The 44,228-nt window shown below is 62.2% G+C and carries 57 protein-coding genes; 42 read left to right on the forward strand and 15 right to left on the reverse strand.

The features are described 5' to 3' along the window. The 3 genes from EBBID32_RS15615 to EBBID32_RS15625 all read left to right on the forward strand — a co-directional run. Positions 1–402: DUF4238 domain-containing protein (locus EBBID32_RS15615; RefSeq protein ID WP_156022588.1), on the forward strand; the 402-nt coding region annotated here is incomplete at its 5' end. 265 nt (positions 403–667) lie between these two features. Beyond that, positions 668–2,053 carry a class II fumarate hydratase gene (gene fumC / locus EBBID32_RS15620; RefSeq protein ID WP_006960259.1) on the forward strand — a complete coding sequence of 462 codons (1,386 nt, stop codon included), beginning with the start codon at positions 668–670 and terminating at the stop codon, positions 2,051–2,053. A 49-nt stretch (positions 2,054–2,102) separates the two neighbouring features. After that, positions 2,103–2,447 carry a hypothetical protein gene (locus EBBID32_RS15625; RefSeq protein WP_006960262.1) on the forward strand — a complete coding sequence of 115 codons (345 nt, stop codon included), beginning with the start codon at positions 2,103–2,105 and terminating at the stop codon, positions 2,445–2,447. On the opposite strand, the gene EBBID32_RS15630 is transcribed toward EBBID32_RS15625, so the two are convergent. Then, entirely contained in the window at positions 2,444–2,998 is a 555-nt protein-coding gene (locus EBBID32_RS15630) for a DUF2585 domain-containing protein (RefSeq protein ID WP_006960264.1), read from the reverse strand. The two genes, EBBID32_RS15625 and EBBID32_RS15630, sit on opposite strands and share 4 nt — an antisense overlap. A 67-nt stretch (positions 2,999–3,065) precedes the next feature. Between EBBID32_RS15630 and gmk the strand changes: the two genes are divergently transcribed. After that, positions 3,066–3,731, forward strand: coding sequence for a guanylate kinase (gmk, locus tag EBBID32_RS15635; RefSeq protein WP_006960266.1), 666 nt, complete (start codon positions 3,066–3,068; stop codon positions 3,729–3,731). A 6-nt stretch (positions 3,732–3,737) separates the two neighbouring features. Here the strand turns inward: gmk and EBBID32_RS15640 are convergent, their stop codons facing one another. Together EBBID32_RS15640 and lgt are read right to left on the reverse strand one after the other, a co-directional pair. Then, positions 3,738–4,802: a class I SAM-dependent methyltransferase gene (locus EBBID32_RS15640; protein WP_006960268.1), complete on the reverse strand. Its 1,065-nt coding sequence runs from the start codon at positions 4,800–4,802 to the stop codon at positions 3,738–3,740. Further along, positions 4,792–5,658: a prolipoprotein diacylglyceryl transferase gene (gene lgt / locus EBBID32_RS15645; RefSeq protein WP_037491146.1), complete on the reverse strand. Its 867-nt coding sequence runs from the start codon at positions 5,656–5,658 to the stop codon at positions 4,792–4,794. Before lgt ends, EBBID32_RS15640 begins: the two co-directional genes overlap by 11 nt. 284 nt (positions 5,659–5,942) lie before the next feature. Between lgt and EBBID32_RS15650 the strand changes: the two genes are divergently transcribed. The 4 genes from EBBID32_RS15650 to EBBID32_RS15665 are packed head-to-tail and all read left to right on the forward strand — an operon-like array spanning position 5,943 to position 9,705. Next, positions 5,943–7,064, forward strand: a complete 1,122-nt coding sequence (locus tag EBBID32_RS15650) for a Ppx/GppA phosphatase family protein (RefSeq protein ID WP_006960271.1) — start codon at positions 5,943–5,945, stop codon at positions 7,062–7,064. A gap of 10 nt (positions 7,065–7,074) precedes the next feature. Further along, on the forward strand, positions 7,075–7,779 hold the full coding sequence (locus tag EBBID32_RS15655) for an RlmE family RNA methyltransferase (protein ID WP_037491149.1): 705 nt from the start codon (positions 7,075–7,077) through the stop codon (positions 7,777–7,779). A gap of 41 nt (positions 7,780–7,820) precedes the next feature. Further along, positions 7,821–9,329, forward strand: coding sequence for a YifB family Mg chelatase-like AAA ATPase (locus EBBID32_RS15660; protein ID WP_006960276.1), 1,509 nt, complete (start codon positions 7,821–7,823; stop codon positions 9,327–9,329). A gap of 7 nt (positions 9,330–9,336) precedes the next feature. After that, complete coding sequence (locus EBBID32_RS15665) at positions 9,337–9,705, forward strand: YkvA family protein (protein WP_006960278.1); 369 nt, start codon at positions 9,337–9,339, stop codon at positions 9,703–9,705. Positions 9,706–9,920: 215 nt separating this feature from the next. Here the strand turns inward: EBBID32_RS15665 and EBBID32_RS15670 are convergent, their stop codons facing one another. The 3 genes from EBBID32_RS15670 to EBBID32_RS15680 all read right to left on the reverse strand — a co-directional run bounded on the left by EBBID32_RS15670 (position 9,921) and on the right by EBBID32_RS15680 (position 13,917). Beyond that, entirely contained in the window at positions 9,921–10,343 is a 423-nt protein-coding gene (locus EBBID32_RS15670) for a bactofilin family protein (RefSeq protein ID WP_037491151.1), read from the reverse strand. Beyond that, positions 10,282–11,463: a M23 family metallopeptidase gene (locus EBBID32_RS15675; protein WP_037491180.1), complete on the reverse strand. Its 1,182-nt coding sequence runs from the start codon at positions 11,461–11,463 to the stop codon at positions 10,282–10,284. Before EBBID32_RS15675 ends, EBBID32_RS15670 begins: the two co-directional genes overlap by 62 nt. Positions 11,464–11,628: 165 nt before the next feature. Then, the gene (locus tag EBBID32_RS15680; RefSeq protein WP_006960289.1) at positions 11,629–13,917 is read right to left on the reverse strand and encodes a putative bifunctional diguanylate cyclase/phosphodiesterase; all 2,289 of its coding nucleotides are present in this window, start codon (positions 13,915–13,917) and stop codon (positions 11,629–11,631) included. A 367-nt stretch (positions 13,918–14,284) separates the two neighbouring features. Here EBBID32_RS15680 and rpsL point away from each other — a divergent pair, with 367 nt between their 5' ends. From rpsL to EBBID32_RS15825, 29 genes are all read left to right on the forward strand, one after another. Beyond that, positions 14,285–14,656, forward strand: a complete 372-nt coding sequence (rpsL, locus tag EBBID32_RS15685) for a 30S ribosomal protein S12 (RefSeq protein WP_026002556.1) — start codon at positions 14,285–14,287, stop codon at positions 14,654–14,656. A gap of 14 nt (positions 14,657–14,670) precedes the next feature. After that, positions 14,671–15,141, forward strand: coding sequence for a 30S ribosomal protein S7 (gene rpsG, locus EBBID32_RS15690; protein WP_006960293.1), 471 nt, complete (start codon positions 14,671–14,673; stop codon positions 15,139–15,141). Positions 15,142–15,301: 160 nt separating this feature from the next. Then, positions 15,302–17,374, forward strand: coding sequence for an elongation factor G (gene fusA, locus EBBID32_RS15695; RefSeq protein WP_006960295.1), 2,073 nt, complete (start codon positions 15,302–15,304; stop codon positions 17,372–17,374). Between the two features lie 131 nt (positions 17,375–17,505). Next, the gene (gene tuf, locus EBBID32_RS15700) at positions 17,506–18,696 is read left to right on the forward strand and encodes an elongation factor Tu (RefSeq protein ID WP_006960297.1); all 1,191 of its coding nucleotides are present in this window, start codon (positions 17,506–17,508) and stop codon (positions 18,694–18,696) included. A gap of 139 nt (positions 18,697–18,835) precedes the next feature. Then, positions 18,836–19,144: a 30S ribosomal protein S10 gene (rpsJ, locus tag EBBID32_RS15705; RefSeq protein ID WP_006960299.1), complete on the forward strand. Its 309-nt coding sequence runs from the start codon at positions 18,836–18,838 to the stop codon at positions 19,142–19,144. A gap of 274 nt (positions 19,145–19,418) precedes the next feature. After that, positions 19,419–20,171 (forward strand): 50S ribosomal protein L3, encoded by a 753-nt coding sequence (gene rplC / locus EBBID32_RS15710; protein WP_037491157.1) that lies wholly within the window; start codon positions 19,419–19,421, stop codon positions 20,169–20,171. Positions 20,172–20,174: 3 nt separating this feature from the next. Then, entirely contained in the window at positions 20,175–20,798 is a 624-nt protein-coding gene (rplD, locus tag EBBID32_RS15715; protein WP_006960304.1) for a 50S ribosomal protein L4, read from the forward strand. Continuing rightward, positions 20,791–21,105 (forward strand): 50S ribosomal protein L23, encoded by a 315-nt coding sequence (locus EBBID32_RS15720; protein ID WP_006960305.1) that lies wholly within the window; start codon positions 20,791–20,793, stop codon positions 21,103–21,105. The genes rplD and EBBID32_RS15720 overlap by 8 nt, the downstream gene beginning before the upstream one ends. A gap of 10 nt (positions 21,106–21,115) precedes the next feature. Then, complete coding sequence (gene rplB / locus EBBID32_RS15725; RefSeq protein ID WP_006960307.1) at positions 21,116–21,952, forward strand: 50S ribosomal protein L2; 837 nt, start codon at positions 21,116–21,118, stop codon at positions 21,950–21,952. A gap of 5 nt (positions 21,953–21,957) precedes the next feature. Further along, positions 21,958–22,233: a 30S ribosomal protein S19 gene (rpsS, locus tag EBBID32_RS15730; protein WP_017184033.1), complete on the forward strand. Its 276-nt coding sequence runs from the start codon at positions 21,958–21,960 to the stop codon at positions 22,231–22,233. Continuing rightward, on the forward strand, positions 22,233–22,619 hold the full coding sequence (gene rplV, locus EBBID32_RS15735) for a 50S ribosomal protein L22 (RefSeq protein WP_006960310.1): 387 nt from the start codon (positions 22,233–22,235) through the stop codon (positions 22,617–22,619). The genes rpsS and rplV overlap by 1 nt, the downstream gene beginning before the upstream one ends. 4 nt (positions 22,620–22,623) lie before the next feature. Beyond that, positions 22,624–23,319, forward strand: a complete 696-nt coding sequence (gene rpsC, locus EBBID32_RS15740; protein WP_006960312.1) for a 30S ribosomal protein S3 — start codon at positions 22,624–22,626, stop codon at positions 23,317–23,319. A gap of 21 nt (positions 23,320–23,340) precedes the next feature. Further along, positions 23,341–23,772: a 50S ribosomal protein L16 gene (gene rplP / locus EBBID32_RS15745; protein WP_006960313.1), complete on the forward strand. Its 432-nt coding sequence runs from the start codon at positions 23,341–23,343 to the stop codon at positions 23,770–23,772. A gap of 4 nt (positions 23,773–23,776) precedes the next feature. Next, positions 23,777–23,980, forward strand: coding sequence for a 50S ribosomal protein L29 (rpmC, locus tag EBBID32_RS15750; RefSeq protein ID WP_006960315.1), 204 nt, complete (start codon positions 23,777–23,779; stop codon positions 23,978–23,980). A 12-nt stretch (positions 23,981–23,992) separates the two neighbouring features. Beyond that, positions 23,993–24,256, forward strand: coding sequence for a 30S ribosomal protein S17 (gene rpsQ, locus EBBID32_RS15755; protein WP_006960320.1), 264 nt, complete (start codon positions 23,993–23,995; stop codon positions 24,254–24,256). A 164-nt stretch (positions 24,257–24,420) separates the two neighbouring features. Next, a complete protein-coding gene (rplN, locus tag EBBID32_RS15760; RefSeq protein WP_006960322.1) occupies positions 24,421–24,789 on the forward strand; it encodes a 50S ribosomal protein L14 in 369 nt (122 codons plus the stop codon). Next, positions 24,789–25,100, forward strand: coding sequence for a 50S ribosomal protein L24 (gene rplX, locus EBBID32_RS15765; protein ID WP_006960324.1), 312 nt, complete (start codon positions 24,789–24,791; stop codon positions 25,098–25,100). The genes rplN and rplX overlap by 1 nt, the downstream gene beginning before the upstream one ends. Further along, positions 25,100–25,675, forward strand: a complete 576-nt coding sequence (gene rplE / locus EBBID32_RS15770) for a 50S ribosomal protein L5 (protein ID WP_006960326.1) — start codon at positions 25,100–25,102, stop codon at positions 25,673–25,675. Before rplX ends, rplE begins: the two co-directional genes overlap by 1 nt. A 50-nt stretch (positions 25,676–25,725) precedes the next feature. Next, the gene (rpsN, locus tag EBBID32_RS15775) at positions 25,726–26,031 is read left to right on the forward strand and encodes a 30S ribosomal protein S14 (protein WP_006960327.1); all 306 of its coding nucleotides are present in this window, start codon (positions 25,726–25,728) and stop codon (positions 26,029–26,031) included. 12 nt (positions 26,032–26,043) lie between these two features. Next, positions 26,044–26,439 carry a 30S ribosomal protein S8 gene (gene rpsH / locus EBBID32_RS15780; RefSeq protein ID WP_006960330.1) on the forward strand — a complete coding sequence of 132 codons (396 nt, stop codon included), beginning with the start codon at positions 26,044–26,046 and terminating at the stop codon, positions 26,437–26,439. Then, positions 26,439–26,972, forward strand: a complete 534-nt coding sequence (gene rplF, locus EBBID32_RS15785; RefSeq protein ID WP_006960332.1) for a 50S ribosomal protein L6 — start codon at positions 26,439–26,441, stop codon at positions 26,970–26,972. The genes rpsH and rplF overlap by 1 nt, the downstream gene beginning before the upstream one ends. 1 nt (position 26,973) lies before the next feature. Beyond that, positions 26,974–27,339 carry a 50S ribosomal protein L18 gene (rplR, locus tag EBBID32_RS15790; RefSeq protein WP_006960334.1) on the forward strand — a complete coding sequence of 122 codons (366 nt, stop codon included), beginning with the start codon at positions 26,974–26,976 and terminating at the stop codon, positions 27,337–27,339. 2 nt (positions 27,340–27,341) lie between these two features. Continuing rightward, complete coding sequence (gene rpsE, locus EBBID32_RS15795) at positions 27,342–28,070, forward strand: 30S ribosomal protein S5 (RefSeq protein WP_006960336.1); 729 nt, start codon at positions 27,342–27,344, stop codon at positions 28,068–28,070. A gap of 5 nt (positions 28,071–28,075) precedes the next feature. Further along, positions 28,076–28,255, forward strand: coding sequence for a 50S ribosomal protein L30 (gene rpmD / locus EBBID32_RS15800; RefSeq protein WP_006960339.1), 180 nt, complete (start codon positions 28,076–28,078; stop codon positions 28,253–28,255). A 135-nt stretch (positions 28,256–28,390) separates the two neighbouring features. Further along, the gene (gene rplO / locus EBBID32_RS15805) at positions 28,391–28,924 is read left to right on the forward strand and encodes a 50S ribosomal protein L15 (protein WP_037491168.1); all 534 of its coding nucleotides are present in this window, start codon (positions 28,391–28,393) and stop codon (positions 28,922–28,924) included. 195 nt (positions 28,925–29,119) lie between these two features. Next, positions 29,120–30,484 carry a preprotein translocase subunit SecY gene (gene secY / locus EBBID32_RS15810; RefSeq protein ID WP_006960343.1) on the forward strand — a complete coding sequence of 455 codons (1,365 nt, stop codon included), beginning with the start codon at positions 29,120–29,122 and terminating at the stop codon, positions 30,482–30,484. Positions 30,485–30,530: 46 nt separating this feature from the next. Beyond that, entirely contained in the window at positions 30,531–31,187 is a 657-nt protein-coding gene (locus EBBID32_RS15815) for an adenylate kinase (protein ID WP_006960345.1), read from the forward strand. Between the two features lie 37 nt (positions 31,188–31,224). Then, positions 31,225–31,758 (forward strand): SRPBCC family protein, encoded by a 534-nt coding sequence (locus tag EBBID32_RS15820; protein WP_006960347.1) that lies wholly within the window; start codon positions 31,225–31,227, stop codon positions 31,756–31,758. A 110-nt stretch (positions 31,759–31,868) separates the two neighbouring features. Beyond that, positions 31,869–32,900, forward strand: coding sequence for an acyltransferase family protein (locus tag EBBID32_RS15825; protein ID WP_006960349.1), 1,032 nt, complete (start codon positions 31,869–31,871; stop codon positions 32,898–32,900). Positions 32,901–32,942: 42 nt separating this feature from the next. On the opposite strand, the gene EBBID32_RS15830 is transcribed toward EBBID32_RS15825, so the two are convergent. Then, positions 32,943–33,713, reverse strand: coding sequence for a CsgG/HfaB family protein (locus EBBID32_RS15830; RefSeq protein WP_037491171.1), 771 nt, complete (start codon positions 33,711–33,713; stop codon positions 32,943–32,945). Positions 33,714–33,896: 183 nt separating this feature from the next. Between EBBID32_RS15830 and lepA the strand changes: the two genes are divergently transcribed. The 3 genes from lepA (at position 33,897) to EBBID32_RS24625 (ending at position 36,630) form a co-directional block, all read left to right on the forward strand. Then, on the forward strand, positions 33,897–35,705 hold the full coding sequence (gene lepA, locus EBBID32_RS15835; RefSeq protein ID WP_006960356.1) for a translation elongation factor 4: 1,809 nt from the start codon (positions 33,897–33,899) through the stop codon (positions 35,703–35,705). Between the two features lie 71 nt (positions 35,706–35,776). After that, positions 35,777–36,178 carry a hypothetical protein gene (locus EBBID32_RS15840; protein WP_006960358.1) on the forward strand — a complete coding sequence of 134 codons (402 nt, stop codon included), beginning with the start codon at positions 35,777–35,779 and terminating at the stop codon, positions 36,176–36,178. Positions 36,179–36,390: 212 nt separating this feature from the next. Further along, on the forward strand, positions 36,391–36,630 hold the full coding sequence (locus EBBID32_RS24625; RefSeq protein WP_037491175.1) for a hypothetical protein: 240 nt from the start codon (positions 36,391–36,393) through the stop codon (positions 36,628–36,630). Between the two features lie 220 nt (positions 36,631–36,850). Here EBBID32_RS24625 and EBBID32_RS24190 read toward each other — a convergent pair whose 3' ends face one another. From EBBID32_RS24190 to EBBID32_RS15870, 5 genes are all read right to left on the reverse strand, one after another. Next, a complete protein-coding gene (locus EBBID32_RS24190; RefSeq protein ID WP_156022590.1) occupies positions 36,851–37,105 on the reverse strand; it encodes a hypothetical protein in 255 nt (84 codons plus the stop codon). Positions 37,106–37,701: 596 nt separating this feature from the next. After that, positions 37,702–38,244, reverse strand: coding sequence for an rRNA large subunit pseudouridine synthase E (locus EBBID32_RS15855; protein WP_006960361.1), 543 nt, complete (start codon positions 38,242–38,244; stop codon positions 37,702–37,704). A 3-nt stretch (positions 38,245–38,247) separates the two neighbouring features. Further along, positions 38,248–39,384 (reverse strand): ribosomal protein uL16 3-hydroxylase, encoded by a 1,137-nt coding sequence (locus EBBID32_RS15860; RefSeq protein WP_006960363.1) that lies wholly within the window; start codon positions 39,382–39,384, stop codon positions 38,248–38,250. Positions 39,385–39,573: 189 nt separating this feature from the next. After that, the gene (locus tag EBBID32_RS15865) at positions 39,574–40,257 is read right to left on the reverse strand and encodes a hypothetical protein (protein ID WP_006960365.1); all 684 of its coding nucleotides are present in this window, start codon (positions 40,255–40,257) and stop codon (positions 39,574–39,576) included. Positions 40,258–40,419: 162 nt separating this feature from the next. Beyond that, on the reverse strand, positions 40,420–40,806 hold the full coding sequence (locus EBBID32_RS15870) for a PH domain-containing protein (protein WP_006960367.1): 387 nt from the start codon (positions 40,804–40,806) through the stop codon (positions 40,420–40,422). 145 nt (positions 40,807–40,951) lie between these two features. On the opposite strand from EBBID32_RS15870, the gene EBBID32_RS15875 reads away from it, so the two are divergent. Next, complete coding sequence (locus EBBID32_RS15875) at positions 40,952–41,506, forward strand: hypothetical protein (RefSeq protein WP_006960369.1); 555 nt, start codon at positions 40,952–40,954, stop codon at positions 41,504–41,506. 105 nt (positions 41,507–41,611) lie between these two features. Further along, positions 41,612–42,337 (forward strand): hypothetical protein, encoded by a 726-nt coding sequence (locus EBBID32_RS15880; protein ID WP_006960371.1) that lies wholly within the window; start codon positions 41,612–41,614, stop codon positions 42,335–42,337. A 22-nt stretch (positions 42,338–42,359) separates the two neighbouring features. Here the strand turns inward: EBBID32_RS15880 and EBBID32_RS15885 are convergent, their stop codons facing one another. The 3 genes from EBBID32_RS15885 to EBBID32_RS15900 all read right to left on the reverse strand — a co-directional run bounded on the left by EBBID32_RS15885 (position 42,360) and on the right by EBBID32_RS15900 (position 44,034). Further along, positions 42,360–42,695 (reverse strand): type II toxin-antitoxin system PemK/MazF family toxin, encoded by a 336-nt coding sequence (locus EBBID32_RS15885; protein WP_006960373.1) that lies wholly within the window; start codon positions 42,693–42,695, stop codon positions 42,360–42,362. Next, positions 42,689–42,946 carry an AbrB/MazE/SpoVT family DNA-binding domain-containing protein gene (locus tag EBBID32_RS15890; RefSeq protein ID WP_006960375.1) on the reverse strand — a complete coding sequence of 86 codons (258 nt, stop codon included), beginning with the start codon at positions 42,944–42,946 and terminating at the stop codon, positions 42,689–42,691. Before EBBID32_RS15890 ends, EBBID32_RS15885 begins: the two co-directional genes overlap by 7 nt. Before the next feature lie 734 nt (positions 42,947–43,680). Next, positions 43,681–44,034, reverse strand: coding sequence for a hypothetical protein (locus EBBID32_RS15900; protein ID WP_006960379.1), 354 nt, complete (start codon positions 44,032–44,034; stop codon positions 43,681–43,683). Positions 44,035–44,228 lie beyond the last annotated feature (194 nt).

A 44,228-nucleotide genomic window follows, 5' to 3' on the forward strand; every position in this document is an offset into this window, starting at 1 on the left:
AACCCCGTGGGACACGACCACAGAGCAGCAACATGGCCCATAGAGGCATTTATATATGCGACAAATCTCGGTACGAGTCTATACGCTCAGCGGCATGAATATGACATTGTGATAGTCGATAATTGTTCTGAAAAACCGTTTATCACGGGCGATCAACCAGTCATCAATCTGCTTGGACTGGAGGATTCAGAGGTGGAATTGTTTTATCCGCTGACGCCGAATCGCGCGCTGATTTTCACAGCGTGCAGCGACCGCTTTCCTATCAATCGGAAAGAGGTCGGCCTGTTGGAAGTGGAAGGATACAACTTCCAGATGTTTCAGAAATCGGACGCTCAGATTTATGGTAGCGATCGCGACTATCTGGCCACTTTTGCAAAACTGCCGAAGGGCAATCTGAGCTAATATTGCTAGATATCGGCAGTTTCCTCAATGCCGCGAATGGCAAAGATGCGCGCTCTTACTCGCCCAAATTCCCCTGTCCTACATCGCCCCCCGGCGCTAACTCTCCATATGCGATATGGGCGAAGTTAGCGAAGTTTCACATTCCATCCCCTCCAACCAGCCTGCCCCGGTCACCGCTCCACATATAACCCCTTGGATTTCCTTCCCCCCACCCTAAATCAGCCCCAGACTTGCGAATTATTCTTAACTGAAAGGCGTCTCCCTCATGCCCGCAACCCGCACCGAAAGTGACAGTATCGGCGCCATAGAGGTGCCAGCAGACGCCTATTGGGGCGCGCAGACGCAGCGGAGCATCGAGAATTTCCCGTTCGACTCGAACGAGCGGATGCCGATCGGCATCGTCCATGCGCTGGCGATCGTGAAGCAGGCCGCCGCGCGGGTGAACCGCCAGCATGGGCTGGAGGCAACCCAGGCCGACGCGATCGAAACCGCCGCCGCTGCCGTCGCCGCAGGGCAGTATGACGACCAGTTCCCCCTCGTCATCTGGCAGACCGGCAGCGGCACCCAGACCAATATGAACGTCAATGAGGTGATTGCGGGCATCGCCAACGAAGCGCTCACCGGCACGCGCGGCGGCAAGCATCCGGTGCATCCCAATGACGGCGTGAACCTGGGCCAATCCTCCAATGACAGCTTCCCGACCGCGCTCCATATCGCGGCGGCTCTGGCGGTCACCAAGGCGCTGTTTCCCGCGCTCGACCGGCTTCACGCCGCGCTCGATGCCAAGGCAAAGGCATGGGACCATATCGTCAAGATCGGCCGCACCCATTTGCAGGATGCGACCCCGCTGACGCTGGGGCAGGAATTTTCCGGCTACGCCCACCAAATCTATCGGAGCCGCAAGCGTATCGAACCCGCCGCAATGCACGGCATGATGGCGCTGGCGCAGGGCGGCACTGCGGTCGGCACCGGTCTCAATGCCCCCAAAGGCTTCGCCGTCGCGGTCGCGGCGGAAATCGCCGCCATCACCGGCCTGCCGTTCCGCACCGCCGACAACAAGTTTGAGGCGCTGGCGTCCAACGACCCGCTGGTCCATCTCTCCTCGACCCTCGCCACGCTGGCCGTTGCGCTGACCAAGATCGCCAATGACATCCGCCTGCTGGGTTCCGGCCCGCGTTCGGGGCTGGGCGAGCTGGATCTGCCCGCCAATGAACCGGGCAGCTCCATCATGCCGGGCAAGGTCAACCCGACCCAGTGCGAGATGCTGACCATGGTGGCAGCCCAGGTCATCGGCAATCATCAGGCCGTGACGGTGGGCGGGATGCAGGGCCATCTGGAACTCAACGTGTTCAAACCGATGATCGGCGCGGCGGTGCTGCGCTCCATCCATCTGCTGGCCGTTGGCATGGAGAGTTTTGCCGAACGCTGTGTCCAGGGGCTGGAGGCCAACGAGCCGCGCATCGCCGAACTGGTCGACCGCTCGCTGATGCTGGTCACCGCGCTCGCCCCGGCGATCGGCTATGACAATGCCGCCGCCATCGCCAAGCACGCCCACAAGACCGGCCAGACGCTGAAAGCTGCGGGCCTTGAACTGGGGCTGGTGGATGCCGCGACCTTCGACGCGCTGGTGCGGCCGGAAAATATGACATGATCCACATCAGCATAGCGGAACCGCGCGCCGTTCGATACATTGAGCCTGTATGAAAAAGCCCTTCGCGCCCAAAGCCCCGCTCGTCACCGTCACCGCGCCAAAGAAGGCGAGCCTTTTACGCAAGGCCGCCCGAGTCGGCGCGACCGTGGTGGCCACGCGGGTCGCCGCCGATACCGGCAAGAAGGGGGTGTTCGGCCTGCTCGCCGGCATGGGGGCCAAGCGGATCATCATGCGCTATCCCGTCGGCGCGCTGGTCGTCACCGGCGCCTATATGGCGGGCAAACTGTATGAGGCGAAACGCGAGGTGGATCGCAAGCGCGCGATCAAGGCCTTGCCGGATTTGAGCAAGGAGCCGGTCCCGATCGACGCCGCGCGCAAGGCCCGCAAACTCTAAAGCGCCGCCTGCCAGTCGCGAATGGCGTCCACCGGAAAGGTCAGCATCAGCACGTTGAGCGTCAGATTGTCCCTGATGACCGCCAGCGCCAGCAACTCGAACCCGACCGCCACCGCGACCGACAGCCACACCTGCGCACGCGACGCGAACAGGAATCCCAGTGCCATCATGCCAATGTCGCTCATCGAATTGAGAACCGAATCGCCACTATAACCCAGCGCAATCGTCGCCGTCCGGTATCGGTCGATGATGATCGGCGAATTCTCCAATATCTCCCAGGCCGACTCGATCGCCACAGCCAGCGCCAGCCGCACCCCGACCGGACGCCGTCGCAGCAACCAAAGGGTGGCGGGATAGAAAAGCAGCCCATGGATGACATGGCTCAGACTATACCAGTCCGCAATATGCTGACTGTTGCCGCTGTCGAGCGCCCCATGCCACAAGTCGATCCGGCCACAGGTGCAGATCGGTGGCCGGTCCATCAGCAGCAGTAGGGCACAGGTTACCAGCGCGATCAGCCCCGCCGCAATCAGACCCCTGCGATCAACCATCCGCCTGTGCCGCATCCTCCCCCTTTCCCCCTCTTGCAAAAGCCCGCTTCAAGCGGCACTAGCGGCCATGGCCGACAATATCCCGATCGAGACGCCCGACTTCAAGCGGCGCGGCGTCCTCTTCGTCCTTTCCTCGCCGTCCGGCGCAGGAAAGTCCACCATCGCGCGCAAGCTGCTGGCCGCCGAGCCGGATATGTCCATGTCGGTGTCCGCCACCACCCGCCCGATGCGGCCGGGTGAAGTCGACGGTAAGGATTATCATTTCGTCGACCTCGAAGAATTCCGCCGGATGACCGCCGACCATGAATTCCTGGAATGGGCGCATGTGTTCGGCCAGCGCTACGGCACCCCCCGCGCACCGGTAGAAGCAATGCTTAAGAGTGGCCAGGATGTGCTGTTCGACATTGACTGGCAGGGTGCGCAGCAGTTGCACCAGATTGCCGGGGGCGACGTGGTGCGGGTGTTCATCCTGCCGCCGTCGATGGAGGAACTGGAACGCCGCCTGCGTGGCCGCGCGACGGACAGCGACGAAGTCATCGACGGTCGCATGGCGCGCGCTGCGGGCGAAATCGCGCATTGGGACGGCTATGATTATGTGCTGTGCAATGTCGATGCCGACGATTGTTTCAGCCGTGTGCAGACCATTCTCCACGCCGAACGGATGAAGCGAAGCCGTCAGACCGGCCTGATCGGTTTCATCCGCAAGCTGGGCCGCTACCACCAGGAAGATTGAGGGCGATCAGTCGCCAAAGCCTGCCGGGTCGGCCCAGTCGGGATGGACCCACGCCATCGCCTTGAACAGGCTGCCCATGGCGTCAGCATCGGTCAGCCGGGCGCGGGCGGCCTCCACTTCGGCGGCGCGGTGCGGGCTGGTGCGGGCCAGTTGATCGGCGCGGGCGTTGATGCCCAAATCGCGCAAACATGCCCCTTGATCGACCGGACCCGACACCCGCAGCCCCGCTTGCCGCGCCACATTGCCGAGGATCGTGAAATCGACATGGGTGGTCAGATCCACTTCGCCCGGATCGGCGAAGGGATCGGCAAATGCATGGGCCTTCACCGCTTGCAACGTGTCGCCCAGTAGCGGTCCGGCATAACCATAGTCGATGATGATCGCCGCACCGCCCTGTTTGGCGATCCGCTGCGCCAGCGCGTAGGCGATGCCTGCGCCAATGATCGGCGTTTCGATGATCGCCCCGTCCTGCGCCTGCGCCGCGATCGGCGGCAGGCCCGATTCGATGCGGCGATAGCCGGGGACGGCGATGAAGCGGCCCTCCTGTTCGCGCCGGATGACCACCCGTTCGCGCCATTCCTCGCCCACACGGATGCACTGGCGCACCGGTAGCGCGTCGAAAAATTCATTGGCGACGATCAGCAATGGCCCTTCAATGGGCAGGCTGTCGATATTGTCATGATGAGTGACGTGGGGGAGCAGCGCACGTTGCCGTTCGCGCAGGGTCGGGCTGGTCTCGACAAAATGGACGCGCGGTGCGAGCGCGGCGCTTTCCATGGCGCGCAAGGCATCGGCTGCCAGCGTCCCGCGTCCCGGCCCCAATTCCACATAAAGCGGCCCCGGCTTCCGGCCCGATCGCATCCAGACGTCCGCCAGGCACAACCCCACCAGTTCGCCGAACATCTGGCTGATTTCCGGCGCCGTCGTGAAGTCGCCATCCGCGCCCAGCGGGTCGCGGGTGGCGTAATAATGCTGGTTCGCTTCGGCCATATAATGGGCGACCGAGATCGGCCCGCCCGCTGCGATCTGGCGCGAGAGCCGATCGGCCAGGGCCAGCGGCTCAGCTGACACTCGCGCTTCCGGCGATCGGTTCCACCCGCACGCGACGCCCCTTCGACGTGACGATCAGGTAGAGGCCACCCAGGATCATCGGCACGCACAGCCACTGGCCCATGTGCAGACCGGTGCGGGCGGCAAACTCCATCAGCTGTGCATCGGCCTCACGGACATATTCGACGCCGAAGCGGAAGCAGCCATAGCCCAGCAGGAAAAGACCCACGAGCATCCCCGGCTGATAGCGGGCGCGGGTGCGCCAGAAGGCGAAGGCAAGGATGGCGAACAGGACGATCCCCTCCAGCGCGGCTTCATATAGCTGGCTGGGATGCCGCGCGAACGGTCCGCCGGTCGGGAAGATGATGCCCCACGGCACATCGGTTTCCTTGCCCCACAATTCGCCATTCACGAAATTGGCGAGGCGGCCGAAGAACAGGCCGAAGGGGACGGTGCAGGCGACATAATCATGGATGCGAAGCCAGCTCAGCTTCTCCTTGCGCGCCATGTAGAGGATGCCGAGCGACACGCCCGCTGCGCCGCCATGGAAGGACATGCCGCCATTCCATAATTTGAAGATATCGATCGGGTTGAGCAGGATGTCGGGCTGGTAGAAGATGACATAGGCCAGCCGCCCGCCAATGATGATGCCCAGCGTCGCGTAGAAGATCATGTCGTCGGCATGGCGCCGCCCCATGGGCGATCCGGGCTGGGCGATCAGCTTGAGCAGATACCAGTAGCCGATCAATATGCCTGCAAGATAGGCAAGGCTGTACCATTTCAGCGTGAAAAAGCCGAGGTCCAGCGCGACCGGGCCGACGCCCAGATCGTCAAAACGGATCGCACCCGAAGCGGCAGCGGCAAGGTCCAGGATCAAATCGGCTTCCTCTTGGCAATAGGATTGTGGCCATAGAGGGATTTTCAGCCAGATGGAATCATCTGATCGCCCGGAAATCACGGAAGTTCAAAAATCCGGGGCAGACCGCACGTTATTGAGGGGATGTCGTTCTTTTTTGCAGGGCTGAACATTTCATCTTTGATTCATCCCGCTTTTCATTGGGGGCAGGGCGCGCGCCTTGCGCATTGACGCTTATCTGCTTAAGCAGGTTCCCAAGTTCCGGTCCCGCTTTGGGGCTGGCGATATGTGAAGTGAGTTACGGCATGGTGCAGCAGAGCCGCCCATCGCCGCAGAGTTCCGGCCCGGCCGGCCGTTATGCGGGCAAGCGCGCCGCTTCCGGTCCGGGCGATGGGAGCAAGGCTGCGGCCATTCCTCCCCCGTCAACGCAGCGGGGCTTTGCGCCTTATGGCGCGCGCGATCGGCGATCCTATGCCGCGATCGACCTTGGCACCAATAATTGCCGCCTGTTGATAGCAAAGCCGTCTGCTGACGGCTTCATCGTTGTGGATGCCTTTTCGCGGATCGTGCGGTTGGGCGAGGGGCTGGCATCGACCGGCCGGATCAGCGACGCGGCGATCGACCGGGCGATCGCCGCCCTCTCGGTCTGCGCAGACAAGCTGCGCCGCCGCCATGTGACGCTGGCGCGGTCGGTCGCGACCGAAGCCTGTCGTCGCGCCACCAACGGCGCGGAATTCATCCAGCGCGTCTATCGCGAAACCGGAATCGCGCTCGATATCATCAGTGCGGAGGAAGAAGCGCGGCTCGCCGTGCTGGGTTGCCACGCCCTGCTGGAACCGGGCAACGGTCCGGCCCTGATCTTCGATATTGGCGGCGGATCGACTGAATTGGTGCTGGTCGATTCGCAAGGATCGTCGGGTGCGCCGCGCATTGTAGACTGGGTCAGCGCGCCATGGGGAGTCGTGTCGCTGACCGAGAGCGAGGCGTTCGAGCATGACGATGCGGACGAGCGACTGGCCGCCTATGACCGGATGCGCGCGCGGGTCAGCGAGGCATTCTCGCCGCTTGCCCGTCGCCTGCCGCAGGGGGCGGAGGATATTCGCTTGCTCGGCACGTCGGGCACGGTGACCACGCTGGCCAGCCTGCACCTCAACCTCCCGCGCTATGACAGGCAGGCGATCGACGGGCTGATCGTGCCATGCGCATCCATGCGCGCCATTTCGGAGCGCCTGTCGACCATGGCGCTGGGCGAACGGCAAAAGCTGCCCTGCATCGGCACCGAACGCGCCGATCTGGTGGTGGCGGGTTGTGCGATATTGGAAGCGATCCTCGACATCTGGCCTGCCCAAAGGCTGGGCGTTGCCGACCGGGGCATTCGCGAAGGCATATTGCGTGGTCTGATGGACCGCGACGGGAGAATGATGTGAGAGGCCCGCTATGAGAGGATCTGGCGCAGGCAGGGTGCGGGTCAAGAGCGCGAAGGGCCGCACGGCGCAGTCGGTGCGCTGGCTCGAACGCCATCTGAACGACCCCTATGTCCATAAGGCGAAGGCGGAAGGCTGGCGCAGCCGCGCCGCGTTCAAGCTGATCGAACTGGATGAGAAATTCCATTTCGTGAAGGGATCGCGCGCGGTTGTCGATCTCGGTGTCGCGCCGGGCGGCTGGTCGCAGGTCGTCCGCAAGCTGGCACCAAAAGCGGCTGTCGTTGGTATCGATCTGTTGCCGGTCGATCCGATCGGCGGCGTCACCCTGTTCGAGATGGACTTCATGGATGACAAGGCGCCGCAGCTTTTGCGCGATGCGCTGGGCGACGCGCCCGATCTGGTGATCTCTGACATGGCGGCGAACACCGTCGGCCATGCCCAGACCGACCATCTGCGCACCATGGGGCTGGTCGAGGCGGCGGCCTGGTTCGCGGTCGAAAATCTGCGCAAGGGCGGCACCTTCGTTGCCAAGGTGTTTGCAGGCGGCACGGACGGCGAGTTGCTGGTCCTGCTCAAGAAGAATTTCACGACGATCAAACATGCCAAGCCCCCCGCCAGCCGCAAGGGCAGCGTGGAATGGTATGTCGTAGCGCAAGGGTTCAAGGGGCGACCTGACGAACCGGCGCGGGACCGGACGGGCGCGCCGATCGACGAATAGGGCCGGATGGCTGACGAGTAGCGGGAAGAAGCGGGGGTCACTTGGTCGCAACGGTATCGACGGTCGCTTATCTGGGTCTGGAGGCGCGCGGTGTCGAGGTGCAGTGCCAGCTGGTTCCCGGCCTGCCCAATTTCATCGTCGTCGGCCTGCCGGACAAGGCGGTGGCCGAAAGCCGCGAACGGGTGCGCAACGCCATTGCCGCCATCGGCCTGTCGCTGCCGCCCAAGCGGATCACCGTCAACCTCTCGCCCGCCGACCTGCCCAAGGAAGGGTCGCATTACGATCTGCCGATCGCCCTCGCGCTGCTGGGTGCGATGGGGGTGATCGATGCCGAGACGCTGTCTGGCTATGTCGTTGTGGGCGAACTGGGGCTGGACGGGCGCACAGCCCCTTCGCCGGGCGTATTGCTGGCGGCACTTCATGCGGGCGAGCAGGATATGGGGCTGGTCTGCCCTGTCGCGCAGGGGGCCGAAGCCGCCTGGGCGGGGCAGGTGGAGGTGATCGCCGCGCCCGATCTGCTCAGCCTCCTCAACCATTTCAAGGGGACATCGGCCTTGTCCCCGCCGCAACCCGGCGCGGTCGAAGCGCCTGTGCGCACAGCCGACCTCAAACAGGTCAAGGGACAGGAGACGGCCAAGCGCGCGATCGAGATTGCGGCGGCGGGCGGGCATAATCTGCTCATGGTCGGACCGCCTGGAGCGGGCAAGTCATTGATGGCGAGTTGCCTGCCGGGCATATTGCCCGAACTGACGCCGGGCGAAGCGCTGGAAACCTCGATGGTGGCGAGCGTCGCCGGGACGCTGGAGGGCGGACGGATCAGTCGCGCCCGCCCATTCCGTAACCCCCATCACAGCGCGTCGATGGCAGCGCTCGTAGGCGGCGGGCTGCGGGTGCGGCCGGGCGAGGTCAGCATGGCGCATCTGGGCGTCTTGTTTCTGGACGAGCTGCCGGAATTTCAGCGCGCCGTGCTGGATTCGCTGCGCCAGCCGCTGGAGACGGGCGAGGTGACGGTCGCCCGCGCGAACGCCCATGTCACTTTCCCGGCGCGGGTGCAGTTGATTGCTGCGATGAATCCGTGCCGCTGTGGCCATTTGGGTGATCCAGCACTGGCTTGTTCGCGCGCGCCGCGCTGTGCGGCGGACTATCAGGCCAAGGTATCCGGGCCATTGCTCGACCGGATCGACCTGCATGTCGAGGTGCAGGCGGTGACTGCCGCTGATCTGGTGCTGCCACCGCCTGCGGAAGGTTCCGTTGAGGTCGCCGCGCGGGTGGCGGCTGCCCGCGCGGTCCAGACGGCGCGCTATGCTGACAGCAAGGTGCGCACCAACGCCGAAGTCGATGGCGAGGCGCTGGAGGATGTCGCCGGGCCAGACGAAGCAGGGCGCCAATTGCTGGCGCAGGCCGCCGCCGCGATGAAGCTGTCGGCACGCGGCTATACCCGCGTGCTGCGCGTCGCCCGGACGATCGCCGATCTGGCCGGGGCGGAGAAGGTCGGGCGCGTCCATATCGCCGAAGCGCTCAGCTATCGCCGTCGCGCGCCGGTGAATTGAGGCGGCGATGCTGGCGGCGCTCAAAGCCTGGGCGAAACGGCTGAAGCGCGAGGTTGTGGCGTTGTGGATTGCGGCGCGCTGTGCCGACACGCCGTGGTTCGCCCGCCTGATCGCCCTGCTGGTCGCCGCCTATGCGCTCAGTCCAATCGACTTGATTCCCGACTTCATTCCGGTGCTGGGGCTGCTCGACGATCTGTTGATCGTGCCGCTCGGCATTGCACTGGCGGTCCGCTGTATCCCGTCGGCGCTGATGGCGCGCTATCGGGCGGAAGCTGCGGGTCGCGCTGACCGGCCGTCCAGCCGTGCCGGGATCATTATCGTGCTGATGCTATGGGGTATTGGGCTGGGTGCCTGCCTGGTCTGGCTGGCATGCTGATTGGTCAGGGGAACGGCTGAACGCTGATGAGCGTGAACAGGCCGATGGCGATGCCGCCGATCGCGAAACCGATCAGGAAGCGGCGTATGTCTGGCCAATAGTCGGGCGTGTCCATGCTATCGTCTCCCCATGTCGGTGACGGGGGACGGGTATCGCGGCTACACGACCGCATCCAGTGACAAATATGGTTAGACGCGCCTGCCGGGGCGGGGCGGTCAGGCCGCGCCGTCGCCCGTAATCAGCTTGAGTTCCGTGACCGGGCTATGGTCGTTATGCGCAAAATGGCCTTCGATCCGGCTGCCCGGTTCGATCGTGATCCTTTCATAGCGCACGTCACCGGTGATCCGCGCGCTGCTTTCGACCACCAGTTCCTGCGCGGTGATCGATCCGTCGACAAGGCCAGCCAGACGCGCGCTTTGCGCGGTGACATGACCGACGATTCGGCTATCTGGTCCCTGCACCAGCGCGGCGCAGCTGATGTCGCCTTCGACTGTGCCATCGACATGCAGATCGACCGATGCGGACAGATTGCCGCTGATCGTCACATCGCTACCAATCAGCGAGAAAGGCGTATGCTTAGCCCCGGTTGCCGACGTCGGCGAAACGGGCTTTGGCGATTTGCTGGACTTGGAGAACATCTTGGGCAGCCTCCAGGAAACGGCGTGGGTTGATGGCCTGGCCGTTCAGCCGAACCTCGAAATGCAGATGGGTGCCGGTCGAACGGCCGGTCGATCCCATGCGGCCGATCGTGTCGCCACGCGCGACTGTCTGGCCGACGCGGCCAGCGAAGCCGGAAAGATGCGCATAGCGGGTCATCAGGCCATTGCCATGCTCAACCTCGACGACATTGCCATAGCCCTGACGCTGGCCGACGAAGCCGATCTTGCCACCGGCGGCGGACAGGATCGGCTGGCCAAAGCGGCCGGGAAAGTCGATCCCCGCATGGAAAGCGGCGTGGCCGTTAAAGGGATCGCGGCGATAGCCATAGGAACTGGTCTGCATTGGCGCGGTGGTGGGCTGGCCTGAGGGAATCGTGAGCAGGCTGCGCTCCAGCAATTCCATCCGGTTGAGCGCGCTTGCCAGATCTTCCAGCTCGCCGGTCATCGCGCCCTTGTCGCCCTTCCACGGAACGAAGGGACCACCCTGGGCGCGGGCGGCACTGCGGGTCAGGCTGTCGGGGTTTAGGCCAAAGCTGCGGATTGCGGCGGCGGCCTTGTCGGCGCGCCGCTCCACCGCGCCGGTCAGCATCATCGCGAACTGGCGCTGTCGCTGGGCGAGCCGGACGAGCGGGGCGGCTTCGGGGGCCATGCTGATCTTGGTGGTCAGCTCGCCATTCTCGCCAGCCTTGGCCGGGCCGACCAGATCGGCGCCTGCGGCATTGCCATCCTCTGCGCCGAAATGGGTCTTGTAGAGGTCGTCCATGAAATCCTGGCGCGCTTCCAGATCCTGCGCCAGATCCTCGACCGATTTGCGATAGTCGGCGACCTTGCTTGCGGTGCTGGCGACCGCCTTGCCCTGCTGGTCGAGCAGCGCGCGTTCCTGCGCAACCGATGCCTTGCTGGCGAGCATCGAAATCGTAGCACCGCCCCAGCCGATCAGCGCTGTGGAGGCGATGGCAATAGCGGTCAGTTGCGCCCGACGGGACACGCGCAGGAACTTCACCTGCCCGCCTGAGCGGAGGAAAATCTCCCGCTCAGGGCAAAGCGCGTTCAACCGCGCGCGGAGAGCGGCGGCTCCCGTCTTGGCTTTGTGCGACAATTGCGACCCCGTACTTTTATTCGAGTCGGGCCGATAGCAAAGCATTGCCGGACAGGCGAATCCATCGTTGCGGAGTCGTGACGAGTCGAACGATCAGCGCGATGAAATGATCAATGGCATCATTTGTTCCCGCCGCGTGAAAATTTTTTACAGCGCTGTTTCAATCTATTTACGGGCAGGGCGGGCGAGTCCCTGTCTTGCCAGCAATTCTGTCACGGCGGCGGCGGGCATTGCTGCGCCGAAATGATAGCCCTGACCATAATGACATCCACCCGCCCGCAGATAGTCGACCTGATGGCCATTCTCCACCCCTTCGGCCACCGTGCGAATGCCCAGGCTATAGGCCAAGTTCAGCACCGTGCGTACGATGGCGGCATCGTCCGGGTCGGTCTCCAGATCGCGGACGAAGCGCTGGTCGATCTTGATGATGTCGATCGGGAATTGCTTGAGATGGGATAGCGAAGCGTAGCCGGTGCCGAAATCATCGAGCGCTATCGCGATACCCGCCTCGCTCAGCCTGTTCAACACCTGTCCAACCCGGTCGGCATTGCGGCCCAGAAAGACTGATTCGGTCACTTCCAGTTCGATCATCGCCGGGGGGAGGCCTGCCTGGGAGAGTCGTTCCAGCAAATGATCGACGAAATTGTCGTCGTTCAAGTCCGCGCCCGACACGTTGAGGGCGATATGACCGACAGCCAGCCCGGCGTCGCGCCAGCGCACGCAGTCGGCAATGATGCCTTCGATCATCTGGCTGGTGATGGCCGGACCCAGTTCGGGATGCTCGAAGGCGGCGGCGATGTCGGCTGGCATGATGACCGTGCCATCGTCGGTCGGGCATCGGAACAGCGCCTCGAACCCGACAATTGCGTCGGTATCGAGCGCGATCTTGGGTTGATACCAGGGGCAGGGGCGTTCCCGCGCCAGGATATGGCGGGCACGGTCGAGCATGGCTGTTTCCCGGTCCCAGCTCTCCAGCAGGTCCGGCCCAAATATTACGGCGCGGCCCCGGCCATTATTCTTGGCATGATAGAGTGCGATGTCGGCATGTTTGACAAGTGCCGTCACATCGTCGCCATGATCGGGGAACAGCGCGACACCGATGCTGACGCGACATTCGAGCGGCCGACCGCGATAGTCTAACGGCGCGTGGAGATGATCTGCGATCCGCGCAAGGATCGGCTGTAGAGTGTCTGTGTCGGGCAAGCGTGTCAGCAGCACGGCAAATTCGTCGCCGCCCATCCGCGCGACCAGATCGCCCGGTCGCAGGGCATGGCGCAACCGTCCGGCAACTGCGCACAGCAGCGCGTCGCCAGCATCATGCCCAGCGGTGTCGTTGACCCGCTTGAATTCGTCGAGATCGATCAGCAACACTGCGAGTTGCGCTCGGTCATTCGACGCGACCGTCGCCTGCGTCACGGCGGCCATGAAATGCGCGCGATTGGCGAGGCCCGTCAGCGCGTCTGACATCGCCAGACGTTCGAGATGACGCTCGGCCTGCTTGCGTTCGGTAATATCGACCACGCTGGTCATGAAGCAAGGCTCGGCGTTGATCACGATCGGTCGGGAGGACAGGAGCGCATGGCGAAGCGCGCCATCGGCGCGGCGTAGCCGACACTCGAAATTCTCAACCGCCTCGCCACGCTGGAGCATCGCGAACAATTCGTCCCGTACCGGCAGATCGACATAGGTTTGTTCAACATTTTCGAGCCGAACGTCATGCCCTGCCGCATAGGCATCGGTTGCCGCGCGATTCAGGCGCAGGACGCGGCCGTCATGGCGTGTGACCAGCAAAGGTAGCGGCACGGCCATGAACATGCGCTCCAGTGTGTCGCGACTATTGGCCAGTTCCAACTGCACGGCCTGCGCGACCTGTCCGGCGGTCCATTCCTGCCGCTGGAGCCGGTTGTTCCGTGCGATCGCGATCCACATGCCGCAATGGAGCATCAGCATGGCCAGAACCATGCCCGGCATGGTGGAGGAATGCGGGGCGGGGGCAAGATAGCCGATCAGCAGCGCGATGCAGCAGCCCAGCCCGCCGCCGACATTGCCGCGAAAGCTGGTGGGAACGACTAGGTAGAATACCAGCGGCAGCATGACGAGGACGAAGATGGCGATGTCGCTGCGCGAACTGACGAGGAAGGAAACGCCGATGGCGGTCACGACCTGCCAGGCGAAACAGATGCGTTCGACCGCCGGAAAGCTGGTCATCCGGCGACATAGCAACAGGCAGAGGATAGACCAAAGGATCACTGTCAGGCGTGCTGGCACCGCAACCCAGAAGTGCGGCGTCCCGGCAAAGCGCCAGTCGCTCATCAGGAACAGAATGTTGAGTATGGCCGAGAGAATGAACAGGTTGTGGGCATGGCGTCGCGATTCGGGCAGGCGTTCGGCCTGGAATGCCGATTCCCGTTCGGCTAAGCGAAATTCGCCGCTGATGGTCGAAAGCCCGTTCACGCACTGTCCAGTTGACGCACCCGAAATGGTGCCCGGCGCAAGATAGGGCAGGCAGGGTTAGCAATTCCCTAACCAGTGTCCGGCGGCCTCGCGAAATCAGTGGTATAGCCAGAGTGTTGGCGATCGGCTTGACCGGTTGCCCCCGCATCGCTATAGGCCCGCCTGCCCAGCGGTCTGCCGCGTAGAGACTCGTCTCCTCGCATCATCCCACGCGGGCAATACAGAGCTGAACATTACCGGATGCTCTTGCGGCTCCAGGGGGGTATTGCACCCGCCGGGGCTTTTGCTGTTTGGAAGCGATATGTTTCCCTGTGGCAAGGAACGCGAGGGGATTGCGGTAAAGTAACTGAAAAAGGTGAAGGGCTTCATGCCAACAATCAACCAGCTGGTCCGCAAGGGCCGCGAACCGCAGAAGGCCAAGTCCAAGGTCCCTGCCATGGATGCAAACCCGCAAAAGCGTGGCGTTTGCACCCGCGTCTATACCACGACCCCGAAAAAGCCGAACTCGGCGCTCCGCAAGGTCGCCAAGGTTCGCCTGGTCAACCAGCGCGAAGTCATCACCTATATTCCTGGTGAAGGCCACAACCTGCAGGAACATAGCGTCGTGCTGATCCGTGGCGGTCGTGTGCGAGATCTTCCGGGCGTGCGTTACCACGTTCTTCGCGGCGTTCTGGATACCCAGGGCGTCAAGGATCGCAAGCAGAGCCGTTCCAAATACGGCGCCAAGCGTCCTAAGTAAGGGGAGAACAAACTATGTCACGTCGTCGTCGCCCCGAAAAGCGCATCATCCTGCCCGATCCCAAATATGGTGATCAGGTTCTGTCGAAGTTCATGAACTCGATCATGCAGGACGGCAAGAAAGCCGTCGCCGAAGCCATCGTGTATGGTGCCCTGGAAACCGTCGAGGCACGCGCCAAGAAGGATCCGATCGGCATGTTCCATGACGCGCTGAACAACATCAAGCCGGGCATCGAAGTGCGCAGCCGCCGCGTTGGCGGTGCGACCTATCAGGTTCCCGTCGAAGTGCGTCCTGAGCGTTCGCAGGCTCTGGCCATCCGCTGGCTGATCACCGCTGCGCGCAACCGCAGCGAGACCACCATGGCGGCTCGCCTGTCGGGTGAGCTGATGGATGCGGCCAACAACCGTGGTAACGCGGTCAAGAAGCGCGAAGACACGCACCGCATGGCGGAAGCGAACCGCGCCTTCTCGCACTACCGCTGGTAAAAAGATTGGCGGGGCAGCGGTCATTTGGTCGCCGCCCCGTTTATCGCTCTTAAAAATCCATCCGTTCGTCGTGGGTCTACCCATGGCGGACGGATTGGTTTAGGGGCCACGCAGACCCAACTATCCCAAACCGCCGGTGCGCCGGCAACGGAGAAGCATCATGGCCCGCAGCCATCCGCTCAAACTGTATCGCAATATCGGCATCATGGCCCATATCGACGCCGGAAAGACGACGACGACCGAGCGCATCCTTTATTATACCGGCAAGTCCTACAAGATCGGCGAAGTCCATGACGGCGCCGCCACGATGGACTGGATGGAGCAGGAGCAGGAGCGCGGGATCACGATCACGTCGGCGGCCACGACCTGTTTCTGGAACGGCCACCGCATCAACATCATCGACACCCCCGGCCACGTCGACTTCACGATTGAAGTCGAACGTTCGCTGCGCGTGCTCGACGGCGCGGTTGCGTGCTTCGACGGCGTTGCCGGTGTTGAACCGCAGTCCGAAACCGTGTGGCGTCAGGCGGACAAGTATAAAGTCCCGCGCATGTGCTTCATCAACAAGCTCGATCGCACTGGGGCAGACTTCTATTATTGCGTGCAGTCGATAATTGATCGTCTGGGCGCGCGTCCCGCCGTTCTTTATCTGCCGATCGGCACGGAAAGCGATTTCAAGGGTCTGGTTGACCTGGTCGAGAACCGCGCGATCATCTGGAAAGATGAATCGCTGGGCGCCGAATTCTTCTTTGAAGAAATCCCCGCCGACATGGCTGAAAAGGCCGCGAAATATCGCAGCGACCTGATCGAGCTGGCCGTCGAGCAGGACGACGCCGCAATGGAAGCCTATCTCGAAGGCACCGAGCCTGACACCGCGACGCTGAAGGCGCTGATCCGCAAGGGTGCGCTCAACCAGTCGTTCGTGCCGGTCGTTTGTGGTTCGGCGTTCAAGAACAAGGGCGTCCAGCCCCTGCTCGACGCCGTCGTCGATTATATGCCCAGCCCGCTCGACATCGAGGACGTGCAGGGCGTCAAGATGGACAGCAACGAGCCGGACAGCCGCCCCGCGACCGACGATGCGCCATTCAGCGCGCTCGCGTTCAAGGTCATGAACGATCCGTTCGTGGGCTCGCTCACCTTCATCCGCATCTATTCGGGTACGCTCGTCAAGGGCACCTACCTGAACTCGGTGAAGGACAAGAAGGAAAAGGTCGGGCGTATGCTCGAAATGCACGCCAACGAACGTAAGGACGTTGATGAGGCATTTGCTGGCGACATTATCGCGCTGGCCGGCATGAAGGAAACCACCACCGGCGACACGCTGTGCGCCGAGCGTCAGCCGATCGTGCTGGAGCGGATGGAATTCCCCGAGCCGGTTATCGAACTGTCGGTGGAACCCAAGACCAAGGCGGACCAGGAAAAGATGGGCATCGCGCTCAATCGCCTGTCGGCTGAAGATCCCAGCTTCCGCGTCTCGACCGATCACGAATCGGGCCAGACCATCATCAAGGGCATGGGCGAGCTTCACCTGGAAATCCTCGTCGATCGTATGCGTCGCGAGTTCAAGGTCGAAGCCAATGTTGGTGCGCCGCAGGTGGCCTATCGCGAATATCTCGCGAAGAAGGTCGATATCGACTATACCCACAAGAAGCAGTCGGGTGGTTCGGGCCAGTTCGGCCGGATCAAGGCGACCGTCATTCCTGGCGAGCGTGGTTCGGGCTACCAGTTCTTCGACGAGATCAAGGGCGGTAATATTCCCAAGGAATATATCCCCTCGGTAGAGAAGGGCTTCCGTGAAACCGCGCTGACCGGTCAGCTGATCGGCTTCCCGATCATCGACTTTGAAGTCCATCTGTATGACGGTGCCTATCATGACGTCGACTCGTCGGCGCTGGCATTTGAAATCTGTGCCCGTGGCGCGATGCGCGAAGCGGCCCAGAAGTCGGGCATCAAGCTGCTCGAGCCGATCATGAAGGTCGAAGTCGTGACCCCGGAAGACTATCTGGGCGACGTCATCGGCGACATGAACAGCCGTCGTGGCCAGATCCAGGGCACCGACAGCCGCGGCAACGCACAGACCGTCGATGCCATGGTCCCGCTGGCCAACATGTTCGGTTATGTGAATACGCTGCGCTCTTTCACCCAGGGTCGCGCCAGCTATTCCATGTCGTTCTCGCACTATGATGAAGTGCCGCAGAATGTCGCTGACGAAGTGAAGGCCAAGATGGCCTGAAAATCCTGATCCGCCCCGTACGAACGGGGCGGTTAGGGCTTTCATTATGCGAATTTGCTGCTATGGACGCGCCTTCGCAAGGCGCGGCCGAGCGGTCAAACCCATCGGATTTGATTAGAAGGTAGGATAAAATGGCGAAAGCTAAGTTTGAGCGGACGAAGCCGCATTGCAACATCGGCACCATCGGTCACGTCGACCATGGCAAGACCTCGCTGACCGCAGCGATCACGAAGGTGCTGGCCGAAACCGGCGGCGCGACCTTTACGTCGTATGACAATATCGACAAGGCGCCTGAAGAGCGTGAGCGCGGTATCACCATTTCGACCGCCCACGTCGAATATGAAACCGAGCAGCGCCACTATGCGCACGTCGACTGCCCCGGTCACGCTGACTATGTGAAGAACATGATCACCGGTGCCGCCCAGATGGACGGCGCGATCCTGGTCGTTTCGGCCACCGACGGTCCGATGCCCCAGACCCGTGAGCACATTCTGCTCGCCCGTCAGGTCGGCGTGCCGCAGATGGTCGTGTTCATGAACAAGGTTGACCTGGTCGACGATCCAGAAATTCTGGAACTGGTCGAGCTGGAAATACGCGAGCTGCTTTCGTCCTACGACTTTGATGGCGACAACATCCCTATCATCCCCGGTTCGGCCGTTTGCGCCCTCAACGGCACCAACAACGAAATCGGCCACGACGCGGTTCTGAAGCTGATGCAGGCCGTCGACAGCTGGATCCCGCAGCCCGACCGTCCGGTCGACAAGCCCTTCCTGATGCCGATCGAAGACGTGTTCTCGATCTCGGGTCGTGGTACGGTTGTGACCGGCCGCGTTGAAACCGGCATCGTCAAGGTTGGTGAAGAAGTCGAAATCGTCGGCCTCAAGGACACCCGCAAGACCGTCGTTACCGGCGTCGAAATGTTCCGCAAGCTGCTCGATCAGGGTGAAGCTGGCGACAATATCGGTGCGCTGGTTCGTGGCGTTGGCCGTGAAGATGTGGAGCGTGGCCAGGTTCTCTGCAAGCCCGGCTCGATCAAGCCGCACACCGAGTTCGAATCGGAAGTCTATGTGCTGTCGAAGGAAGAGGGTGGCCGTCACACGCCGTTCTTCGCCAACTATCGTCCGCAGTTCTACTTCCGCACCACGGACGTCACCGGCGAAGTCGTGCTGCCTGAAGGCACCGAGATGGTCATGCCCGGCGACAATGTGAAGCTCGGCGTCAAGCTCATCGCACCGATCGCGATGGAGCAGGGTCTGCGCTTCTCAATCCGCGAAGGCGGCCGGACCGTCGGTTCGGGGGTTGTTTCGGCAGTCACCAAGTAATATAGGCAACGAGCCGCGCGGGTCACCTGATTCGCGCGGCTCGGATTTTAACCGCCTCGGACCGATCCTCGCCGGCTTTGCGCTAGAGGGTCTAATCGGGGCGGTTTGTTTTTTGGCTCTTTCGCATCGGTAGTAGGACATGGACAGCAACATCCGCATTCGCCTTAAGGCGTTCGATCATCGCGTGCTCGATCAGGCGACCGGCGACATCGCCGACACCGCCCGCCGCACCGGCGCCCTCATTCGCGGCCCCATTCCCCTGCCGACGCGCATCGAAAAGTTCACGGTCAACCGTGGCCCGCACGTCGACAAGAAGTCGCGCGAACAGTTTGAAGTCCGCACCTACAAGCGTATGCTTGACATTGTGCAGCCTACGCCGCAGACGGTCGACGCGCTGATGAAGCTGGACCTGGCTGCCGGCGTGAACGTCGAGATCAAGCTGGCCTGAGCCGGCAAGTCCCTGCTGACCGAAAGGTGAGCAGGGTATCGGGTATTTCGCCCCCTCTTTCTAGGGAAGGGCGGAAGCTCAAACGACACAAGGGATACCGCGCGGCTTTGGCCGTGGCCCTGGTCCCCCGTCGCTGTTCCCGAATAGGGGGTGGCATCCAACCCAGACGGGGTGATCTACAAGCAAAGGGTTGGCCGCGAAGGAGAGATCCTGAGCGGTTTTTTTCGTTGGATACGCCCGCTGATAAGGCGGGCCTCTATTGGGAGTATGGATCATGCGCACTGGCGTGATCGCGAAGAAAGTCGGGATGACCCGCCTGTTCCAAGAGGACGGGCGTCACGTTCCGGTTACGGTTCTGGCCCTTGAAGGCAACCAGGTCGTAGCTCGGAAGGATGTGGACAGCGACGGCTATGTAGCCGTGCAGCTGGGTGCCGGCGTCGCGAAAGTTAAGAATGTCGCCAAGCCGCAGCGCGGTCACTTCGCCAAGGCGGAAGTGGAGCCTAAGGCACGTCTGGTCGAATTCCGTGTCGCCGAGGATGCACTTCTCGATGTCGGCGCAGAAATCGCCGCTGACCATTTCATCGCCGGCCAGCTGGTCGACGTGGCCGGTCACACCCAGGGTAAGGGCTTTGCCGGCGCCATGAAGCGTTGGGGCTTCGGCGGTATGCGCGCCACCCACGGTGTGTCGATCAGTCACCGTGCCCATGGTTCGACGGGTAATCGCCAGGATCCGGGCCGCGTCTTCAAGAACAAGAAGATGGCCGGTCACATGGGCGATCGTGAACGCACCCAGCAGAATCTGGAAATCGTGCGTACCGACGTCGAGCGCGGTCTGATTTTCGTCAAGGGCAGCGTTCCGGGTGCCAAGGGCACCTGGCTCACCGTCAAGGACGCGGTCAAGGTCGCTCGTCCGGCGGATGCACCCTATCCCGCCAGCCTGAAAAAGGCTGACAATAGCAATGGCGCTGCGAACACCCCGGCTGAAGAAGCCGTGGTGAGCGACGTCACCGAAGGCCAGGAGGGCTAAACCATGAAGGTCAAGGTACAGACCCTCGACGCAGCAGAAGCTGGCGATCTGGAGCTGAACGATGCCGTTTTCGGTGTCGAGCCCCGCGCTGACATCCTGCATCGCGTCGTCACCTGGCAGCTCGAAAAGCGTCGCGGCACCGCCCGCGGCACTCGTGAGCGTAGCGATGTTGCCCGCACCGGCAAGAAGTTCGGCCGTCAGAAAGGTGGCGGCACCGCCCGTCACGGCGATCGCCGCGCGCCGGTGTTCATTGGCGGTGGTAAGGCCCACGGTGCCCGCGTCCGTGACTTCAATCCCTCGCTGAACAAGAAGGTTCGCGCGCTGGGTCTGAAGATGGCGCTGTCGTCGAAGGCAAAGGCCGGAACGTTGACGATCATCGACAGCCTGGATGTTGCCGACGGCAAGACCAAGGCGCTGGTCGCCAGCCTCGCCAAGCTGAACCTCACCAAGGTGCTGTTCATCGACGGCGACGCTGTGAACATCAGCTTTGCCAAGGCATCGGCCAACATCATCGGCGTGGACCTGCTCCCTGCCGTTGGCGCCAATGTCTATGACATCCTGAAAGCCGACTCGCTGGTGCTTACGCGCGCTGCGGTCGAAAAGCTGGAGGCCCGTTTCAATGGCTAAAAAGCAAGCCGGAACCGTCGACAACCGTCATTATGACGTCGTCGTCGCGCCGCACATCACCGAGAAGTCGACGCTCCTGAGCGAAAACAACGCCGTGGTTTTCAAGGTCGCCAACACCGCGACCAAGCCGGAAATCAAGGCGGCTGTCGAAGCGCTGTTCGGCGTGACCGTGAAAGCGGTCAACACGCTGGTGCAGAAGGGCAAGACCAAGCGCTGGAAGGGCAAGCCCTACAAGCGTTCGGACGTCAAGAAGGCGATCGTGACGCTGGCCGAAGGCCAGTCCATCGACGTCACCACCGGTATCTGAGGCGCGGACCATGGCACTCAAGCACTATAACCCGACCAGCCCCGCCCAGCGCGGCCTGATCCTGGTCGACAAGTCGAGCCTGCACAAAGGAAAGCCCGTCAAGGCGCTGACCGAAGGCAAGCGCAAGACCGGTGGCCGCAACAACAAGGGGCATGTGACCTCGCGCGGTATCGGCGGCGGGCACAAGCAGCGCTATCGTATCATCGACTTCAAGCGTCGCTTGTGGGACGTTGAAGGTACGGTCGAGCGTCTGGAATATGACCCCAACCGCACCGCGTTCATCGCGCTGGTCAACTATCCCGACGGCACCCAGGCCTATATTCTGGCGCCGCAGCGTCTGGCCCCTGGTGACAAGGTCGTCGCGGGCAAGAAGACCGACGTGAAGCCGGGCAATGCGATGGAACTGGGTCAGATGCCGGTTGGCACGATCATCCACAACATCGAAATGAAGCCAGGCAAGGGTGGTCAGCTCTGCCGTTCGGCAGGCACCTACGCCCAGCTCGTCGGTCGTGACCGCGGCATGGTCATGGTTCGCCTGTCTTCGGGTGAACAGCGCTACATTCGTTCCGATTGCATGGGCACCGTTGGTGCCGTCAGCAACCCGGACAATGGCAATACCAACCTCGCCAAGGCAGGCCGCAACCGTTGGAAGGGCATCCGTCCTCTGACCCGCGGTGTTGCCAAGAACCCGGTCGATCACCCGCATGGTGGTGGTGAAGGCCGGACCTCTGGCGGCCGTCATCCGGTCACGCCTTGGGGCAAGCCGACCAAGGGTGCGCGCACCCGCCACAACAAGGCCACGGACAAGATGATTATCCGTAGCCGCCACGCGAAGAAGAAGAGGTAAGCGAGATGGCTCGTTCCGTCTGGAAAGGTCCGTTCGTGGACCTCAGCCTTCTGAAGAAGGCGGAAGCCGCGCAGGACGCGGGTGGCCGTGCGCCGATCAAGACCTGGTCGCGCCGTTCCACCATCCTGCCGCAGTTCGTTGGTCTGACGTTCAACGTCTATAACGGCCGCAAGCATGTTCCGGTCTCCGTGAACGAGGAAATGGTGGGTCACAAGCTGGGCGAATTCGCTCCGACCCGCTTCTTCCCCGGCCATGCTGCCGACAAGAAGGGCAAGCGCTAATGAGCAAGGAAAAAGCTCCGCGTCGCGTCGCCGACAATGAAGCGCTGGCCGTTGGCACGCAGATCCGTGGTTCGGCCCAGAAGCTGAACTTGGTCGCCACGCTCATCCGCGGCCGCAAGGTCGAGGACGCGCTGAACATCCTCGCCTTCTCCAAGAAGGCGATGGCGGTCGACGTGCGCAAGGTGCTGGCTTCGGCCATCGCCAATGCCGAAAACAACCACAATCTGGACGTCGACGCGCTGGTCGTCGCGGAAGCATCGGTAGGCAAGGCGTTCACGCTCAAGCGCTTCCATGCCCGTGGCCGCGGCAAGTCGACCCGGATCCTCAAGCCTTACAGCCGCGTGCGTATCGTCGTGCGTGAAGCTGGCGAAGAAGCGGAGGCGTAAGCACATGGGTCACAAGAGCAATCCGATCGGTCTGCGTCTCCAGATCAACCGTACCTGGGACAGCCGCTGGTTCGCCGAGGGAGCCGACTATGGTCGTCTCCTGCTGGAAGATCTCAAGATCCGCCAGTTCATCTTCAAGAACATGCCGCAGGCTGCGATCTCCAAGGTCGTGATCGAGCGTCCCGCCAAGCTGTGCCGCGTGTCGATCTATGCCGCCCGTCCGGGTGTCATCATCGGCAAGAAGGGTGCAGACATTGAAAAGCTTCGCAAGAAGCTGGGTGCGCTGACCTCGTCGGACGTGTCGCTGAACATTGTCGAAATCCGCAAGCCGGAAGTTGACAGTCGTCTCGTTGCGCAGGGCATTGCCGACCAGCTGGAACGCCGCGTGGCATTCCGCCGGGCGATGAAGCGGGCGGTTCAGTCGGCGCTGCGTCTGGGTGCCGAAGGCATCAAGATCACCTGTGGCGGCCGTCTGGGCGGCGCGGAAATCGCGCGCGTCGAATGGTATCGCGAAGGCCGCGTTCCGCTGCACACGCTGCGTGCGAACGTCGACTATGCCGAAGCCACGGCTCATACCGCCTATGGCGTGTGCGGGATCAAGGTGTGGATCTTCAAGGGCGAGATTCTCGGCCATGATCCGTTCGCGACCGACCGGCTCATGCTGGAGGCTCAGACCTCCGGCGTGCGTCCGGCGCGCTGATTTTGAATAGGGTATAGCGTCATGCTGCAACCGAAGAAAATGAAGTTCCGCAAGACCTTCAAGGGCCGGATCAAGGGCGATGCGAAGGGCGGCACTGCGCTGAACTTCGGCGCCTACGGCCTGAAGGCCATGGAGCCGGAACGGATCACCGCGCGCCAGATCGAAGCGGCCCGCCGTGCGATCACCCGTCACATCCGCCGCCAGGGTCGTCTGTGGATCCGCGTGTTCCCCGACGTTCCGGTGACGAAGAAGCCGGCCGAAGTCCGTCAGGGCAAGGGCAAGGGTTCGGTCGAATATTGGGCGGCTCGCGTTGCCCCCGGCCGCATCCTGTTCGAGCTGGACGGCGTGCCCGGTCCGCTCGCAGCCGAGGCTTTTTCGCGTGCCGCGATGAAGCTGCCGATCAAGACGAAGGTTGTCGCCCGCCTCGGCGACACCTCGCATCTGGAGGGCTAAGGTCATGGCGAAAGTTGCTGATCTCAAGACCAAAACGGACGACGAGCTGTCGACCGAGTTGAACAACCTGAAGCGCGAGCAGTTCAACCTGCGTTTCCAGGCGGCGACCAACCAGCTGGAAAAACCCAGCCGGGTCAAGGAAGTCCGCCGGTCGATCGCGCAGATCAAGACCCTGCAGACGGAGCGTAACAGCTCCGCTGCCAAGTAAAGGAACCACACGATGCCCAAGCGCGTGCTGACGGGAACTGTGGTTTCCGACAAGACCGACAAGACGGTGGTCGTTCGCGTGGAGCGCAAGGTAAAGCACGCGCTCTACGGCAAGATCATCCGCCGCTCGAAGAAATATCATGCCCATGACGAGGGCAATGTCTACAAGGAAGGCGAGACGGTCCGCATCGAGGAGACCGCCCCGATTTCCAAGCTCAAGACCTGGAAGGTCATCGAGCGTGTGGACACCCACAAGTCGCCGGAAACGGCGGCCTGAGGGACAGCTCACCGACTCTTTGGGTCTAATTGCGACGCGGGGCTGGCCTTTTCGTTCAGAAGGGGTTACAGGCCCGCGCTTCGCGTATGACTCCAAGGGTCCAGGCACGAAATTCGGAACCGCCGGAATTTTTTCGGTAGGCCAAATAAGAAGGAACCGGATCCATGATCCAGATGCAATCCAATCTTGACGTCGCGGACAACAGCGGCGCCAAGCGCGTCCAGTGCATCAAGGTGCTGGGCGGGTCGAAGCGGCGCTTCGCGGGCGTTGGCGACATCATCGTCGTCTCCGTCAAGGAAGCGGCTCCGCGCGGCAAGGTCAAGAAGGGCGACGTCCACCGCGCCGTCATCGTGCGTACCGCCAAGGACATTCGTCGTGCCGATGGCTCGGTGATCCGTTTCGACGGTAACGCCGCTGTGCTGATCAACAAGAACGAGGAGCCGATCGGCACCCGTATCTTTGGCCCCGTGGTTCGTGAACTGCGTGCCAAGAAGCACATGAAGATCATCAGCCTAGCCCCTGAGGTGCTGTAATGAGCGCTGCTAAGATCAAGAAGGGCGACAAGATTGTCGTCCTGGCTGGCAAGGACAAGGGCCGTACCGGCGCTGTCTTGGCTGTGATGCCCAAGGACGACAAGGTTCTTGTCGAAGGCATCAACGTGCATGTGAAGCATCGCAAGCCCGACCAGTCGAACCCGCAGGGCGGCATCGAGCGCAAGGCTGCGCCGCTCCACATCTCGAACGTGGCGGTCGCCGACAAGGACGGCAAGCCGACCCGCGTTCGTTTCGAGGAGCGCGACGGCAAGAAGGTTCGCGTCGCCGTCAAGTCCGGTGAGGTGCTGTAATGGCCGACATTTATATTCCGCGTTCCAAAGCGCTCTATGACGCCGAAATCGCCAAAGCGATGACCGAGAAATTCGGTTACAAGAACGTCATGGAAGTCCCCAAGATCGAAAAGATCACGCTCAACATGGGTGTGGGCGAAGCGACCCAGGACAAGAAGAAGGTCACCCAGGCCGCCGAGGAAATGGAACTGATCGCTGGCCAGAAGCCGGTCATCACCAAGGCGAAGAAGTCGATCGCGCAGTTCAAGCTGCGTGAGGGGATGCCGATCGGTGCCAAGGTCACGCTGCGCCGTGAGCGCATGTATGAATTCCTGGATCGTCTGATCAACATCGCGCTCCCGCGCGTGCGCGATTTCCGTGGTCTGAACCCCAAGAGCTTTGACGGCCGTGGCAACTATGCCTTCGGCATCAAGGAACAGATCATCTTCCCGGAGATCAGCTATGACCGCGTCGACAAGGTGCGCGGCATGGACATCATCGTGACCACCACCGCGAAGACGGATGACGAGGCGCGCGAGCTGCTGCGCCTGTTCGGTTTCCCCTTCCCGCAGGAAGAAGAGAAGCAGGCGGCTTAATCGGCCCCGCTTCTCTCCCAACGCATTAGCTAAGGAAGAGAACTTAAGTCATGGCGAAACTGAGTTCGATCAACAAGAATGAACGTCGCAAGAAGCTGGTCAAGAAATATGCCGGCCGTTATGCGAAGCTCAAGGCGATCGCGAATGATAACAGTGCAGACGATAGTGATCGTTTGATCGCGCGTCTGAAGATGGCGGAAATTCCCCGCAACGGTAACCCCACTCGCGTGCGTAATCGCTGCGAGCTGACCGGTCGCCCGCGCGCTTATTACCGCAAATTCCGGCTCTGCCGTATTCAGCTGCGTGATCTGGCCAACAAAGGCCTCATCCCCGGCGTCACCAAGTCGAGCTGGTAAGGATATCATCTCATGGCATTGACCGATCCCCTGGGTGATATGCTCACCCGCATCCGCAACGGGCAGCAGGCGAAGAAGGACAGCGTTATGTCCCCTGCGTCCAAGCTGCGCGCCCGCGTTCTCGACGTGCTTCAGCGCGAAGGCTATATCCGTGGTTATTCCGAGGAAGCCCTCGGCGCCCATCCCGGCCTGCGTATCGAGCTGAAATATTTTGAAGGCCAGCCGGCCATCAAGCATGTCGCTCGCGTGTCCAAGCCTGGCCGCCGCGTCTATTCAGGTTCCAAGGAACTGCCGGTAGTGCGCAATGGCCTGGGCATCACCATTGTCTCGACGCCCAAGGGTGTTCTGTCCGACGCGGAAGCGCGCGAGCAGAATGTCGGCGGCGAAGTGCTGGCGGAGGTGTTCTAATGAGCCGCATCGGTAAAAAACCGGTCGCGATCCCCGCTGGGGTGACCGCGACCATCGAGGGCGGGCAGCTCTCGGTGAAGGGTCCCAAGGGCACCCTCGCCATGCCGCTGCGCGACGAGATCAGCTACACGTTGGAAAATGACGGCATTTCGGTGCAGCCTGCCAACAAGACCAAGTCGGCTCGCGCCTTCTGGGGTATGCAGCGCACGCTCGTCCAGAACCTGATCACCGGCGTGACTGAAGGCTTCACCAAGAAGCTGCTGATCACCGGCGTCGGCTACCGCGCCAACTCGCAGGGCAAGAACCTGAAGTTGCAGCTCGGTTACAGCCACGACGTCGATTACGCGATCCCCGAAGGGATCGAGATCAAGACCCCGGATAACACCACGGTTGAGATCATCGGCATCGACAAGCAGAAGGTCGGACAGGTTGCGGCCGAGATCCGTCGCTGGCGTAAGCCCGAACCCTATAAGGGCAAGGGCATCAAGTACGACGGCGAATTCATCTTCCGCAAGGAAGGGAAGAAGAAGTAAGATGGCAAAGCTTTCCCTCTTCGAGCGGCGTCGTCGCCGCGTTCGCACCGCCCTCAAGGCGCGGTCGGGTGACCGTCCCCGCCTGTCCATCCATCGTACCGGTCGGCACATCTATGCCCAGGTTATCGACGACGCGGCGGGCACCACCGTCGCTGCCGCTTCGACCCTGGACAAGGACACCGGTTCCAAGGCGCTCGGCAAGACCGGCGCGACCTCGGAAGCGGCTGCCGACGTTGGCAAGCGCGTGGCGGAAGCCGCGACCAAGGCCGGCGTGACCCGCGTCGTGTTCGATCGCGGCGGTTTCCTTTTCCATGGCCGCGTCAAGGCGCTGGCCGATGCGGCCCGTGAAGCCGGGCTGGAGTTCTGAGCATGGCTGACGAAAACACCATTGAAGTCGCTGCGCCCGTCGACGGTGCAGAAGCTGCACCGGCCGAAGGTCGCGGTCCTGGCCGTGGCGGCCGTGGCAACCGTGGCGGTGGCGGCGGTGATCGCAACCGTGGCGATCGCGGCGGCCGTGGCCGTCGTGACGATCGTCGTGGCGGCAATCGCGACGAAGATCAGGGCGAAGAACTGATCGAGAAGCTGGTTCACATCAACCGCGTCAGCAAGACCGTCAAGGGCGGCAAGCGCTTCGGTTTCGCCGCTCTGGTCGTCGTTGGCGACGGCAAGGGTCGTGCTGGCTTTGGCCATGGCAAGGCGCGCGAAGTGCCTGAAGCGATCAGCAAGGCGACTGCCGCTGCCAAGAAGGCAATGGTTCGCGTTCCGCTCAAGGAAGGCCGCACGCTGCATCATGATGGCCTCGGTCATTTCGGTGCGGGCAAGGTGACGGTCCGTTCGGCACCTGCCGGTACGGGTATCATCGCCGGTGGTCCGATGCGCGCCGTGTTCGAGAGCCTGGGCGTGGCGGACGTCGTGACCAAGTCCAACGGCACGTCGAACCCCTATAACATGATCCGGGCGACCTTTGCGGCGCTGGGCGAGCAGACCAGCCCCAAGTCGGTGGCGCAGCGTCGCGGCAAGAAGGTCGCTGACCTGCTTCGTCGCGGTGGTGCCTCGGTCGAGTTGGCGGCTGCCGACGCCGAAGCGATTGCGGAGTAAGCGATATGGCCAAGATCAAGATCAAGCAGATCGGTTCACCGATCCGCCGTCCCGCCGACCAGAAGAAGATTCTGATCGGCCTGGGCCTGGGCAAGATGCACCGCGTGGTGGAACTGGAAGACACGGCGGAAGTCCGCGGTGCCATCCGTAAGCTGCCCCACATGGTGCAGGTGGTCGAAGGCTAAAGCCCTTCGATCCGACGAAATGAAGCGGGAGAGGGGGAAACCCCTCTTTCGTTTTTTCTAAAGCTGGGCTATCGGCCCGGCCTCTTTGGTCCCCGCATGGGGACAGCGCGAACATAGCGAAAGCGAGTGCACGATATGAAACTCAATGACATCCGTGACAATGATGGCGCCCGCAAGGGCCGTATGCGCGTCGGACGCGGCATCGGTTCGGGCAAGGGCAAGACCGCCGGTCGCGGCCAGAAGGGCGCCAAGGCACGTTCGGGCGTCGCCATCAACGGGTTCGAGGGTGGCCAGATGCCGCTCCACATGCGCATCCCGAAGCGCGGCTTCAACAACATCTTCGCCAGCGACTATGCGATCGTGAACCTGGGCGCGGTGCAGAAGGCGATCGATGCTGGCAAGCTGGACGCCAATGCGACCATCGACCATGCCGCGCTGAAGGCAGCGTCGCTTGCCCGTGGCGGCAAGGATGGCGTCCGTCTGCTCGCCAAGGGCGAACTGACCGCCAAGGCCAGTTTCCTGGTTGCCGGTGCGTCCAAGGGCGCGCTGGAAGCGGTTGAAAAGGCCGGTGGCAAGGTCGAGGTGATCGAAGTGGTCGCCGCAGCCGACAAGGCGAAGGCCAAGAAGGGCACGGCGCTCGCCGCTGCCAAGGCTGCCCGGAAGGCCTAAACCGCCGTCCCAGACTTGCATGTATGGCCCCGCTGCCCGATATGGGTTGGCGGGGCTATGCGTATCTGGGGGGAGGCTATTTGTCGCTTGCGCGGCAACTCCCCGTTCGACACGGCTAACCCGTCCCGCTAAGGGATGAGCGATTCCGCACCGGGGCCAGGCGCTCCGGCACGCATGATTTGAAGGGCAGCCACCATGGCATCGAGAGCCGACCAGCTCGCATCCAATCTCAGCCTCGCGAAATTCAGCCAGGCGACCGACCTTAAGAAGCGCCTGTGGTTTACGCTGGGCGCGCTGATCGTGTTCCGTTTCCTCAGCTTCGTGCCGCTGCCCGGCGTCGATCCGACTGCCCTGTCGCAGCTCTATAGCCAGACGCAGGGCGGCATCCTCGACATCTTCAACACCTTTTCGGGTGGCAGCCTTTCCCGCATGAGCCTGATCGCGCTCGGCGTCATGCCCTACATCACCGCCTCGATCGTGGTGCAGCTGGGCGCGTCGCTGTCGCCCAAGCTGGCGGCGATCAAGAAGGAAGGGGAGAGCGGTCGCAAGAAGCTCAACCAATATACCCGTTATGGCACGGTCGGCCTGACCGCGGTGCAGGGCTATTTCATTGCCGTCGGGCTGGAAGGCTTTGGCGCGCAATCGGGCGTGGCCGCTGTCATCGAACCGGGCATGTTGTTCCGCCTGACCGCGGTCGTCTCGCTGATCGGCGGCACCATGTTCCTGATGTGGCTGGGTGAACAGATCACCTCGCGCGGGATCGGCAACGGCGTGTCGCTCATCATCATGGCAGGCATCGTTGCCCAGCTGCCGGTGACGCTCAGCAATCTGTTCAAGTCGGGCAGCGAAGGCACGATCTCTGGCCTGCTGATCTTCCTGGTCATGGTGATGGCGGTCGGCCTGGTCCTTCTGATCTGTTTCATGGAGCGCGCCCAGCGCCGTGTGCTGATCCAATATCCCAAGCGCCAGACGCGCCAGGGTCTGATGCAGGCGGACCGCAGCCACTTGCCGCTCAAGGTCAATACCGCAGGCGTGATTCCGCCGATCTTCGCCAGTTCGCTGTTGCTGATGCCGCTCACCATCTCGCAGTTTGCGGGTCAGACCGTGGCGGGTGAGAGCAGGCTCGGCGATTTCGTGCTGACGCTGAACCAATATCTGTCGCACGGTAGCCCGGTTTACATGGCGCTCTATGGCCTTGGCATCGTATTTTTCTGCTTCTTCTACACCGCCGTGGTGTTCAACCCGGAAGAGACGGCCGACAATCTCAAGCGCAATGGCGGCTTCATCCCCGGCATCCGTCCGGGCAAGAATACCGAAAATTACTTGGATTATGTGCTGACACGCATCACGGTGATTGGCGCGGCCTATCTGGCGTTCATCTGTCTGGTGCCGGAATTCGCCATCGCACGGGCGGGAATTCCATTCTACCTTGGTGGGACTAGCCTGTTGATCGTTGTCAATGTTACGGTCGACACCGTGACCCAGATTCAAAGCCATCTGCTCGCTCATCAATATGGTGATCTGATCAAGAAGGCGAAGCTGAAAGGCCGTATGCGCTGATCGGCGCAAAACGGCTCAGGGCGCACAACAGGGGAGAATGCGCGCAATGAACATCATATTGCTTGGCCCTCCGGGCGCTGGCAAGGGAACGCAGGCCAGCCGTCTGGTGGAAAGCCGGGGCATGGTCCAGCTGTCGACCGGCGACATGCTGCGCGCCGCGGTAAAGGCAGGTACGCCCGTTGGGCTACAGGCCAAGGCGCTCATGGAGGCAGGTGCTCTTGTGCCTGACGAAGTCGTCTCCGGCATCATTGGCGAGGCGCTCGACGCGCTGGCACCCGACACCGGCGTCATCTTCGATGGCTATCCCCGGACGGAGGCACAGGCTCACTCGCTCGACGCGATTCTGGAACAGCGCAGCCGGTCGCTCGACCATGTCGTCGAACTGGAAGTCAATGAAGATGCGCTCGTCGAACGCATCACTGGCCGTTTCACCTGCGCCAGCTGCGGTGAGGGTTATCACGACATATTCAAGGCACCCAAGGCCGAGGGTGTCTGTGACAAGTGCGGTGGCACCGAATTCAAGCGTCGTCCCGACGACAATGAAGAAACAGTGCGCACCCGCATGACCGAATATCGTGCCAAGACCGCACCGATCCTGCCGATCTACGAAGCGCGGGGCATCGTATCACGGGTCGATGGCATGGCGGACATGGACGATGTGAGCGTTGCGATCGCCGCTATCTTGGACGGCGACGCCACCTGAGCTACACTGCCTTCCTGACGCAAAGGGGGAGGGCATTATGCGCATGATCGGGTTATTGGCATGGGCTGGCGCGGCGATGGCTGCGCCGGCCCATGCTGCCGTTACGGCGACCAGCGATATCGGTTTTGCGACACAAAGCAGCGTCGAGATCGCAGCGGAGCCTGGCGCGGTCTATGCGTTGCTGGCGGTGCCCGGCCGCTGGTGGGATGACAGTCACACCTATAGCGGGGATTCGGCCAATATGACGCTGGATCCGCGCGCTGGCGGCTGTTTCTGCGAAACCATCCCCGATCCGTCCGGCAAGCCCGGCAGTATCGAACATGGCCGTGTCATCTACGCCGTGCCGGGCAAGCAGTTGCGCCTGTCGGCGGCGCTGGGACCGCTCCAGAGCGAAGGTGTCGTCGGCACGCTCGATTTTTCGATCCAGCCAAAGGGCAAGGGGGTCCAGGTCACCATGACCTATATCGTGGGTGGCTATCTGCGCGGCGGCCCCGCCGCGATCGCGCCCATCGTCGATCAGGTACTGAACGCGCAATTGCAGGGTCTGAAGCGGGCTGGCGAGGCGCACTGACCGTCCGGCTGATGCGATCTGGCAAGGGACCAGCAACAAAAGAGGGTTAAGACGCGATAGTTAACCACGATGTTAACTGATTTATTGCTCATGTGTTGCTATGGCGTGCCATGGCCGGATCGCCTTCTCCCCATGCTCGCCTGACCGAGCTGGACGCCCTGCGCGGCATCGGGGCGCTGTGCGTGCTGATCTTCCACTATTCCACCCGCTTCCATGAGCTGTTTCCGCAGGCCAGCCATGTGCCTTTCAGCTTCCCCGGCGGAAACTACCGGGTGCTGCTGTTCTTCACCATTTCGGGCTTTGCGATCTTTTTCACGCTCGACCGGATCGGATCGGTCGCGGATTTCATCGTCAACCGCTTCGCGCGTCTTTATCCCGCCTATCTGGTGGCGATGCTGATGACGCTGGGCATCGAATATCTCGCCCAAGCGACCCAGTTGCTGGTGGGGCCGGTCGCGATCCTTGCCAATTTCACCATGTTGCAGGGTTTCGCCTTCATGCCCGAAGTGGATGGCGCTTACTGGACGTTGACGGTGGAGATCGGCTTTTATGTCTGCATGATCGCACTGTGGCGGTTCGCGGGTCTCAAGCGTCTTGAACCTGTCCTGGCGGCGTGGCTGGCAGTGCGCTGGCTCTATTTTGTCTGGCCCGACATGCCCGAACGCATCATCATGCTGCTGGTGCTTCGCTATCTGCCCTTCTTCGTCATCGGGATGCTGTCCTATCGTGTCTGGGCCGGACGGCGCAGCTGGCGGCAGCAGGCGCCCTATATGCTCCTGGCGCTGGCATCGGTGGCGACGATCGAGACATGGGACGTCACCATCGTAGCGTGCGTCCTGATCGCGGCCTTCGCGGCGCTGATTGCAGGGCGACTGAGTTTCCTGAGTCAGCGCCCGCTCGTCTGGCTGGGCGGGATCAGCTATTCCTTTTACCTCATCCACCAGCATGTTGGCTTCGTTGTCATGCTGGAGGTTGCCAAGGCAGGCTATAGCCCATGGGTCGGCTTTTTCGCCGCCTTCGCCGTGGCGCTGCTGCTGGGGACGGCGATCAACCGCGTGGTCGAACGACCCGCTGGCGAGGCGATATTGGCCTGGTGGAAACGCCGTCGCGGGCGGGCAGCCGTCGCCATCGCCCCGGCATGACAAAGGGCGCAACCGGATAGACTGGTCGCGCCCTTCTGGATGTTACTTGGCGACCGGCGCTGCCGCCGCTGCATTTTCAGGCAGGCCGCCCATCTGCGTCACCATCTTGGTATAGGCGTCCAGATAGGCCAGCACGATCACCTGGCCGATGTCGGTATTCTGGTAACCGCCGCCGCCGACTGCGGCCAGACCACCCATCCAGCCAAGACCGCCACCGCCGCCAAAGCTCAGGTCCGATTTGCGGAAATAGCCTTCCGCCATCACTTCCTCTTCGGTCGTGCGGGCATTGACGACCGACAGCATGACATTGGCCTCGCTCTTCTTGATCGAGATGCCGCCGAGCAGTGCGCCGCCGATCCGGCCGCCGAGCATCCCGCCCAGCATCCCGCCAAAGGCATTGCCGCCGCTATTCTTGTTGGTGGTCACGATGTCGGGCTGGATGAAATAGTCCGCAGCCTTGACTTGGCCCTTGCCCAGATTGCTGCCAGACTGCAATTCACCCGAATCCGCCATTGCCCGTTCGAGGTTGCGACTGGCCATCGATCGGCCGCGATTGACCAGACCGAAACAGCCAGATTGCTGCACGAACAGCTTGATGATCGCTTCCGGGCTGCCCAGGCTCAGTTCGCGCCACCACTGATTGTCCGGCTCGACAATCGCGACGGTGCCGAGGCGTTTGGTGCAGCGGGGAATTTCCATCTGCTTTTTCGTCTGGGCCTGACGACCGGACGATCCCTTGTCGGCGGCCATGGCTTGCGGCGCAACCAGCGCCAGACAGAGCGCCGCTGCTGTCACCCTCTTATATACACGCATTTTCAAGAACCCCGTTTGCTGCTTGATCTGAATTTGTGCGCGCCCCGATATTTTGGCTGATCATATCATAGCGCCGTCAGGCTTCCAAGCGGAGCGGGGCGGGGTGACGGCCATTGTCATCTTATCCGGCGGGCCATTCGCGATCCTGCTGACAGGGCCGATGACACCTGCTATCGGCGCGCAATGACGCAGCTTAGCCACATCCGTAACTTTTCGATCATCGCCCATATCGACCATGGCAAGTCCACGCTGGCGGACCGCCTGATCCAGCGGACCGGCGGCCTGACCGACCGTGAGATGAGCGCCCAAGTCCTTGATAATATGGACATTGAGAAGGAGCGCGGGATCACGATCAAGGCGCAGACGGTGCGGCTCGACTATGTCGCGAAAGACGGCCAGACCTATGAACTGAATCTGATGGACACGCCGGGGCATGTCGACTTCGCCTATGAAGTCAGCCGCTCCCTTGCCGCGTGCGAGGGCGCGCTGCTGGTCGTGGACGCGGCGCAGGGCGTGGAAGCGCAGACTCTGGCGAATGTTTACCAGTCGATCGAGCATGATCATGAGATCGTGCCGGTCCTGAACAAGATCGACCTGCCCGCCGCCGAGCCCGAAAAGGTGCGCAAGGAAATCGAGGATGTCATCGGCCTCGACGCATCCGAAGCGGTGCTGGCCAGCGCCAAATCGGGCATCGGCATCGACGAGATACTCGAAGCCATCGTCAAGAAAATCCCGCCGCCCAAGGGCGACCGTGACGCGCCGCTGGAAGCGATGCTGGTGGACAGCTGGTACGACCCCTATCTGGGCGTCGTCATTCTGGTCCGCGTGGTCAATGGCGTCATCAAGAAAGGCCAGGCGATCAAGTTCATGATCGGCGGCACCGAACATCTGATCGACCGGGTGGGCTGTATGCGCCCCAAGATCGAGGCGCTGCCCGAACTGGCGGCGGGCGAGATCGGCTTCATCACCGCGCAGATCAAGGATATCACCGAAACCCGCGTCGGCGACACCATCACCACGGTGAAAAATGGCGCGGCGAAACCGCTGCCGGGCTTCAAGGAAGTGCAGCCGGTGGTGTTTTGCGGCCTGTTTCCGGTCGACGCCAATGATTTCGACAAGCTGCGCGACTCCATCAGCAAGCTGCGCCTGAACGATGCCAGCTTCTCCTTCGAGATGGAAAGCAGCGCGGCGCTGGGCTTCGGCTTCCGCTGCGGTTTCCTGGGGCTGCTCCATCTGGAGATCATTCAGGAGCGGCTGACCCGCGAATATGATCTGGACCTGATCACCACCGCGCCGTCGGTAGTGTACAAGATTCAGCTGACCTATGGCGCGGGCGAGATCGATCTGCACAACCCGGCCGACATGCCCGACCCGACCAAGATCGACGAGATTGAGGAACCGTGGATCGAGGCGATCATCTATTGCCCCGACGAATATCTGGGTTCCATCCTGAAACTGTGTCAGGACCGGCGCGGCATCCAGAAGAACCTCACCTATGTCGGCGGCCGTGCGCAGGTGACGTACGAACTGCCGCTCAACGAAGTGGTGTTCGATTTCTACGACCGGTTGAAGTCGATCAGCCGGGGCTATGCCAGTTTCGACTATCACCAGATCGGCTATCGCGAGGGCGACCTGGTCAAGATGAGCATCATGGTCAACAGCGAGCCGGTCGATGCGCTCAGCATGATCGTCCATCGCGGCACCGCCGAATCGCGCGGGCGCGGCATGTGCGAGCGCCTCAAAGACCTGATCCCCCGCCACCTGTTCAAAATCCCGATCCAGGCGGCGATCGGCGGCAAGGTGATCGCGCGTGAGACGATCGCGGCGATGCGCAAGGACGTGACCGCCAAATGCTATGGCGGCGACATCAGCCGCAAGAAGAAGCTGCTCGACAAGCAGAAGGAAGGCAAGAAGCGGATGCGCGAATATGGATCGGTCCAGATTCCGCAGGAAGCCTTCATCGCCGCGCTGCGCATGGGCGACGAGAACTGATCGACGCGCACGCCGCCCTGACCGGCCAACTGGTTCGGATCGAGCGGGCGGCGGCGTTTCTGGCCAATGGCATGTCGCTGGGCCTGTGTCCTGATGCGGCGACGCAGCGGCGCGGCGCGATGCCCGCCAAGCTGATCGGCAACGGGTTGCGCGAACTCGACCTGTTCCTGACCGACCTGATCGTCGAGGCGCAGCGGATCGACCGGCTGGGCGCGGGCGCAGGCGCGGACCCCGGCGTGCATCCGGGGCGACGGATTTTCAGCGCGGCGGAGGCATGGCGGCGGGCAGGCAAGCAGTTGGGGCTGGCAGGCGCCGAGCGCGGGCGGCTGCGCGCGATGCGCGCGGCGCAGAACCGGCATTGCTATGGCGGCCTGCGCGACGGCGATGGCGGCGCGGCGATGCAGGCCGCCTGCGCCGACTATGCGCGGCTGGCGGGCGATGTGCTGGCGGCGGTGCGGGGGAGGATGGGGTAGGGGCGGGGCGAGAGTGCGCCATTTGTCGCCGTCCAACGGGTGATTTCTGTTTCCTGAAAGCGGTCATTCGTTCAGGTTTAGGCGTTAGAAAAGCAGACGGTCGGCCGTCGACCAGAATCTGCCCCCCGATAGCTCCATTTTCGATATCAATAGCGGCCATTGCGGCATAAGATGGCGGCGCTCATCCCGGTGGAGACTAAAGGAGAATCGGATTGGACAAAGATGACAACTGGGGCTTGAGCAAGCCGACTTTTAAAATAGCCTCTGCGATCGCAAGTGTTATCATATTGCCAGTCATTGTCGGATCGCTTTATTGGATCATCTCTAATGACCCACCCGCGTTGCGCTATATGGCAGTAATTAGGATAGCGATTATTGCAACCTTGCCGGGCATAGTGCTTGTAGGAATGATAGTCGGCAAATTCGCAATCGAGCAGCATCGCCGTTTCTGAAAAGGCCATCAGTAATGGTGTTGCCGAGCGGCATCGTAAGCTTGCGACGGTAGCAAAAGCCGCCAGTCCGCTCTCCACCCTCAGCGCCGTTCTCGCGTTCGGTTTCATGCGGATATAGACCGGACCGGCAGCACCGGCGCGACTTGCCACGCCTTTGACCCGGCCAAATCGCCGAGATGGGTGGGAAGCGGACTGGCGGCTTTGCGGCGGCTCCGAGCGGTTAGCTGCCGCTCTTTCGATAATATCGCCAGCGGTTGAAGGTTTGGAACAAGCCCCCCGAAATGAGAAGAACTGATAGAATGAAGGCTCCAGCGAAAATGGAAGAGACTGCCATCGCAACGATGTTTTCGATCGGCATATCCGATCCGTCGCCAGTCGGCTTTGGCAGTGACATCATCGTCATGAAGAGCAACGGTGTGGCGCAGAGTAGCGCTAGGCCAATACCTAATCGTCGTTTTGGTTCAGCAATTCGCATACGGTTATCCACTCGAAGAACGATAGCGACCGTTGGAATTAGGAATGCTAGGAAAACATAATCTTTGGGAGCCATACGCCACCTTACTTTGGAAAATCAGCGTCCGCTAGTGAGGATCATTTTACAAAAACTGAGGGTCAGGTAGTGGTCGGTATCGGCAGTCAGTTGATGACAGGCCGCTTTGCCCCCCACTTACCTTCCAAACAACGCTTTTGTTCGCACAGCCCGCTCTTGATAACCTCTGTTTTGACGAAGCGGACGCGTTCGGATGGGGCGTTGGGATCAAACTCTACCCAAAGCCGACCAGCGTCCGGAGGCAGTGTAGCATCTTGACGAACGAAAGCCTTTAATTCGGGATCGGTAAGTATCATCCCGTTCCACGTTATCGATCCAGCGCTACTCACTTGCACGAGGTTACCACCTCGAAAACCGGTGTCCGGACCCAGCGGTATGTCCTGGGCATCCAGTCCATCACATCCGTTTAACGCGATCGCTAGGAACATGAGGATGATGCGCATTGGGATACGATACTGTGACGTCGGCATGTCCGCTATATGGAACGATTTAACTTCCGGAAATAGTCGTTTGCGCCCCCCTCACCCAACCTCGCGCCATTCCGCCGGCTGCACCCCTTCCAGCGTCCATTCGCCAATCGCCCAGCGCACCAGTCGCAACGTGGGATGCCCCACCGCTGCCGTCATGCGGCGCACCTGCCGGTTCTTGCCCTCCCTTATCGTCAGGCTGATCCAGCAATCGGCCACGGTCTTGCGGAAACGCACCGGCGGGTCGCGGGGCCATAGCGCCGGATCGTCGATCCGTTCGACCTCGGCGGGCAAGGTCCGTCCGTCCTTCAACGTCACCCCGCGCCGCAGCGCGTCGAGCGCCGCCTCGTCCGGCTCACCTTCCACCTGCGCCAGATAGGTTTTGGGCATTTTGAACCGGGGATCGGCGATCCGCGCCTGCAAGCGGCCATCGTCGGTCAGCAGCAGCAGCCCTTCGCTGTCCGTGTCCAGCCGCCCGGCAGGATAGACGCCCGGCACATCGACAAAATCCTTGAGCGTCTGCCGCTCCGGCCCATTGGCTTCGGGGGTGAACTGGCACAGGACGTTGAAGGGTTTATTGAACACTATCAGCGTCATGGCCTAAATCTCTTCCTCAAATGCCAGGCTGCCCTGATTGACCAGCGCGGTGAGCAGGGCAAGCCCGGCATCGGACGGATCGACCGTCACATGATCCTGCGCGCAAATCGTCTCGGCAATCGCCACCATGTCGCCCTCACAATCGAAAGATTCGCCATCGACGAACAGCAGCAGCCCGTCCCCCTGCCGCACGAAGGAAAAGCGGCTCGCCGGATTGCGGCACAGCGCCGCCCCCTGCGCCAGCATCGCGGCGACATCGCCCGCTTCCATCGGCTCTTCGGGGCGCCAGTCGGTATCGGGATATTTGGGGCTACTGCTATACTGGCCGAACCAGCGGGCAAAGGCGTCGCGATCGGCGAGCGCCTCTGTCACCAGCCCGTGCAGCCGGTCGATCGCAGCGGGGGCGATCTCGCCCGGATTGGCCTGCCGCGCCAGATCGGGGTCGGCGTAGCGATCCTCGTCCGGCATCGCGTCCACCAGCGTCTCGGACCAATGTTCGACCAGCTCGGCCCGCGACGGCGCACGGAACCCCACCGAATAGGTCATGCAATCATCGCCCACCGCCACGCCATGATGCGCGACGCGCGGCGGCACATAGAGAATGTCGCCCGGTTCCAGTATCCATTCCTGAACGGCCACGAAATCGGCCAGCAGGCGCAGATCGTCATGCGGCAAAAGCGGCGTTGTGGAATCGCACAGGCCGCCCACCTGCCAGCGACGGCGGCCCAGCCCCTGCACCAGAAACACATCATATTGGTCGAAATGCGCGCCCACCCCGCCGCCATCGGTCGCGTAGCTGACCATGACATCGTCGATCCGCCAGTTGGGGACGAAACGGAACGGGTCGATCAGCGCCGCGACCTGCGGCACATGATGGTCCACCGCCTGCACCAGCAATGTCCAGGGCCGCGCGCCCAGCTGGCCAAAGCGGGTTTCGGGCAGGGGACCATTCTCCATCGCCAGCCGATCATCGCCCTGCGTGATCAGCCGCGATTCCACGCCCTCCTCGCACGCCAGCCCCGCCAGCTCGTCTGGCTCCAGCGGATTGCGCCACTCCCCCCACGGATTGCGGATCAAGAGCGGCTTCTTCTGCCAATAGTCGCGCAGGAACAGGGCGGGATCGAAATGGGAAAGCTGCATGGAGCATGCCCTGCCCGCTGGGCGCTGGCCTGTCAAAGCGCGTTTCCTGATACTCCCCTTTAAAGGGAGGTGTCGGGCCGCAGGCCAGACGGAGGGGTGTCACCCTATCGAGAGGGCGACACCCCTCCGCCAGCACTTCGTGCTGCCACCTCCCCTGCAAGGGGAGGATTTATCAGCACCGCCGCCCCCCTACATCTCCAGCCCGATCAGCGTCCCGCTGCCGATGCGGTCGACATAGCGTTTGCCGTCGATTTCCAGCCAGTCGGGCGTCACTTCCAGCCGCCGTCCGCGGATGGTGGTGCGCAGATGTTCCACCGCGATCCGGTTGCGCGCGACGATGCGCAGCACCGCCAGCCCATCGCCCCGCGCCGCCATCATCGAATAGCGGTCGCCGCGCAGCAGGAAGTGCCAGCTGCCATTGGTGGGCAACCATTCATTGCCGTCGATCACCTGCACCGGCTCGCCATCGGGCGCGCCCAGCCGCACGCTGATCCGCGTCGCGCCATTGGTGCGGCGGGGCGGGGCAAAGATCAGGATCGGCTCGCCATCCAGCGTGATCGGGATCGGCGTGTCGCGCAACAAGCGCGATCCGCCGACGATCAGCTGCGGCAGCTCGGCGGAAAAAGGGAGCCGGTCGCGCGCGAAATGGCGCTGGCGCACCACCGGATTGGCGTGGAAACTCTGCACCTGCGTCGCGGTCAGCCGCCCTTCCTCGACCAGCCCGTGGCAGGTCGGGCACAGCAAAGTCGCGCCATTGCTGTCGGGCAGGCCCAGATAGCGATAGATGGTCACCCCGCACCGCACACAGGCAAAGCCGCAGGCTTGCCTTATGTCCGCGCGCTGCTCGGCCGTCAGTTCCGTCAATGACGGCATCACTCGCAAGCCCATGCAGACGACCCCTTGTCCGCGCCGCACCACATCATGCGGCCCGGCGTTGCTGTTTCTGGCGTCCTCTGCGGCTGGGAACTCTGCCGGTCCCCCCAACTGCTATCGTTGAAATATATGCGTCAAAGTCAAGGGGTAGCGTGAAGCAACCTATCTCTGTGGCAACAGATCCAGGTTACGCGCGGCGGCAATGGCGCGGATACGGCCGGGTCGCGGCATATTCTTGATCGCGATTTCGGCGACATCGCCCGCACTGAACAGCTCGACATGGCCAACGTCGAAGATGCGCTGCCCCAGGCTTTGCGTGATCCGCACGCTGCGGATGCTCGACAGGGCAACCTCGGTGCGCTGCTTGGCCAGCAGCCCCCGCTCCATCAGCACCTCCCGCTCGCTCAGCGCCAGCCGCTCGCCCTTGTGCATCACCCACCACACGCCGATCGCCAGGATGCCCACCACCGACACGAGCAACAGCGTGAACAGCACGGGATGCGCCCGGAACATCGCGGGATGCTCATCATATAACCAGCCCTCGCTCATGCCGTCTCCTGCGTCGGGAACGCGCCGGTTTGATCATGCCCCTGCGCCATCGTCAAGCCGCCGATCCCCTGACCTGCGCCGCTTTGGTTAACGAAATATTTGCGAAAGATCGGCTAACTATACGCAGAATAGTGGAAAACCGATCATGGCACGTAATCTCTACGACCTGGGCGATCGCACACCCGACCCATCGGGCAGCTGGTTGCATGATACGCAGGAAAGCCGCACGCGCATCGTGCCGGTGGGCATCATCGTCGTGGCGCTGCTGATCGCGGGCGTCGCCATATTGCTGTTCAAGGATATATTGCCCGCCCCCGGCGGCGGCAAGGTCGCCGGTCCCATGACGATTTCCGAACGCTTTTCCATCTGCGACGACATGACCGGCGAAGCCTGCATCCTGTCGGCGGGCAGCTACGCCTATAAGGGCCAGCGCTATCGCGTGGCCGACATCAGCGTCCCCGGCCAGACCGACGCCAAATGCCCGGCCGAAGCCGAACTGGCGCAGCAGGGCCGCACCGCGCTGGCCGCGATGATGAACGGCGGCGCGTTCGACGCCCGGCCCGATCCGGTCGATCCCGATCCGTCGGCCAGATTGCTGGTACGCGATGGCGTGTCGCTCGGCCAGCTGATGATCCTCAAGGGCCATGCCCAGCCCTGGTCGCCAAAGCCGATCAACTGGTGCGCGGGCGAGGAGCGCTGAGAATCTGGCTCGAAATGCGTGCAAGAGCGCATTTCGGTTGCCGCACCGGCCCTCAGGCCAAAAATCACTGTCCTACATATAACCATATGGGTTATATGGCGCGCCATGACCAGCCGCTCCCTACCCCGCACAAAGGTGCAGCCCGTCCATCTGGACTTCACCCCCATTCCCCGCCGCTATCGCCATGATGGCTGGACGCCGGAGCGCCAGCGCGCCTTCATCGCCGCGCTCGCGGAAACCGGATCGGTCAAGCACGCCGCCCAGCGCATCGGCATGTCGATCGACGGCGCCTATCAGTTGCGACGGCAAAAGGGCGCCGACAGCTTCGCCGCCGCCTGGCACGCCGCGCTGGATCAGGGTGTGCAGCGGCTGGAGGATATCGCGCTCGAACGCGCCATCCACGGCATCGAAGTGCCGGTCTACAGCTATGGCAAGCTGGTCGGCACCCGCCGCGTCTTTAACGACCGGCTGCTCATGTTCCTGCTGCGCAACCGCGCCCATGATCGCTATCCCGAAGGCGCGATCCGCGGTGCCTCCCGCCCGGCGGATATCGAAGCGCTCAAGCTGGAATGGAAGCGAGAGCAGATGCGGCCGGGCGGCGAAGTTGATCTGGAAGTCAGGGAGTTCGTGAAAGAAGTCGAGCAACTCCGCGCCGAACAGGAAGCCAGGGAAGAAGCCAACCGCCGCAACCCGCGCGGCCGCATCACCATCGAAGGCGACGAACGCGAAGCCTTCGACCGCTGGCGCGCCCTGACCCAGGGCATCCCCCTGCCAGCCCCGGAAGTCGATGCGCGCGACCATCGCGACGGGCCGCAGGCGCGGACTTTGTGAGGAAGGCCGCGGCGAACCGTCGTCAAGCCGCGAACATCTGCCCCAATATCCGAAAAAGCGTTGCGCCGGTCGCCGCATCGACCCAGCCCAGCCGCTTCACCAGCCGCCCCTTGTCCACCGTCCGCATCTGATCGGGCAGGATCAGACCATCCTTGCCATTGAACCGCAATGGCACCCGGAACGGCGCGGGGCGACTGCCCGTCGTCATCGGCGCCACGATCACCGTGCGCAAATGCGCGTTCAACTCGTCGGGCGACACGATCACGCAGGGGCGGGTTTTCTGGATTTCGCTCCCCACCGTCGGGTCCAGCGCCGCCAGCCATATCTCGCCCCGTACCATTGCCGGGGCCGTCACCATGTCAGGTCCGCATCCCCCTCGACAGCGAAACCGGCCCAGTCCTGCGCTTCGGCATCCCTGTCCGCGCCGATCGCCTGCGCCGCCCCGGCCCAGCCCGCCCGCGGCTCCAGCGCCACCGGCGTCGCCACGATCCGCCCATCCTCGGCCCGAATATCCAGCGCCTGCCCGGTCGTCAGCCCCATCTCCCCCAGCAACGCCTTGGGCAGGATGATCCCCGCACTATTACCCATTTTCCGCACAACCGTCTGCATGTCTCGCTCCTTTGCGGGCGGGGATAGCCCATGACATAGCCCAATCCCCCACCGTCATGCTGAACGTGTTTCAGCATCCATCCCCCGTCACGCCCAGCGGCCTGATCTGGGAACATGGAACCTGACACGACAGCCAGCGCGGCTAAGCGCGTTCAGGGTGGCGGTGAGGAGAGGGCATTGTTTCACAGTTGGCCCCTACTCGCTGATGAGACGTACCATAAGCGATATGTTATTACAATGTTATAACGGTTGCCTGGGTTGCGCAGCTTGGGTACAAAATCGGCCGATTTCGGAATGTCGGCTTACCGGCGGGTAAGAGAAGATAGCCGCCGGTCCTCTTTAGGGCAGGCGACACTATCGTGGGCGGAAATAGCTGCCTGTCGCCCATCGACCATTTGCGGAACTCTGATCGGTAGGATAGCTTGTCAACATGCGGACTGTCTGGACTGATAAATACGCTGTCAAAGTATGGCTGCCATCGGGCCTTGGCATCGGCTATTTGGCCCTCTGGCTTGCCGACGACCGCCACCCTTGGGATATGTTGGCATTTGGGTGTATGTTGCTAATTGTCGGGATCAAAGGCGCTTATAACCGTTGGCAGAAGCCCTAAAGACCTCCGTGATCTGGGTCTGGTATCGACCAGGTTTGGGAAACTCGGTCACGTCATCATTGCGCCTGAAACCCGCCGCTCATTCAGATCGCAAGGCGAAGGCTGCACGACCGATTATTTGTGGTTAGCTGCCGTTGGCGAGGTGCGGGTAATACGCCCTGTAATCCGGGTGTTCGGCGAAAAAGGCGGCGAAGTTCTCCCCGTCCTTAAAGAACATCGTCAACTGCTTGCCAATCTCAGGGTCAGTCCAATCCTCAATGGCAATCGAGGCATCCAGAAAGTCGTGCTGATCGGCGGTAGCGGCTAATACGAGGCCCCTATCGCCTACATAATCGCCCTCAACCACGTTTGCGTGCGCACTGGACGCATAGTCGCTGGTCGGCGAGAAAGGCCCGAAGGCGACGCCCATCGGCGGGTCCAGATGCTTTATGGTGGCAGTGCCGACGAGCGTCTCACCTTCAAATACTTGGATCTGCATAAGGCAGGCTCTCACGCTGATTGAATGTCCGCAAGTGGGCGATTGTTGCCGAATGATTTTTTCCGCGCAACGTCAGCTTTCGCCAATCATCTCCCCGAAAGCCGCCTGTCCGCATCCCACCCAAATTAGCCAGAAACTATCGTCCGTGAAAGGTAGGGGATTTTTTGTAGCGCGTGTCCCCCCTCCCGCAGGCG

Origin of the sequence: Sphingobium indicum BiD32, assembly GCF_000382885.1 — a bacterium.
Classification (GTDB): Bacteria; Pseudomonadota; Alphaproteobacteria; order Sphingomonadales; family Sphingomonadaceae; genus Sphingobium; species Sphingobium japonicum_C.

Bases quoted from the DNA above. Each gene is read 5' to 3' on its own strand.
- fumC (WP_006960259.1), top strand. From the start codon at position 668: ATGCCCGCAACCCGCACCGAAAGTGACAGTATCGGCGCCATAGAGGTG.
- EBBID32_RS15625 (WP_006960262.1), top strand. From the start codon at position 2,103: ATGAAAAAGCCCTTCGCGCCCAAAGCCCCGCTCGTCACCGTCACCGCG.
- EBBID32_RS15630 (WP_006960264.1), bottom strand. From the start codon at position 2,998: ATGGTTGATCGCAGGGGTCTGATTGCGGCGGGGCTGATCGCGCTGGTA.
- gmk (WP_006960266.1), top strand. From the start codon at position 3,066: ATGGCCGACAATATCCCGATCGAGACGCCCGACTTCAAGCGGCGCGGC.
- EBBID32_RS15650 (WP_006960271.1), top strand. From the start codon at position 5,943: ATGGTGCAGCAGAGCCGCCCATCGCCGCAGAGTTCCGGCCCGGCCGGC.
- EBBID32_RS15655 (WP_037491149.1), top strand. From the start codon at position 7,075: ATGAGAGGATCTGGCGCAGGCAGGGTGCGGGTCAAGAGCGCGAAGGGC.
- EBBID32_RS15665 (WP_006960278.1), top strand. From the start codon at position 9,337: ATGCTGGCGGCGCTCAAAGCCTGGGCGAAACGGCTGAAGCGCGAGGTT.
- EBBID32_RS15670 (WP_037491151.1), bottom strand. From the start codon at position 10,343: ATGTTCTCCAAGTCCAGCAAATCGCCAAAGCCCGTTTCGCCGACGTCG.
- rpsL (WP_026002556.1), top strand. From the start codon at position 14,285: ATGCCAACAATCAACCAGCTGGTCCGCAAGGGCCGCGAACCGCAGAAG.
- rpsG (WP_006960293.1), top strand. From the start codon at position 14,671: ATGTCACGTCGTCGTCGCCCCGAAAAGCGCATCATCCTGCCCGATCCC.
- fusA (WP_006960295.1), top strand. From the start codon at position 15,302: ATGGCCCGCAGCCATCCGCTCAAACTGTATCGCAATATCGGCATCATG.
- tuf (WP_006960297.1), top strand. From the start codon at position 17,506: ATGGCGAAAGCTAAGTTTGAGCGGACGAAGCCGCATTGCAACATCGGC.
- rpsJ (WP_006960299.1), top strand. From the start codon at position 18,836: ATGGACAGCAACATCCGCATTCGCCTTAAGGCGTTCGATCATCGCGTG.
- rplC (WP_037491157.1), top strand. From the start codon at position 19,419: ATGCGCACTGGCGTGATCGCGAAGAAAGTCGGGATGACCCGCCTGTTC.
- rplD (WP_006960304.1), top strand. From the start codon at position 20,175: ATGAAGGTCAAGGTACAGACCCTCGACGCAGCAGAAGCTGGCGATCTG.
- EBBID32_RS15720 (WP_006960305.1), top strand. From the start codon at position 20,791: ATGGCTAAAAAGCAAGCCGGAACCGTCGACAACCGTCATTATGACGTC.
- rplB (WP_006960307.1), top strand. From the start codon at position 21,116: ATGGCACTCAAGCACTATAACCCGACCAGCCCCGCCCAGCGCGGCCTG.
- rpsS (WP_017184033.1), top strand. From the start codon at position 21,958: ATGGCTCGTTCCGTCTGGAAAGGTCCGTTCGTGGACCTCAGCCTTCTG.
- rplV (WP_006960310.1), top strand. From the start codon at position 22,233: ATGAGCAAGGAAAAAGCTCCGCGTCGCGTCGCCGACAATGAAGCGCTG.
- rpsC (WP_006960312.1), top strand. From the start codon at position 22,624: ATGGGTCACAAGAGCAATCCGATCGGTCTGCGTCTCCAGATCAACCGT.
- rplP (WP_006960313.1), top strand. From the start codon at position 23,341: ATGCTGCAACCGAAGAAAATGAAGTTCCGCAAGACCTTCAAGGGCCGG.
- rpmC (WP_006960315.1), top strand. From the start codon at position 23,777: ATGGCGAAAGTTGCTGATCTCAAGACCAAAACGGACGACGAGCTGTCG.
- rpsQ (WP_006960320.1), top strand. From the start codon at position 23,993: ATGCCCAAGCGCGTGCTGACGGGAACTGTGGTTTCCGACAAGACCGAC.
- rplN (WP_006960322.1), top strand. From the start codon at position 24,421: ATGATCCAGATGCAATCCAATCTTGACGTCGCGGACAACAGCGGCGCC.
- rplX (WP_006960324.1), top strand. From the start codon at position 24,789: ATGAGCGCTGCTAAGATCAAGAAGGGCGACAAGATTGTCGTCCTGGCT.
- rplE (WP_006960326.1), top strand. From the start codon at position 25,100: ATGGCCGACATTTATATTCCGCGTTCCAAAGCGCTCTATGACGCCGAA.
- rpsN (WP_006960327.1), top strand. From the start codon at position 25,726: ATGGCGAAACTGAGTTCGATCAACAAGAATGAACGTCGCAAGAAGCTG.
- rpsH (WP_006960330.1), top strand. From the start codon at position 26,044: ATGGCATTGACCGATCCCCTGGGTGATATGCTCACCCGCATCCGCAAC.
- rplF (WP_006960332.1), top strand. From the start codon at position 26,439: ATGAGCCGCATCGGTAAAAAACCGGTCGCGATCCCCGCTGGGGTGACC.
- rplR (WP_006960334.1), top strand. From the start codon at position 26,974: ATGGCAAAGCTTTCCCTCTTCGAGCGGCGTCGTCGCCGCGTTCGCACC.
- rpsE (WP_006960336.1), top strand. From the start codon at position 27,342: ATGGCTGACGAAAACACCATTGAAGTCGCTGCGCCCGTCGACGGTGCA.
- rpmD (WP_006960339.1), top strand. From the start codon at position 28,076: ATGGCCAAGATCAAGATCAAGCAGATCGGTTCACCGATCCGCCGTCCC.
- rplO (WP_037491168.1), top strand. From the start codon at position 28,391: ATGAAACTCAATGACATCCGTGACAATGATGGCGCCCGCAAGGGCCGT.
- secY (WP_006960343.1), top strand. From the start codon at position 29,120: ATGGCATCGAGAGCCGACCAGCTCGCATCCAATCTCAGCCTCGCGAAA.
- EBBID32_RS15815 (WP_006960345.1), top strand. From the start codon at position 30,531: ATGAACATCATATTGCTTGGCCCTCCGGGCGCTGGCAAGGGAACGCAG.
- EBBID32_RS15820 (WP_006960347.1), top strand. From the start codon at position 31,225: ATGCGCATGATCGGGTTATTGGCATGGGCTGGCGCGGCGATGGCTGCG.
- EBBID32_RS15825 (WP_006960349.1), top strand. From the start codon at position 31,869: ATGGCCGGATCGCCTTCTCCCCATGCTCGCCTGACCGAGCTGGACGCC.
- EBBID32_RS15830 (WP_037491171.1), bottom strand. From the start codon at position 33,713: ATGCGTGTATATAAGAGGGTGACAGCAGCGGCGCTCTGTCTGGCGCTG.
- lepA (WP_006960356.1), top strand. From the start codon at position 33,897: ATGACGCAGCTTAGCCACATCCGTAACTTTTCGATCATCGCCCATATC.
- EBBID32_RS15840 (WP_006960358.1), top strand. From the start codon at position 35,777: ATGTCGCTGGGCCTGTGTCCTGATGCGGCGACGCAGCGGCGCGGCGCG.
- EBBID32_RS24190 (WP_156022590.1), bottom strand. From the start codon at position 37,105: ATGCGAATTGCTGAACCAAAACGACGATTAGGTATTGGCCTAGCGCTA.
- EBBID32_RS15855 (WP_006960361.1), bottom strand. From the start codon at position 38,244: ATGACGCTGATAGTGTTCAATAAACCCTTCAACGTCCTGTGCCAGTTC.
- EBBID32_RS15860 (WP_006960363.1), bottom strand. From the start codon at position 39,384: ATGCAGCTTTCCCATTTCGATCCCGCCCTGTTCCTGCGCGACTATTGG.
- EBBID32_RS15865 (WP_006960365.1), bottom strand. From the start codon at position 40,257: ATGCCGTCATTGACGGAACTGACGGCCGAGCAGCGCGCGGACATAAGG.
- EBBID32_RS15870 (WP_006960367.1), bottom strand. From the start codon at position 40,806: ATGAGCGAGGGCTGGTTATATGATGAGCATCCCGCGATGTTCCGGGCG.
- EBBID32_RS15875 (WP_006960369.1), top strand. From the start codon at position 40,952: ATGGCACGTAATCTCTACGACCTGGGCGATCGCACACCCGACCCATCG.
- EBBID32_RS15880 (WP_006960371.1), top strand. From the start codon at position 41,612: ATGACCAGCCGCTCCCTACCCCGCACAAAGGTGCAGCCCGTCCATCTG.
- EBBID32_RS15885 (WP_006960373.1), bottom strand. From the start codon at position 42,695: ATGGTGACGGCCCCGGCAATGGTACGGGGCGAGATATGGCTGGCGGCG.
- EBBID32_RS15890 (WP_006960375.1), bottom strand. From the start codon at position 42,946: ATGCAGACGGTTGTGCGGAAAATGGGTAATAGTGCGGGGATCATCCTG.
- EBBID32_RS15900 (WP_006960379.1), bottom strand. From the start codon at position 44,034: ATGCAGATCCAAGTATTTGAAGGTGAGACGCTCGTCGGCACTGCCACC.